Annotated in this window: 38 protein-coding genes, 4 tRNA genes and 1 pseudogene (1 of these 43 running past the window's edge); 24 read left to right on the top strand and 19 right to left on the bottom strand. The window is 58.7% G+C overall.

Going from position 1 to position 57,671, the window contains the following annotated elements; all coding sequences use genetic code 11:
* The 6 genes from AACY42_RS00215 to AACY42_RS00190 form a co-directional block, all read right to left on the bottom strand.
* Positions 1–703, bottom strand: the 5' portion of a protein-coding gene (locus tag AACY42_RS00215) for a fimbrial protein (protein ID WP_339475115.1). The gene continues 386 nt to the left of window position 1, outside the view; the window shows 703 of its 1,089 coding nt (coding positions 1–703); its start codon is at positions 701–703; its stop codon lies off the left edge, out of view.
* A gap of 61 nt (positions 704–764) precedes the next feature.
* Positions 765–3,260, bottom strand: coding sequence for a fimbria/pilus outer membrane usher protein (locus tag AACY42_RS00210; RefSeq protein WP_339475112.1), 2,496 nt, complete (start codon positions 3,258–3,260; stop codon positions 765–767).
* Positions 3,261–3,297: 37 nt separating this feature from the next.
* The gene (locus AACY42_RS00205; protein ID WP_339475110.1) at positions 3,298–4,044 is read right to left on the bottom strand and encodes a fimbrial biogenesis chaperone; all 747 of its coding nucleotides are present in this window, start codon (positions 4,042–4,044) and stop codon (positions 3,298–3,300) included.
* Positions 4,045–4,134: 90 nt separating this feature from the next.
* Positions 4,135–4,692 carry a fimbrial protein gene (locus tag AACY42_RS00200; RefSeq protein WP_339475109.1) on the bottom strand — a complete coding sequence of 186 codons (558 nt, stop codon included), beginning with the start codon at positions 4,690–4,692 and terminating at the stop codon, positions 4,135–4,137.
* Positions 4,693–4,853: 161 nt separating this feature from the next.
* Positions 4,854–9,821, bottom strand: a complete 4,968-nt coding sequence (locus tag AACY42_RS00195) for an RHS repeat domain-containing protein (RefSeq protein WP_339475107.1) — start codon at positions 9,819–9,821, stop codon at positions 4,854–4,856.
* Positions 9,822–9,848: 27 nt separating this feature from the next.
* Positions 9,849–10,307 carry a hypothetical protein gene (locus AACY42_RS00190; RefSeq protein ID WP_339475104.1) on the bottom strand — a complete coding sequence of 153 codons (459 nt, stop codon included), beginning with the start codon at positions 10,305–10,307 and terminating at the stop codon, positions 9,849–9,851.
* Between the two features lie 197 nt (positions 10,308–10,504).
* On the opposite strand from AACY42_RS00190, the gene AACY42_RS00185 reads away from it, so the two are divergent.
* The 5 genes from AACY42_RS00185 (at position 10,505) to AACY42_RS00165 (ending at position 24,977) form a co-directional block, all read left to right on the top strand.
* Complete coding sequence (locus AACY42_RS00185) at positions 10,505–12,316, top strand: hypothetical protein (RefSeq protein ID WP_339475102.1); 1,812 nt, start codon at positions 10,505–10,507, stop codon at positions 12,314–12,316.
* 11 nt (positions 12,317–12,327) lie between these two features.
* Positions 12,328–14,784 (top strand): hypothetical protein, encoded by a 2,457-nt coding sequence (locus AACY42_RS00180; RefSeq protein WP_339475101.1) that lies wholly within the window; start codon positions 12,328–12,330, stop codon positions 14,782–14,784.
* Positions 14,785–14,803: 19 nt separating this feature from the next.
* Positions 14,804–17,320 carry a hypothetical protein gene (locus AACY42_RS00175; protein WP_339475099.1) on the top strand — a complete coding sequence of 839 codons (2,517 nt, stop codon included), beginning with the start codon at positions 14,804–14,806 and terminating at the stop codon, positions 17,318–17,320.
* Complete coding sequence (locus AACY42_RS00170; RefSeq protein WP_339475097.1) at positions 17,310–20,132, top strand: hypothetical protein; 2,823 nt, start codon at positions 17,310–17,312, stop codon at positions 20,130–20,132. Before AACY42_RS00175 ends, AACY42_RS00170 begins: the two co-directional genes overlap by 11 nt.
* 108 nt (positions 20,133–20,240) lie before the next feature.
* Positions 20,241–24,977, top strand: coding sequence for an RHS repeat-associated core domain-containing protein (locus tag AACY42_RS00165; protein ID WP_339475095.1), 4,737 nt, complete (start codon positions 20,241–20,243; stop codon positions 24,975–24,977).
* Here AACY42_RS00165 and AACY42_RS00160 read toward each other — a convergent pair.
* Both AACY42_RS00160 and AACY42_RS00155 read right to left on the bottom strand, forming a co-directional pair.
* Entirely contained in the window at positions 24,970–25,704 is a 735-nt protein-coding gene (locus AACY42_RS00160; RefSeq protein ID WP_339475093.1) for a response regulator transcription factor, read from the bottom strand. The genes AACY42_RS00165 and AACY42_RS00160 overlap by 8 nt on opposite strands.
* 58 nt (positions 25,705–25,762) lie before the next feature.
* On the bottom strand, positions 25,763–26,038 hold the full coding sequence (locus AACY42_RS00155) for a helix-turn-helix transcriptional regulator (protein WP_339475091.1): 276 nt from the start codon (positions 26,036–26,038) through the stop codon (positions 25,763–25,765).
* A gap of 369 nt (positions 26,039–26,407) precedes the next feature.
* Here AACY42_RS00155 and AACY42_RS00150 point away from each other — a divergent pair, with 369 nt between their 5' ends.
* The 3 genes from AACY42_RS00150 (at position 26,408) to AACY42_RS00140 (ending at position 28,806) form a co-directional block, all read left to right on the top strand.
* Positions 26,408–26,812, top strand: coding sequence for a MarR family winged helix-turn-helix transcriptional regulator (locus AACY42_RS00150; RefSeq protein ID WP_339475090.1), 405 nt, complete (start codon positions 26,408–26,410; stop codon positions 26,810–26,812).
* 52 nt (positions 26,813–26,864) lie between these two features.
* Entirely contained in the window at positions 26,865–28,073 is a 1,209-nt protein-coding gene (locus AACY42_RS00145) for an MFS transporter (protein WP_339475087.1), read from the top strand.
* Positions 28,074–28,254: 181 nt separating this feature from the next.
* Positions 28,255–28,806, top strand: a complete 552-nt coding sequence (locus AACY42_RS00140) for a glutathione peroxidase (RefSeq protein ID WP_339475085.1) — start codon at positions 28,255–28,257, stop codon at positions 28,804–28,806.
* Positions 28,807–28,895: 89 nt separating this feature from the next.
* Here AACY42_RS00140 and AACY42_RS00135 read toward each other — a convergent pair whose 3' ends face one another.
* The 3 genes from AACY42_RS00135 to AACY42_RS00125 form a co-directional block, all read right to left on the bottom strand.
* Positions 28,896–30,167: an OmpP1/FadL family transporter gene (locus tag AACY42_RS00135; protein ID WP_339475083.1), complete on the bottom strand. Its 1,272-nt coding sequence runs from the start codon at positions 30,165–30,167 to the stop codon at positions 28,896–28,898.
* A gap of 144 nt (positions 30,168–30,311) precedes the next feature.
* A complete protein-coding gene (locus AACY42_RS00130; RefSeq protein ID WP_339475080.1) occupies positions 30,312–30,794 on the bottom strand; it encodes a hypothetical protein in 483 nt (160 codons plus the stop codon).
* A 275-nt stretch (positions 30,795–31,069) separates the two neighbouring features.
* The gene (locus tag AACY42_RS00125; protein WP_003204606.1) at positions 31,070–31,294 is read right to left on the bottom strand and encodes a hypothetical protein; all 225 of its coding nucleotides are present in this window, start codon (positions 31,292–31,294) and stop codon (positions 31,070–31,072) included.
* 956 nt (positions 31,295–32,250) lie between these two features.
* Between AACY42_RS00125 and AACY42_RS00120 the strand changes: the two genes are divergently transcribed.
* Together AACY42_RS00120 and rmuC are read left to right on the top strand one after the other, a co-directional pair.
* The gene (locus AACY42_RS00120; protein WP_339475077.1) at positions 32,251–32,574 is read left to right on the top strand and encodes a sel1 repeat family protein; all 324 of its coding nucleotides are present in this window, start codon (positions 32,251–32,253) and stop codon (positions 32,572–32,574) included.
* Between the two features lie 188 nt (positions 32,575–32,762).
* A complete protein-coding gene (rmuC, locus tag AACY42_RS00115) occupies positions 32,763–34,151 on the top strand; it encodes a DNA recombination protein RmuC (RefSeq protein WP_339475700.1) in 1,389 nt (462 codons plus the stop codon).
* Positions 34,152–34,305: 154 nt separating this feature from the next.
* Here rmuC and AACY42_RS00110 read toward each other — a convergent pair whose 3' ends face one another.
* Positions 34,306–37,776 carry a hybrid sensor histidine kinase/response regulator gene (locus tag AACY42_RS00110; protein ID WP_339475074.1) on the bottom strand — a complete coding sequence of 1,157 codons (3,471 nt, stop codon included), beginning with the start codon at positions 37,774–37,776 and terminating at the stop codon, positions 34,306–34,308.
* Positions 37,777–37,936: 160 nt separating this feature from the next.
* On the bottom strand, positions 37,937–38,476 hold the full coding sequence (locus tag AACY42_RS00105) for a TetR/AcrR family transcriptional regulator (protein ID WP_339475072.1): 540 nt from the start codon (positions 38,474–38,476) through the stop codon (positions 37,937–37,939).
* A gap of 102 nt (positions 38,477–38,578) precedes the next feature.
* Here AACY42_RS00105 and AACY42_RS00100 point away from each other — a divergent pair, with 102 nt between their 5' ends.
* The 4 genes from AACY42_RS00100 (at position 38,579) to AACY42_RS00085 (ending at position 43,357) form a co-directional block, all read left to right on the top strand.
* Positions 38,579–39,769, top strand: a complete 1,191-nt coding sequence (locus AACY42_RS00100; protein WP_339475070.1) for an MFS transporter — start codon at positions 38,579–38,581, stop codon at positions 39,767–39,769.
* Positions 39,770–39,837: 68 nt separating this feature from the next.
* The gene (locus tag AACY42_RS00095) at positions 39,838–40,149 is read left to right on the top strand and encodes a cupin domain-containing protein (RefSeq protein ID WP_339475069.1); all 312 of its coding nucleotides are present in this window, start codon (positions 39,838–39,840) and stop codon (positions 40,147–40,149) included.
* Between the two features lie 103 nt (positions 40,150–40,252).
* Positions 40,253–41,401: a TDT family transporter gene (locus tag AACY42_RS00090; RefSeq protein WP_339475066.1), complete on the top strand. Its 1,149-nt coding sequence runs from the start codon at positions 40,253–40,255 to the stop codon at positions 41,399–41,401.
* 81 nt (positions 41,402–41,482) lie between these two features.
* Positions 41,483–43,357 carry an MFS transporter gene (locus AACY42_RS00085; RefSeq protein WP_339475064.1) on the top strand — a complete coding sequence of 625 codons (1,875 nt, stop codon included), beginning with the start codon at positions 41,483–41,485 and terminating at the stop codon, positions 43,355–43,357.
* Between the two features lie 56 nt (positions 43,358–43,413).
* Here AACY42_RS00085 and sugE read toward each other — a convergent pair whose 3' ends face one another.
* The 3 genes from sugE to rdgC form a co-directional block, all read right to left on the bottom strand.
* Entirely contained in the window at positions 43,414–43,728 is a 315-nt protein-coding gene (gene sugE / locus AACY42_RS00080; protein ID WP_339475062.1) for a quaternary ammonium compound efflux SMR transporter SugE, read from the bottom strand.
* 118 nt (positions 43,729–43,846) lie between these two features.
* On the bottom strand, positions 43,847–44,812 hold the full coding sequence (locus AACY42_RS00075; protein WP_339475060.1) for a bile acid:sodium symporter family protein: 966 nt from the start codon (positions 44,810–44,812) through the stop codon (positions 43,847–43,849).
* A 145-nt stretch (positions 44,813–44,957) separates the two neighbouring features.
* Positions 44,958–45,878 (bottom strand): recombination-associated protein RdgC, encoded by a 921-nt coding sequence (rdgC, locus tag AACY42_RS00070; protein ID WP_339475059.1) that lies wholly within the window; start codon positions 45,876–45,878, stop codon positions 44,958–44,960.
* A 160-nt stretch (positions 45,879–46,038) separates the two neighbouring features.
* Between rdgC and AACY42_RS00065 the strand changes: the two genes are divergently transcribed.
* The 4 genes from AACY42_RS00065 to AACY42_RS00050 all read left to right on the top strand — a co-directional run bounded on the left by AACY42_RS00065 (position 46,039) and on the right by AACY42_RS00050 (position 46,556).
* A tRNA-Val gene (locus AACY42_RS00065) sits at positions 46,039–46,114 on the top strand.
* Positions 46,115–46,133: 19 nt separating this feature from the next.
* Positions 46,134–46,210: transfer RNA gene (locus AACY42_RS00060), tRNA-Asp, on the top strand.
* Between the two features lie 176 nt (positions 46,211–46,386).
* A tRNA-Val gene (locus AACY42_RS00055) sits at positions 46,387–46,462 on the top strand.
* Between the two features lie 17 nt (positions 46,463–46,479).
* A tRNA-Asp gene (locus tag AACY42_RS00050) sits at positions 46,480–46,556 on the top strand.
* 424 nt (positions 46,557–46,980) lie between these two features.
* On the opposite strand, the gene AACY42_RS00045 is transcribed toward AACY42_RS00050, so the two are convergent.
* Both AACY42_RS00045 and AACY42_RS00040 read right to left on the bottom strand, forming a co-directional pair.
* Entirely contained in the window at positions 46,981–48,117 is a 1,137-nt protein-coding gene (locus tag AACY42_RS00045; protein ID WP_339475057.1) for a catalase family protein, read from the bottom strand.
* Positions 48,118–48,145: 28 nt separating this feature from the next.
* The gene (locus AACY42_RS00040) at positions 48,146–49,954 is read right to left on the bottom strand and encodes a di-heme-cytochrome C peroxidase (RefSeq protein ID WP_339475055.1); all 1,809 of its coding nucleotides are present in this window, start codon (positions 49,952–49,954) and stop codon (positions 48,146–48,148) included.
* 268 nt (positions 49,955–50,222) lie between these two features.
* On the opposite strand from AACY42_RS00040, the gene AACY42_RS00035 reads away from it, so the two are divergent.
* From AACY42_RS00035 to AACY42_RS00010, 6 genes are all read left to right on the top strand, one after another.
* Complete coding sequence (locus tag AACY42_RS00035; protein WP_339475053.1) at positions 50,223–50,936, top strand: FKBP-type peptidyl-prolyl cis-trans isomerase; 714 nt, start codon at positions 50,223–50,225, stop codon at positions 50,934–50,936.
* Positions 50,937–51,231: 295 nt separating this feature from the next.
* Complete coding sequence (locus AACY42_RS00030) at positions 51,232–51,687, top strand: YkvA family protein (protein ID WP_339475052.1); 456 nt, start codon at positions 51,232–51,234, stop codon at positions 51,685–51,687.
* Between the two features lie 115 nt (positions 51,688–51,802).
* On the top strand, positions 51,803–52,144 hold the full coding sequence (locus tag AACY42_RS00025; protein WP_339475050.1) for a helix-turn-helix domain-containing protein: 342 nt from the start codon (positions 51,803–51,805) through the stop codon (positions 52,142–52,144).
* A complete protein-coding gene (locus AACY42_RS00020; protein ID WP_003179080.1) occupies positions 52,141–52,512 on the top strand; it encodes a hypothetical protein in 372 nt (123 codons plus the stop codon). The genes AACY42_RS00025 and AACY42_RS00020 overlap by 4 nt, the downstream gene beginning before the upstream one ends.
* A complete protein-coding gene (locus AACY42_RS00015) occupies positions 52,513–52,914 on the top strand; it encodes a sel1 repeat family protein (protein ID WP_339475049.1) in 402 nt (133 codons plus the stop codon).
* Positions 52,915–53,102: 188 nt separating this feature from the next.
* Positions 53,103–57,497, top strand: coding sequence for an RHS repeat-associated core domain-containing protein (locus AACY42_RS00010; RefSeq protein ID WP_339475047.1), 4,395 nt, complete (start codon positions 53,103–53,105; stop codon positions 57,495–57,497).
* On the opposite strand, the pseudogene AACY42_RS00005 reads toward AACY42_RS00010, so the two are convergent.
* Positions 57,442–57,671 (bottom strand): annotated as a pseudogene (locus tag AACY42_RS00005) (transposase); the annotation flags it as partial. The gene AACY42_RS00010 and the pseudogene AACY42_RS00005 overlap by 56 nt on opposite strands.

Genomic DNA, 57,671 nt, shown 5'->3' with positions numbered 1-57,671 from the left:
CCGAGACTTGCCAGTCCCCCAGCGGCACCGGATCGACGCTGACCGGGTTGGCACCCACGGCACATTGGGCTTGCATCACCGTCGCGCTCAAACTGTAGCCAAAGCCCTTGCCGATGTTGGAAAAATTGCCGTCGAACATATGCCGGTTCACCACCTGGGGACCGGGGGCGATGGGGCCCGTTTTGATCAGGGTGACCTTGCTCCTGAGCCTGGAAAGATTGAACGGTACGATCAGGTTTTGCGCCAATTGTGCATTGAACGGCACGACCGGGCTGCCAATCGGGACGAACGCATTGCCGGCCTGCCCATCGAAACCTGATTCCAGCGTAATGCGGGCACCGACGCCCGGTACGTTGGTGGCGAAAATCTTGTCGCTGCTGGCCGCACCGCCCATGGCGCCTTGGATGTGGCGTTGCAGGGGCGCCACGTTCACGGCATTGAAGTTCAGGATCACGTTGCCATCGTTATTGCAGGTGATCGCCGGCCCGGGACTGTTGCTGAACACGGATTTGTCGAGTACGCCAATCACACTGCCGACACTCGCATCACGCGGTACGTAGACGGTCCCCAGGTCGGCTTGATAATTGATCGGCCCCGGCGCGGCATCCCACCGACAGGTGTTGGCCAGGGCGGATGGGGCAAATTGGCTGCCGGCCAACACGCCAATAAGGCTGAACACGTGTCGCGACGATAATTTCTTCATACGTTTCCTGCGATGAAAGCGGTGTCAGTTGCAGCGACAACACCGCCTGGATGAAGGTGAGTCACTGGCAAACCACCGATTGCAAGCGATAGCCCTGGGACAACGTCATGTGCTCGGGGTCGATGGGCATGCGGCATTGCTGCCCGGGTTTCTCGCCCCAGGCAACGGCAAGCGTTTGCCGATGACCATCGATGCCAAACATCGCCACGCCGCCCTGGCCGACTACGGCGAGGGTCTCGCCTTGCGCGTCCTTGACCTGGGCACCGAACGGCAATGGACGTCCCTTGAACGACCCGGTAATGACCACCCGCTGGACAGTGCGGGCGGTAAACGAATGCTTGACCAGCGCACCGCGCCGCGGCACGACCTGGGTGGTTCCGTTGTCCAGTTCGATGTCCGGTCCCAGTTCATCCGTCTCCAGTTCGAGGGTGTTGACCCGGTAGGGCCGCAGGTACGGAACCAGGGCGTAACCTCGCGCGTTGGTGCGTATACCCGGCGAGCTGACGACGCCGACATTCTTCACGCCCGGCACTTCGATCAGGCCGGCGGTTTCCCCCAAGTAGGCGCCGAATTCAACTCCGTCACTGTGCATCACCACCGCGCCGGCAGCGTTGACCGAGAGGTTGCGATAGCCACTGCCGTAGTTCAGCCCTGCACCGAGGTTGCCGGTAGGCATTTGATAACTCATCGAAAGCTCGGCCGCCTGTTGCCGATCATCTTCATTGACGATGCCAGCGCGGTACCCGAGGCGATTCTGATCCATGCTGCCGGTGACACTGGCGCGTTGGCTCAAGGTCTGGCCGGTCTTCTGCAGGTCCAGGCTGACGGAACTGGTGTGGCCCAGGTCCAGGGGGAAGGAAATGCTCAGCCCTACTTGTCGATCGCTCGACTGCTGTTTGCTGCGCAGCGATTGGCCAGCGTACAGGCTGTAGTTCACCCCTTGATGGCGCGTGTTGAGGTTGAATTGAAACTGGCGAAGCTGCTCGTTGCTGCGCCAGAAATCTTCCTGGGAGAGCGTCAAATTCAGTGAGCTGTCTCGGCCGAGGCCCTGGTAAACCGAGGCCTCCAGACGACTACGCCGGCTGCCCCTGAAGGTCGAGTCCAGGCTGCGCTGACGCACCGCTTCATCAAAATCGCGATAGCCCTCGGTGGAGTAGCGGTACCCGGCGAAACGCAGGCTGGTTCGCGAGTCGAAGGTCTTGCCGTATTTGATCGCATAGCTGGTGCCCTGCACCGCGTTCGACGCCTGGGCATCGATATCGGCGCTGGAACGGGTCACGTCCAGCGCCAACGCGCCGATGGCGCCCAGATCCTTGGCCGCTCCCAGGTTGGTGGCCTGGTAGTAGTCACTGGCTTGCAAGCCACCGTAGAGTGTCGTGCCCCAGCCCACGCCGGCGGCCAACGTGCCTTGCCAGAGCAAGGGATCATCGAGGTGGCCGGTGGCGTTGTAGCGTCCGATGGCGGCGCTGTATTTCCAGGTGTTTTCCCGCAGCAGGTTGCCCAAGGAGGCGTAAGGCTGGGTGAAGCGCCTGACCTGCCCGTCAGCCTCGGTGAGGATAATCTCCAATTCGCCGCTGCCACCGCCGGTGTTCAGGTCATCGATTTCGAAGGGGCCGGCGCTGACGTATGTGGCGTAGATCGGAAAGCCGCCCTGGCGTATTTCCAGGCGCGCCCGGCTGAAGGCCACGCCCCGGACGACGGGGGAGTAGTTCTGCTGGACATCGGGCAGCATGCCAGAGTCCGAATTGAGCATCACGCCCTTGAGCGCCACGCTTCTGAACACGTCACCGCCGCTGAAGGCTTCACCCAGCGTCAGGTTGGCGTTCATGCCGGGCAGGTCGCGCTGGGCGTAGGTGTAGGCGCGGGTCCAGCTACGCTCGCCTCCGCTGTCTTGCCGGCCACTCTGGTTGGTGCGCAGGCGCCAGGGGCCCAGGTTGATGCCGCCGTTCAAGAGTAGATCCTGGCTGTCGTTGTGCCCGTTGTAGCGCGTTGTGCCTTGTTGGGCCGAAACCTGATAGTTGAGAAACGCCGCGTTGATGCCGTGGTCCCAGCGCTGCGGGTCGACATACCCGGCCGTCTTGCGGCGCATGGCGATTTGCGGGACGGAAAGGTCCAGGTGCAACTGCCTTGCGTCAAAATCGGCCCGGGCGCCGGGAATCAGGGTTGGCAGGTCGATGCACGGATGTGCGAGCGATTGCGTGTCGGCCACGCCTTCGACGTTCACGCCGAACTGATCGAGCAGGGCGCCGCTCAGGCAGGGCGATAGGGCCGCCTTATCGCCCTGGATGAACTCGATGTCATGCTCGCTCAGATACTGCTGATTGAGCCGGATCTGCACCCGATAGCGGCCCGGCAACACGCCTTGTTCGTTGGCCATGGCCTGCAAGGCCAATTGGCCGGAATCGGTCGCCTGATCCGGCCCCTGGCGCATGAAGCCGGACAGAAACACCGGTTGCGCCTGGGCCATTGCTTGCCCCGCGCCGATCAGCACGCCACTGCCACCGGCCAATAAGTAATGGGCCAGACGCAGGCGTCGACCTTCTGAAGATCTGATCATGGTCATGTGTCCTGACAATCAATGCGAGCGGCGGGGGTTAACGGTCCTGCCGCAGAGGCAAGGTGATGGGCGGGGTAATACCGCCGTAGTCATTGATGGTGGTGAAGGACACCTGCGCTGCGGTGCCGGTCTTGAGCTCACCCAGTGCATAAATTTCACGACTCAGTGGCGCGGCCATGGTCGGGTTGTCGATGGTTTTCGAGCGGCCGCCACTGCTGACTTCCAGGCGTTGGAATGTGTAGTGGAAGGGGGTTGGATTGTGCAGGACCAGGCTTGGCTTGCCGTTTATCGTTTGCAGCGACCATTGAAGATCCTTGAGGCGTTCGCTCGGGTTTTGCTTCAACTGCGCCGGACGATAAAAGAACTTGATGCGGGTGCGGATGGCGATGTTCAGCACATTGCTCTGGTCCGCTTCGGCCTGGGGAATTTCCTGGGCATTGAAATAGAACAACGTCTCGCGATCAGTGGGCAGTGTGTTGGGCAAGCGGTTGATCTGCACTTGCTGTTCCTTGCCGGGGCCGATGCTGAACAACAGCGGCGATGTCACGAAGGGCACGGCCGTCGTGGTGTCGTCGGCGCTGGTATTGACCCAGGACTGCACCGCGAACACCTTGTCGCTGGGGTTGGCGACGATCAGCGAAGCGCTGCGTTTGCCGCTGTCGAACACCACGCGGGTGGTGCTCAGCGTCAAGGAAGCCTGGCTCAACGGGGCGTAGCACAGCAACGCCAGGACGCCCATGAGCGCGGCCCTGGCCCTGTGGTTTTTCTGGATGGATCGGAACATGAAGAATCCCTGGGCGATGCTGACGTCCACACGTGGCGAGCGATGCTCTTGAGCGCATGACCGTCTGGCCATGCACTCAAGAGCCCGGCATTACGGGTAAGTGGCGACGAAATTGATGTTGGCGATGACCGGGCCCGGCACCACGGTTGCGTTGGTGGAGCGGTAGCGGGCCTGGAAGATCATCCGGGTTTCGCCGGTGGCGTTCAGCGGATAGGCCTTGGAGGGGGTGCCGCTGTCGATAGGGGTGTTTTCGTTGTCCTTGATCGTCAGGGCAACACCGGTAGCGCCTCCGGTCTGGATCGCATAGTAGCGGCCACCGGTGCCGGCGTTGCCGTGGGTACTGGTGAAGGTCACGGTGGCGGTATCGCCGGCGCCGAAACCACAGGCGGCCCCATCCTTGACGCGCAGGGCGAACTCACGACCACCGGCTTCCGCATCGGCGACCCCGCCGAAATCGGTGGCGGCGACACTGCCCAGGTTGATCGGTCCTGGGGCGCCGGTACCTGGGTCGATGGGGTCGATCGGGCAGGTATTGGCGTTGATGGTGCCGGTGAAATTGATCTGGCCGGTGCTGGTGGCGGCGAACGCCGATTGGCCGGCCAGGGCGGCGATCAGGCCCAGGGAGGCGGCCAGTACAGATTTTTTCATTGACTAGAATCCTTGATGGAACAGTGGGGTGCACACGAGACGGCGCCGATGGGGACGCTGTCTCGGAGGCGGATTCTAGGTAGGGGTGGGGCGGGGGGATATGAGAAAACTCTCACTTTCCGGGTGGGATTGTGAGAGTTTGTTTTTGGGGGGCAGGGGCTTCAGGCACCAGGCTTGGGATGACTACGATGAATGCCCTCTAATACTAGTGCAACGCCCGCTCTCCGATCCTTGTAGTACTGTTGACCACCAAGTACTACATTCTCGGTCATTCTCCTTTCGTCCTCTAGCAGCCGCATTCTGATGCCGGAATCTCCGGACGTTGTATTAGTCCTTGAAGGAGGCGTCTCGCTTACGGCGTGGGTATAAGTCTCTACTTTATCTGCGCCCCTCTTCAGAACAGTCTCTTCGGAAAGTTGGTAACTGCGTTTTGGTACAGGTGCCTCGTATCTTGCTTCTGCTCCGTATTCAGAACCGGTGTAAGGCCTTTTTTGGGCTCGGCGCTCGGGACCTGGGTACCTGTCTTCCCAAATCAATCTTCGGCGCATGGGCAGGCGGGATTTCTGAATGGATGTCGGGACCTTTACCTCCGGTACCTTCGGCGCCTTCAACTTCGGAAGTGCAATAAGACTAAGTCCTAGCCCGATCCACCCCAACGTATCATTCGCCTGTTCATCCTGAACGAATATCCTCGCCGCCTCCGTCCCCGCGGCTGCCGCCATCGAGCCCCAGGTCACGATGTTCGCCACGGTATTAAAGGTGGAGACCACCATAGCGGTTGTTGTGCCTACCGCCTCAGCCACAGCAGCTATAAGCGGTCCAGCGTTAGCCGTGAAAATGGAAAGCAAGATACCAATGAATAGCGAGGCCCCGATTGATGCACCCATTACTCCATAGCTATTAACGAGGCTTTGCGGCCGATGCCCGCTCGGATCACTGAAAGCAATCGGGTTGCCCGCACAATACATATAGCAATTAAGGCCGCCGGCGCCGAAGGGGCTCATCGAGTCCGGGCTGTGAAAGCGCATCAGGCTCGGGTTATAGGCGCGGTAGCCGTTACCCAACAAGTACCACCCCGTGCTCTCAATCGCTTCACCGTTAAAAGCCAGCAAGCTTTGCAGCCCATTGTTTTCATCACGTTCGCCATAGGCTCCATAAACCACACTGCGCACGTCGCTGCCCTGGTTCTCGCCGATCACCGACCGCTTGGCGTCAGTCAGCAGCAACAGGGTCTGGCCGTCGTCGCTGGGGGTTTGTTGCCCCAGGGGCTGCCCCTCATGGTAGAGAAATTGAATATGATGATCGTCGTGCAAGGTGTCGGTAACCCGTGTTCCCTGATAGAAGCGCAGGGTCTGGCTGTCGCCTTGTGGCTGGACGGCTTGCAAGTTGTCATGGGGATCATAGCGGTACGCCGTCACCGACTGCCCCGTCGGCGTCATGACTTGCACTAGGCGCCCCTGGCTGTCATAGCGCAGCCGTAGACCGTTCTCGTCGTGCTCCAGGTTGCCGTCAGGGTCGTAGCTGAAACGGCTTTCCAGCTGTTGATAATCAGGATGGCTATGGCTGGCGCCGAGCAGTTGGCAAGGATCGTCTTCGGCAAAGGTGAAATGCGCGATGTCCAGGCTGCCATCGCTGAAAACCGTTCGCGTATAGATGATGTTGTCCAGTGCGTCGAATTCGAAATATTGACTGACGATGGCATTGCCGTAACGGTCCGTGGGCAAATCCGTGCCTGAACACCGATAGCGCTCCAGGCGTCCGCGCAGGTCATAGCTGTAGGTTTCCAGCAAGGCGCTGGCACCGCCGACCCGCAAGTGCCGGGTCTTCACGTTGCTGTCGGCCAGGTAGGTTAATTCGATTGAGCGTTCGGCTTCGATCGGTTGGTTTTGTACGTCCAGCAGCACCAGGGTGCGCAAGGTTTCGCGCCCCACTTCGTCGAATTCCAGGGTGGTGGTCAGGGTGTTGTTGGTCGCCTTGTCTTTACTGGTGGTGCGGTACACACGACCGATCGCGTCGTAGTCGAAGGCCGCGTGCAATTGACCTTGTTCAAGGCTGAGCAACCGCCCGTTGCGTCGGTCGTAATCCATGAGGGTCTGGTGGTTGCCGATGTCGGTGCGGCTCAGGCGACGCCCTTTGAGCGAAGTCTTGTAGCGGGTCGTATAGGTTTTGTTGTCGACGCCATCCTTCCAACTTTCGGCGACCAAACGACCGGCTTCGTCATAGGAAAAATGATATTCGCCCTGGCTGTTCTTCGAACTGTCGAGCCGGGCATCCAGCAGGTCGACGTCGAAAGTTGACTCATCGTCGGGGGCGGTGACAACGGTCGGTTTCTCGCTCAGGCCGAACTTGTATTGGTAGTTGATCGGATTGCCGGCCGGCCGAATGCGTTGCCTGGGTTGGAAATGGCCGGCTTCGTAGATCAATTGCTCGCTTCTGGCGCCTACCGTGACACCCACCAGTCGATCGAGGCCATCGAACCGTTGTTCGCCCAAGCGGCGAGTGGGCAGGTGAGTATTACCTGGCTTCACTTCGATCGAGGTGTGCAGTTCGGCCTGGCTGTGCTCGGCGTACGTGTGATGGACGGTGCTCAGGTCGGGCAGGGTGCTGTTGAGCAACCGCGCGAAGGCATCGTAGCGATGACGCGTGACCTGCCCGAGCGCGTCGACCTCCCGGGTGCAATTGCCCAGACCATCGTAATTGAACGAGCTCAGGCTGATACGCCGCCCGTCCACGCCGATCTGTTCGACGCTGACGGTTTTTTCGAAACGATTGGTAATGGTCCGGGTCCGGGCGGTGCCGTCGATCCATTCTTCGGTGGTAAAGGCAATTGGATTGTTGAGGGTCCACTCCTTCACCCCGTCGGGCCGGGTAACGCTGTCCTGCAGCCCCCACAGGTCGTAGGTGTAGGACGAGGTCAAGCTAAGGTCGGTGGTTTCCAGCCAGTCGATGTCCGTTTCCTCGATCAAAAAGCCCTTGGCGTTGTATTTTGCGGTGTAGATGTCCCGGTAGCTGCCGCCGGAGTGGTCGACGTCTTCCATCTCTTCACGCACCGCCCGGCTCATCCCGTCGAAGTGCGTGCGCACCCTGACTCCCTTGACGTCCTCCATCTGCTGGTAGGCCTGGGTGGTTATCGGGTTTTGTCCCGCGTCGGCCGGACGAATCAGGCGGTAGCTGTAGCGACGCGTCGCCGGGTAGTCGCTATTGGGCGCCTGGGTTTCGCTCAGCACCCGGTTCAGGGCGTCGTAGCGGTAGCTGTGTTCAATGCCGTTTTCAGTGACTAGCAAAGGTTCGCCGTTGAGCATCGAACGCTCGTCGACCACCGTGCGCAAGGCATCGTCGACATTCGACGAGAAGCGTTGCTCGGTGCGCAGGGATTGGTTGGCGGGGTTTTTCTCGTAGCTGTAATCGATGACCGAGCTGGGGCCGGTGTCACTGCCCATCGTGATGGTTTGCCGAGCCCGTCGGCCGTGGGTCAGCGGGTTGGCGGGGGCGTTGACGTAGCCAAAGACTGTACGTGAAAGTTGCCGTTCCGTTGGTTCTTGAGATTCGAAAGGGGAAGACGAAGCCGGCGCCTCGATCAATTCATACAGGCGCTCCTCCACCACAGACAACCAGGACGCCGTGATCGGGCTGCTGCTGATGGTAGGCATCGCTTCATAACGAAACCGGGTGCGCTTGGCCGAGGCGCCGGGCTCCAGGTCCGGGATGCGCTCGGGGTCGTTTGACGGCGTGACCATTTTCTCCCGCACATGCCGTACAAAGCCGTAAGGGTCCCGAGGGCAAAAACCTTCGACACCCTCGACGGGATAGTAGGCGATGGTCTCGGTAAGACCGGTGGGTTCGATGCGCAGCGTCTGGTTGCCATGGATGTCGTATTCGCTGATCTCCTTGTCCAGGCGCCAGAAACGCGGGTCATCGCTGAGGGCCCACAGCGTCGAGGTTTGCCTGGGTAGCTGGCATTGGCGAGGCTGGTTGTCGAATGACAGCTTGTCGTCGTCATCGGCATAGTACCGTGTCCGAATGGTTTTCTGATGGTTGCCTTGGGCGATGACTTCCTGGGTCTGCAAGTGAAAACGGTTGAAAGTGCGGGTGATGCTGCGCACCGTGTCGCCCCCCATCATCAGGCTTTCGGTGGAGCCGTAGGTGTAGGGTTCGAGGACCTTGAACAGGTTGTCCAGGCCTTCGTCATCCCAGTCGATCGAGCTGCCATAACCCAGGAAGTTGTGGCCATCGGCGCTGTAGCTGTACTTCACGGTAATGGGCGCGTTGCCACCGCCTGGGTCGGTGATGTGGTCGGTCACCCTGGGTAGTTTGCGCTGCGTGTCGCGGCCGGGAAAACCATGGCCTTCGTCGTTGTACATCACGGTTTCATGGGCGCCCAACGGCGTCCACACTTCGCGGATGCAGTTCAACTCTCTCTCCGTCCGGTATACGAAGCGCCAGCCGGCCCCTTCGGTAGTCGGCAGAGTGATTCGGTCCACGCGATCACTTATCAAATTCAGGATTACCTCCGCCGAAGGGGTTCCGTTGACGATGCCCAGCGCGAACTTGACGGTATTTGCGTTGGTGTCTCGGGTGACTCGCAGCACTGCACCGGTAGTGTCGCGCATGCCACTGAGCATGGGCTTGCCATTGACGGAAATGTACTCGAGGGTGACCTCGTGCCCCTGCGGGGAATACAGCTTGACCGGCACCGCCACCTGCGGGCTGGCCCCCTTCGGTTCCAATATTTCCACCAGTCCCGATTTATGCACGACCTTGAATTGGTTATCGGGCAGGGTAAACAAGTGGAAGTTTTCTATTTTCTGCTCTTTCATCCGCAGGCGATTGACGAAACCGGGATAGGGGCCCGTGACTTTGAATGTTTCGCCTGAGTGCAACGAGATGATTTGGGTACTGGGCGCATATTGCGTCAGGCCCATTTCCCAGCCCAGGCCAAAACCGGCGTTGACCGTGTTGAGGGGGTTGAAGTTGAGTGTCAGGGGCACCACCGGGCCGCTGAGTTCGCAGGTTTTGACTTCGGGTAGCGATAAGGAAACGGTGTATTGGCCCGTGCGCGCGTCGACTCCGGATTGAACGAAGCTGAGGAAGTTGAAGGCGTTGGAGTGGACGGCGGTTGAGGTGGCCATGGATGAACTCGCTATTTAAATATAAGTTTATTTATCATTTTCAATGCGCACACATGATAGTTTTCCGTGGACTTGTCCATCCTGACGATATCTTATTTTCAAGATGCCAGGTTCAACGAGTGTGTCGTTGGGAACATTGGCCATTGCTGTGATATCTATATAGTCTGTCGTGGTGGGATTTTTGATCGTGCGGACCTCTATTTCCCAGCCTTCATCGTCGAGGCAGTAGTCATTTTTTTTATCATCGAAAAAAGTAATGTTGAGAGCCGAAGGAACATCGACGAACTTAACGGTGTACGCTTGATCGTTAGTACAGCCTCTTCTGTCAACGGCATGATCACCTACGGTTGCAGGAATACTGCACTCGCGGATGCCATCAGCCTCACGAACCTTAATGTATCCTGCAGCATTGCTCGCGGTGATTATGCAATGGGAACCTATTAGACTAAATAAAAGAAGGGTAAAGCTCTTTTTGAAAGTGTTCATTTTAAGGATCCTTCTGACATCAGGTTTTAGACGGTGCGGCTCTCATAAAACCTAACAGAAAATTCCCCCCCGGAAACCTAACACTTCTGATAGTTCCAAAGCCGCTCGTTCAGGCGTAAACCTAAAAGACAGAACCCTGGTAGATGTCTTCCCTTCGCTGAAAAAATTCTTTAAGCAAAGCATAAGGAACCCAGAACATGACGATTCGGACGCAGGCAAACCAAGCGCCGACCATTCCCACGTTGGGGCCGGACAACGCCATCGACCTGGACAGCCTTGGCACGCAAGACCTGCAAACATTCGTCAAGTACGACGGCATAGCCGACGCCGACATGATCGTCATCAGTTGGTTCGGTTGTGGCGAGCACGGTGATATCGTCGACAAGTTCAATGACGAGGCCGAGGTGCGCGACGACGAGCTGACCCCCGACGGCATGCCGGTGATGATCGAGAACAGCGTCCTGCATCAGCTTCGCAACGGCAGCGTTTTCTACTCGTATCGGGTGCGCAAACCCGGCGGAACAGCGGGCGACGAATCGTTGCGCTTGTTTTTCTTTGTCGGCAGGCGTCCCAGGGCCGCGGCAGCGTTGCCCGTGGTGCAGATCCGGGATTCCCATGACCTGCATGTGGACCTGGAAACTGCAGAGACGATCATTACACCCTGGGTGGTGCCCTATCAGGCGATGTCGGTGGGCGATACGGTTACCCTGCATTGCCGCAGGTTTTACCCGGACGGCAGCGAATACACCCCCGCCCTGGCCTATCCGACTGTTGTCCGGGAGGGTGAGCCGGGCAAGCCGCTTGGCCTGTTTCTCAACCGCTCCGACCTGTTGCGGGTCGAAGACGGCTCGATGGAGTTGTACTACGGCATCCAATACGCCGGTGCCGCGCAAGAAACTACGTTCTCCACCCGGCAAACCTTCCAACTCCTGGCGCCAAGCGCGGCGATGTTGCCGGCCTTGACGATCGTCGGCCATAGCGGTGGCACGATCAACCCATTGCTGTTTCCCGATGGATTGCCGCTGCGCATCGAAGGTTATCCGGGCATGGCCATCGGTGATGAACTGCTCTGCCATGCCTCGTCGTCAATCAGCAGCGTAGAGCCGATCGTGTTGCGGGCCAGTGTCGACGCATCGACGCTGGACAAAGGTTTTTTCGAATTCATGCTCGATGTGCAGTGGCTCGACGCGAGCCAGGGTGCCGGAATCGACTTGCGTTATGAATACGCCTGGGCCGGCACGGCGCTCTCGGCCACGCCGTACCAGGCCAATGTGCGGACACCGTTGAATCTTCCCATGGTCATCGTCGATAAAGCCCGCCCCGACCTGGACGATCCGGTGCCGGGTGAAGGCGTATTGGATGTCCTGCTCTTAAGCGCATCCGGCGTGACCATCGATATAGACCCGCTAGCCAACTACGGCCCCGATGACGAAGTCAACGTGTATTGGGACGGCTACGGCACCAGCGGTAAATACATCGCACTGGCGCCCGTGAGCCCGGGAGGGCGTACCTACAACATTTCGCCGGAACACATTCCCGCGAACCTGGGCAGGGCGGTGCCGGTGTATTACACCGTCCTGCAGGATGGCGATCCCGGGCCGGTCAAGTCACAAGTTTTCACAGTGCGTATATTACCGATCGAGAAGACACGTTATCCCACCATTCAATCAGCGCAAGCCCAACAGACCAATGGAACTATACGTATTAGTCAAATTGCTACCGGGGGCGAGTTGTTTACCCTGCCCGGCTGGCCTTATATGCGCGCCGGCCAAGTTGTCAATGCGGTCATCATTGGTGAAGGCAACGATGACTTACCCCAGACGGTTCCCATTTTTACCAATCACCCTGTTAGTGCTGCTGAAGTCACGAATCGGAAAATAGAAGCAAGGGTTGCGGCTTCAGCCTTCCAGGTTTTTAAACTCGGCAACATCAGTGTGCAAGTCGTCATTACTTATGAAGCAGGCGCGGATACGGAGTACACGCCCGCAAATTTCACATTGGCCAATTGAGAGTAAATATCATGGCCGCGATCCGGAAAACGCTTGGAGAGTATTTGCAATGGGCCGCACTCAAACCCCGAACCAGCGGGTGGAGTGCGTGGGTGGCTTATGATCGGGTCAAATGTAATCAGTTGCTGTTGCAGGAATACATCGAGAAGCACGATGAACACTCAGCGATGCCACCTATCGATGGAGCCTATTGGACAGGCGAGCATACCTGGAGTTGGCTACTTGACTATGTCACTGATGTACCCCGCTTGAGTTTCGAGAACGACCCAGACGAGCAGGCCGCCGAAGTCAACATGAGCGTGGCCATCCTGGGTGGCCGGAAAATATCGCTGGACGATACGTCTGGCTACGCTCAGGTCAATAGCATCCATTGCTTCGATCCGTTGGATTTTCCGCGCTTGGAGGCTGAGCGGGTACTGCTCAAGGATGTTCAGGGCAGCGTTGACCAAGCGGGCAAGGTGATGCTGGACCTGGGCGATCCGGTTTCCCAGCGCTATAGCTGGGAAGTCACAGACGATTGGCGCGCGCCTGAGCGCCGGATGGCCGGGGAGTTTTTCAAGCGCAAGTTCAGGGAAACCGAGCCGGTCCGGCGGACCTTTTCCCTGGGTACGTTGGCATGGACCGCCCAAGACTTCATGAAGCCCCGGTCCTTCAGGCTGCGTACGCTTATGGAAGAGGGTGCGGCTATGCGCGGCGCGGTGAACTACGGCAACGGTGCTATAGAAATGCGTATTGCCCTGGGTGACCAGCAGCAGGGCGGTTACCCGGGAGGGGATTGGGTGTACCCCCTGCCGAGTGATCGACCTGATCTGGATGCGTTAATAGTGTTCGGTTCCCACTTCTTCATGCACAGCATCATCGGTAAGGGCACGGCCAGGGCGTTCAATGCACCCGATGCTCAATTTGACAGTAGGACCGATCGCAAAGGTTTCGTCGAGTGGTTGGGAGTTAAGTCTGGTACTGAAGGGTATTTGGAAATTCCACCGTTCGAAGCTGGCATTGGCGACAAGAAAGTAACGTTCAGCCAATATAAATGCCCGATTTATATCAGCCAGGATTATCGACTCACGATGACCCTTGATCGACGGGCGGATGGATCGCTATCGTTGGACGTGGGGATGGGAAGTGCCAATACAAAGCGCTTGGTGATATGTACCGTGAATGGAATTCCCTTCCACTGTCTAATGGGTCTTGGCTTCAGCGGCACTTATCGTTTTTCGCTGGATCGAGCGTCGCACCGTCTGCAAGTAAGTTTGGAGTCGGCTCAAGCGACTGTCGATTTTTATCCAAATGTGCTACTGCCATGGGACGTGGCTGCCTATATGCGTTCAGGCGAGTTCAATACGGGGTTAACGAGTCTCGTCGGCCTTGTAGTTAGGCAAATATTCAACGGGCTCGAGGCAATCGACGCGTTCATTCTCGATACGCTTCTTTTTAACGCCGAGAATGCCGTACAACTCAAGATGGCTAGCCTGACGGGGGAAATGTTTTTTTTCGGTTCCATCGGCGTTCGCTTGGGGACGTTTGCCATCGATCCGGTAGAAGTCCTGTTGAGCCACGGTCAAGCCTATCGTTTCAAGACAATACCAGAAACACCGGAGGTCAAATGGAGGGTGGAGGGACTTGAAGGTAGTACGACGAATGTGGGGCACATAAATGCAGATACCGGCGCCTATATCGCGCCTGCATCGCAGATCAATGGGGCTTACCAACGAATCAAGATCGTTGCGACGGGCCCTGGTAATCACCATGTCAGCAGGGCTTTGGTCACGGTAGTGGCCAGGGCTATTACACTCAATCCTCTGATCGAGATCTGTAACGCTTCCGAGGAAAATGGAAAAACAGAGACCCGTCAGTTCAGCGCCCATAGCATGGACGGTGACTTGAGGTGGAGCGTCATCGGTGGCGGAAGTATCGACCCGACAGCCAATGAATACGGGGAGAATATCTACCGCGCCCCGCTGGAAAAAGAGCCTGGGGTACCCACGTTCACCTTAGACGAAGTAGTTGTGGAAAACACAACGACTGGCCAACAACAGAGTTCTTTTGTGGTGGTCAAGCACTTCTCACAAACGCTGTCTATAACACTGGATTATCAGGGGCTTCCAGCAAATCAGGCAAAATTAATTGCCAAAAGGAACGGCTCGCCTATTTCACAGGGACTGACATGGTTCTGTATGCCTGAAGATGCTGGATCAATTGATTCTATTACTGGGGTCTTCACCGCGAGAGAAACAACCAAAAGTCAGTTTGTTTTAATAAAGGCTCGGCAGTATGCGCCTGACTATGAAGTTGACGACGACGGATTTTCTCTCCAGCCGTTACCGCTCGTGCCGTTCCCTATTAAACCTGCCCCGGAAACTTTCAACGAAAACACAGTAAACGGTCGTACCGTTTGCCCCCGCATACCATGTGCCAACGCACTTGCCAGCTCATCCGGTGGGTACAGCGGCAATCCTGTCATTTAACGATACGAGGATAAATACCATGTCCGCACCGAAAAAAACGCTCGCCGAATATCTGCAATGGGCCGCGCTCAGGCCTCGTACGAGTGAATGGAGTGCGCTGGTGGCTTATGATAAAGGCAAATGCAACCAGTTACTGTTGCAGGAGTACATTGAAAAGCACGATAAACACTCGGTAATGCCCCCTATTAATGAAGCTTACGCGTCGGGAGAGACCGATTGGAGTTGGTTGATCGATTATGTCACCGATGCGCCACGCTTGAGTTTTGACAATAATCCGGACCCTAACTCCGCCGAAGTCAATATGAAGATGGCCATTATGGGGGGTAAAAATATTAAGATGGATGACGTGGCCGGGTTTGCTCAGGTCAATAGGATCAGCTCCTTCGACCCGTTGGACCATCCAGAGTTGAGCGCTGACCGGGTTCTGCTCAAGGATATTCAGGGTAATGTCACTAGGGATGGGGAGGTGGTGCTGGACTTGGGCGATGCTCGTTCCCAGCGCTATATCTGGGAGGTGAAAGGCGATCGGATCGAGCATCAACGACGGATGGCCGGGGCTTTCTTCAAACGTAAGTTCAGAGAAGCTGATGAGGAACGGCGTACGTTTACCTTGGGTACTTTGGCGCCGACGACTCAAGACTTCATGAAACCCCAGTCGTTCAAGCTGCGTACCATTATGGAGGAGGGGGCGGCTGCACGTGGGGCGGCAAACTTCGGCAATGGTGCCGTTGAAATGCGTATTAGGATGGATGATGAGTTAGAGGGCGGGATGCCAGGCGAAGACTGGGCGTACCCCATCCCAAGTGACCGACCCGATTTCGATGCGTTGATGATATTCGGCACTCGTTTTTTTATGCACGGTATTATTGGCAAGGGGACGGCGAGAGCATTCAATGCGTCGACGGCTCAGTTTGACAGTGAGACCAATAACCAAAGTTTCGTCTATAAAATTAAAGTCAAGGCCGGAACCACTGGGGATTTAGCGATACCGTCATTTGAAGCGACGGTGGGCAATAGGAAGGTACGTTTCTCCGGATATAAAATACCGATTTACATAGATGCGAATAATCTGCTCACCATGACGCTTTTTTATACCTTGGACGGTTCACCCTATTTCAGAGTGGGTATGGGTGGCAAAGGATTTATGCGGGAAATGACATGTACCGTAGATGATCTGTCGTCAACGATTATGATGGGCGTTGGGTTGAACGGAAATTTTCAGTTTTCGCTTGATGAGGCTTCGCGTCGGCTTAAGGTCGAAGTTGCCGAATATCAGGCACCTATCGAAGTCGGTAATTTGTCAAGTTTGCCTTCTGATGTTCAGACATATATGACGTTGCCTGTGTTCCGGAGTTTAGTGGGTGATAATATTTCCAACGCGGCCATGACCTTGTTTAACGGTCTCGATGCGATCGATATATTCGTCCTGAACACGCTTTTTTTCAACAGCGAAGATGCCGTAGAACTCAAGTCCCTGCACCTCACCGGAGAAATGGCTATTTTCGGTTCTATCAATCCTCGTTTGACTACGTTTGCCATCGACCCCATGGAAATCATGCTGACTTACGACCAGAACCACACATTCAAGACGGTGCCGCCGACAGTAGGGGGGGTCAAGTGGAGTGTCGAGGATCTTGACGGTAGTACAGTGGGTGCCGGGCGAATCAATGAAACGACAGGTGTTTATACGGCGCCTTCGTTGACCGAGATCGAAGGAACTTACAAACGGGTCAAAGTAACTGCGACCGGACCCGGCAATGATCCTCATATCAGCAGGGCTTTAGTCACGGTAGTGGCCAGGGCTATTACACTCAATCCTCTGATCGAGATCTGTAACGCTTCCAAGGTAAATGAAGAAACACAGACCCGTCAGCTTAGCGCTCATAGCATGAGCGGTGTCTTGACGTGGAGCGTCATCGGTGATGGCAGTATCGACCCGACAGCCAATGAGTACGGGGAAAATACTTACCGCGCCCCGCTGACAAAAATGCCTGGAGCCCCCACGTTCACCATAGACGAAGTAGTTGTGGAAAACACAACGACTGGCCAACAACAGAAATCTTTTATGGTGGTCAAGCACTTCTCACAAGTGCTGTCTGTAACACTGGAATACCAGGGGCTTCCACCAAAACAGGCTAAATTAATTGCCAAAAGGAACGGCACGCCTATTACAGCGGGACTGTCATGGTCCTGTATGCCTGAAGATGCGGGATCAATTGATTCTATTACGGGGATCTTCACCGCGAGTGAAACAACCAATAGTCAGTTTGTTTTAATAAAGGCTCGGCAGCATGTGCCTGACTATGCAATTGACGACGACGGATTTTCTATTCAGCCGTTACCGCTCGCTCCCTTGCCGCCGAAACCTCAACAGGAAGACCCGCAAACGTCTGCTATCGATGAGCTAAAAAACCTATTGAGCGACGCCGCTGGAAAACTGGAAGAGCTCTATCTGGACTCCACTGCCCGTGAAAAGGCCAAGGAGCTTTTGGACAACGTCGCGTCACTTGTCGAGGACAATCAAAATGACCAGTAATTCTCTTGCCGATATCGTTGAAAAAATGAAAGCAGGCTCGATTACCCGTGGCTGGGGCGCCGTGTGTGCTTTCAATCGTGAGCGGCTTAATAGGGTACTCCAGCAACAATGGTTGGAAAAGTACGATGGCGCCAGCTATTTGCCGGTATTTTCCGGCAGGATGGACCTTAATGACTCAGGCACCGAATATGGCGTGATGACGCAAGTCATGCTGGGTAAACCCTTACTGTCGTTCGAGCCCGCACGGCTAGACACTTCCCGAGCAAAGTTGACGTTAAGTATTTTGGGCGGGAACTTTAGTGTTCATGAAAGAAGCCGTGGCTTGTTGTACGAATTCGATATTACCGAGGCTCATGGCTATACACTGACCGTAGAGCTGGATCTTTCGTTGGTGGTGGGCGTGGTCGACCGCCTGGGCAGGGTGACACTGGACTTGTCCAAAGGGGCCCGATTCTCTTGCAATCTCGCGGGGCCGGCGACAAGCCAGACCAAAATTGGCGCGTACTTCGATGAGCGTTTCAAGGCACTGCCACCTGAACGGCAGGTTTATGTGCTAGGTATTCTCGACCTCAAAGGGCGCAGTGATTTGACCCCGACGAATTTTATTGTGCTGACCCAGCGGGCACCCGGGGCGGAAGTGGCGGGAGCGAAAAACGCGGCCGATGGCGCCGTGGTCGTCATGATAAAGCTCAGGGGGAGCGAATACGGAGGAGAAATTCCGCCTCTGACCTTTCCGTATCTGATTCCCGATGACGGTGACTATTCGGCAACCATGGTGCTGGCCGAAGAGTACGTCTCGAGATCCGACGATGACAAACTGGCGCTTATCCAGAGCCTGCTGTTTCCCGGCGAAAAAAACGTGTTCGTGGAGCATTCCCGTCATGTTCCCAAGGACTTGGTGATATTCGGCAGTCTGGATCCCTCCAGGACGTCGTTGACCATCGAGCCCGGGGTTCATGTCATGAAGGCCGGTAGCGTGCCGTTTGAATACAAGGCTTATCTTAACGGCACCGCGAAAAGCGTTACATGGAGCGTCAGGAGCCTTAATTCGAATACGTCGGCGGGTACGATCAATGCGACCACCGGTTTTTACCAGCCCGTTTCCGCTGCCGAGCTAGGCCGGGATCTGGTGCGCAATATCGTTACGGCCTCCTACATAGATCCTCAGACGCAAATCGAGCACGAGGTTCAGGCCTTGTTGCTGGTCTCTACCCGATCGATGACTATTTCCCCAGGGGTCGTGTCACGCATAGAGGGGCAGACAACAAGTACCGTGACCTTCGTCGCGACAGCGCTGAGGGGGGCGACACTGACCTGGAAAGAACCCCTGTATGGAACGCTCTCCGTGTCGGGTCATACCGCCACTTATACACCTCCATCGGCCGCCCAGTTGCTGGCGTTGCCCGAGTTCACCGTTGTCGACACCATTACCGTCGAGGATGACACCGGTGAGACGGTTGAGGCTTCGGTGGTGCTGACGCGGGTTGCGCCCACGCTGGATATAGAGCCGCGGTTTAGCGCGAGAGTGGGGCGCTCTGCGAGCGTGACGTTAACGGAAATGTCGGGTGCTCCAGACACTTTTACGCGCACTTGGCAAGTGATTGGAGAGGGGACGGTCAGCGACGATGGCACCTATACCGCCCCGACGACACCTCATCGACCCTACGATATCGTTAGGTGTGAGATCTCTCATCCAGATTTCGGACTCTTGTTTGCGGGCTACAGCACCATAAAACTGGCCGCCCATATCGAGGAGCCTGGTTGGTCGGCCCTTACGCGTTTTGATTTGGATACATTGCGTTCGGATCAAGCGTTCGCCAATGGCTTTCAACAAATACCGCTCCAGATAAGCATTGAAACTAATGGCGCCCGGCTGACCCCGGACGAAGAAGATTCGTTGAAGATGGTCTATGTCCGTTCAAACCAATACGTCCCCGAGCTGCCGGCTCTGCAGGAAGGCATTGCAGAGGATGCGCCGGGCAATGATAAAGAATGGGCGCAAACGAGGATTGGCAACCGTTTCAAGCCCTTTCCGAGCTCGAGTTCCAGCGCAACACCGCCGCGAACCGATGAGCCTGCAGCGTTACCCAACAGAATCGATCTTTTCATGCAGACTCGCGCCGCTCAACCGACCCAGTTTTACGCGGTATTTGATGACGAACTGGGAAATCCCTGGAGCTCGGACGTTTACCCAGGGGATGAGAATGGAATCATTCTTCTTAAGCCTGTTCCCGCGCCATCCCCTAACATCGATAACTATAAATTGACGCGTCAGCGTGTGGCGGGCGGCGGAGGGAGCGATCCGGACAGTGATCATGACTTCGACTGGTTTTTGAAGACAACGGACTACTGGGCATTGACTTATCTGCGTGAAAATCAAGTCGGTGTCGATTTCCTGACGGCCGAAGTACGAGGGTTTCAATCTATCGTGCAATGGGAGAGCCCGGCCCCCAACGAAACCATGTTCAGTTACACCGGCTATGGTTATGGCGATCCGAAAAAACCGAATGAAGCGAGTGTCATGCACTACGATTCGCTATTGGTCGAAAATCTTGGTCTGCCAGTCAAAAACGACATGGAGCCCGGGCATTCCCTGGCCGCAGGTAAGTTCAGGGTTGGTTTGTTTCGCCTAGAGCATTCTGATGGTATTCGGCAGGATCGGCGGGTCAAGTTGCATCCGCTAAGGTCTGCGAAGTTAAAGGTTTATTTAACCGATGACGAAGGTAATCACCACAAAATCGCTATTGGTTTTCCTAGTGCGGACCGCAATCGGTTATATGTGGACTTCATCGGGCCTGAGGAAAAGGTATAGGTCGTCGGGTAGGCCCGCCAGGAACTACGCATTGCATTTCGGTATATGCAGTGCGGTGTCGGTCGTATTGCCGGTATTTATTCGCATGACTAGTTCGTGAGGTTGACCATGACTGTATCCACCGCTGTGCATTCCAATGCCTTTAATTTTTTGAGTTTCATCCAGACGGGGGTAGATCCACGAACCGGTTTTTATACCGTGTCGTTATCGTTGCCGGAACTTTTCAGTAATAATCTGCGGGGCCCGTCTGTGCCGTTGGTGCTCAATTACAATCCGTTGAATACTCGTGATACCGGCTTTGGCAAGGGCTGGAACCTTGCGCTAAGCCAGTACACCCCAAGCAATCAAGTTGTTTCGGTGTATTTGGGGCAAACGTTCAAAGTTACCGGGCCATACGAAGGTGTTGCCAATCGTATGAAAATGAAAGAGCAAAAGATCGAGGATTTTCAGTTTTACCAACTGCCTGGCGACCAGTTCAAGATCGTTCATAAATCGGGGCTTGTCGAAGTGCTGGCACTCAAGGGACCCAGCCCGCAGGTGGCCGTACCGGTAAAAATGTATTCTGCGCAAGGGCACGAAATTACCTTGGAATACGTAACGGTCGGTGATGCGCCGATGCTCAGCGCCATTCGCGACAGGCATGGGCTGCTGTTCCAGATCACCCGCAATCTTATTACCCAAGCCGTCACGCTGGGTTTTACGCCCGTCAATGGTACGCCATTGGCCGCGGTTGTCTTGAGCATGAAGAGCGGTCGTGTCGACAGGATCACCCTACCAACCACGGAAAATGCCGGTTGGCGCTTTGAATACCACCTGGAAAAAAATCTCGACTGCATCAGCGAGGTCTGGACGCCCCTGGGTGCCCATGAAACCGTTCAGTACAACGATGGAGGCCATGGTTTTCCTGATAAAGACAACCCGCAACGTAAGTTGCCCAGGGTGACCGATCATATTACCGACCCTGGCGGTGATCAGAGACCCATCACGGTGAAGTACACCTATGGCGCCGATGGGCATAATTTCCTCGGCTATCCGAATGTGGCCCATGTGGAGAACGATGGCCTGGACAACCTGTATAAAGTCCTCGATCGCTACGAGTATGAGTCCACTGAAAAACTGATGGTCGGGAACGACGAGGTGCGCAGCGTGACACGCCGCTTCAACCGCTTCCACTTGCTGGTTTCGGAAACGACCTTGCAGGGCACGCATCAACAGACACAAACGACCCGTTACTACGCGGACGATGACGATACCTTGTCTTTCGATGCCCAGCCACGCCAGTGTCAGTTGCCGAAAGAGGCGATTACCCGCTGGGAATTGACGGACGATGCGCGTGAATGGCGTATAGACGTCGAAAGAAGCGAATATGACATCCATGGCAACCAGACCTTGAGCGTTCAGCCCAGTGGTGTTACGGAAGCGACGTCCTACTATCCAGCCGGCGGCGTCGTCGGCAAATGCCCAGAGGACCCCTATGGGTTTGTCAGGCATGTCGAGCACACCACGGTCACGCCGACGGCGGATCCGGAGCTGGTGCCTGACTTGCAAGCGGGGGCGCCGACCTTGCGGACGCGGTACAGCTATGTCGAACTACCGGCGCTGCACGGCAGTGACATCAACAAACCTTGGGTGGTCATGTCCGAGGAAAGCTTGCATCAATTGGTCGGCCAGACCGAAGTGTCGTTGGAGAGCACGGATCTTGAGTACTTCAACACGATCGATGATCCGTTGGGGCACGGGCTGGAGAAACTGAAGACAGTCACGGTGATCGGTAAAGAGCGTAATTACGTCTCTACAACAGGCTCCGCGTACCGCATCAAGACGGACGAGGAAAAAGCTGCGAGCAATAAAACCGGCCAGGCCACGGAAGTGCTTCTTGGCGAAACGGTGTTCGAAACGACCGAGACCTTTACCGGTCATGACGGCCTGGTCAAGCTTGTCAGCGCCGAGCGCTCGCTGCTCAACGGCGAACCCTTGTTGACCCAGGACAAGGACATCAAGATTCGCAACACCTATGACGCCCTGATGCGGGTATTGACGGAAACTGTCGCGCCCGACGATCCCGACTACGCTGCGACGCGAACCTATACCTACAGGCTCGTCCGTCCTACAGACAATGGAACCGCAGCCGGACAGGCCTTCCAGGAGGTTGAAAACGTCAAGCAGGTCAAGACCCGTACCTGGTTCGATGGCTTGAACAGAGCGATCCGGGAGGAGCAACAAGATGCCGACTTTTCCAATGGCACCTATCGAGATATCTATCGGGCGACCTATAACGCGTTGGGCCAATTGACCCAAGAGCAGGAAATCGACTGGTTGGAACGCCAGCCCCTTTCATTGACAACCACCTACGCGTTCGATGACTGGGGGCAACAATCCAGCAGCACCGACCCGGCCGGTGTCACGCAACACACCGTGGAAGATCCTATCGCCTTTACCACCACGCAATGGACGGAAGGCATGGGCAAGACCGTCACCACCAATAACCGCCTTGAGAAACCGGTGAGCGTCCAGCGTTTCGATCTTATGGAAAGCTCCATCAGCCTGCATAGCTATCTCTATGACGGTCTGGGCCGCACGGTAAAAGAGACAAATGCAGCTGGCTATGAGACGTCCTACACCTACGATGTGTTCGATCGCATGCTGGAAACCACATTACCGACAAGGGATAAGGTGGTTCGTGAATACGCAGGCCACAGTCGCAGCGATTTGCCGACGTTAATCAAGGTGGGCGCAACAGCGATGGGCACACAGGCCTTCGACAGCCTGGAACGCCTTACTCAGTCAACGACCGGAGGGCGAGTCACCCAGCATGAATACGACACCACCTACAGCAAGGCCAATCGCGTCATCCAGCCCAGCGGCGATGTGATTCATTATGAATATGCCTATGAACTGACGGATGAGCCGCTCACCCGCAACGCTGTCGCGGGGGAAGCAACCATCGGCCGTTTGAAAGAAGTACCGACGCCGATCAAGGCCATTTATGAGTACGACCCTCAGAATGCAAGGCTCACCAGTTCATCGGAGATCGATATCGAACTGGCACGGACTTATGACGTGCAGGGCGAGATAAAGTCTGAAGTACGCACGGTGGCGAATGTCGCGGATCCGTATGAGATGGTTTATGTCCATAGTCGGCTCGGGCGGCTGATTCGTTACCATGACGTGACGGGGCAGGTTCAGTTGTTTGAATACGATCAGACCAATGGCCGGTTGAACTATACCCAACTGGGCGTCGAGGGCTGCGAAAGTTATATCAGGAGTGACTTCACCTATAACGCCCAGGGACTGACGGAGCGTATCGCGACGGTAGACGGTGCGAGCGACAGCGTGGTTATCGACATCGAGTACGATGCGCTGGGACGGGAAACGCTGCGCACGTTCAATCTCAATGGCAGCACGTCATGGTTGAAACAGAGCTGGAATAGCCTGGACCAGATCGAACAGCGCGAATTGAGTGAAGGTGCGAATCAGGGCGACACTTTGCTTCGTAACGAGACCTATCGCTACGAGCTTCGTGGGCGACTCGAAGAATACCGCTGTGAAGGACCACAGGCGCCAGTGGACCCTTTTGGCTACCCGATGACGCGGCAGCTGTTCTTCTTCGATGCGCTGGATAATCACGAGGAGGTGCGCACGACGTTCATCAAGGGCCAGGCCACCGAAAGCAATATCGCGCGTTTCGAATACAACAACCAGGACCCGGCCCAACTGACGCGCGTCACCAACTCCCATGCCGACTACCCGGATATCGAACTTGAGTACGATGCCAACGGCAACCTGATCAAGGACGAGGAAGGGCGGACCTTGTCCTATGACTTGCTGTCCCGTTTGGTTGAGGTGAGTGGGCCTGGTTCCGACGGCGGTCGATTCTATGGCTATGACGGCGGCGATCAATTGTCGGCCAGCGGCAGCGATGGCGACCGGGAGCAACAGTTTTACCGCAATGGCACCCCGGTTAATTCGGTTGGCGCTACGCAGAGCCGGACTTATGTGTCGGCTGACGGCGTGACGCTTGCGGAGCGCCAGGAAGGTGCGCGCCCAAAGTCTTTACTGCTGGCGGGTGACTACAGCGGCAGTGTGCTGAGAGAGGTTGACGGGGGAGAGGTGAGTGAAATCGCCTACAGCGCCTATGGCTATCGCGATGCGGCACAGTCGGTTGCTTCTCGTCCGGGCTACAACGGGGAGGTCAGGGATGAGACGGGATGGTATTTGCTGGGTAATGGTTATCGGGCGTTTAATCCGCGCTTGATGAGGTTTCATAGCCCGGACAGTTGGAGTCCGTTTGGGGAGGGGGGGGTGAATGCGTATGCGTATTGCCTGGGGGATCCGATTGGTTTTACGGATCCGACGGGGCATGGTGTTTTAAGTTCTCTAAGAAAGCTTTTTAGATTTAAATCAAAGTCTTCAGTTGCTAAGAGAGCAGATGTGGTCTTTGATGATCCTGGGTTGAGAAGTGTTATGCCGGATGCAACGAATGTAAAAAAAATAAACCCCCTATATGAGGAAGTCGTAGAACTGGTTACCGAGATCAATGCCGCTCCTCCGCCCGCGCGTAGCGAAATAACTCATCTACAGGGTATCAATAAATCGGGGCGAAGGGCGACGCGACCATCTAATCGAGTGCGAGTGCGAGTGCGATTAGAGCCAGATCAGAAAGCCGCACCCAAACAAGCTCCACCAACGCCCTCGATCTCTCCTCGCGCTCAGCGGCGAATAAAAGAGTTACAGACGAAACTTTATAATGATTACCATCAACGCCATGAATATTCGCAAGTAAGAATCGACAAACGACTGAAATGGCAGGCAGAAATAATTGAGCTAGGTGGTGAACTCATCTAGATAACCCACTCACCCGAGCAAACTCCACCAACCCACCGTCATGGCCAAGTCCCAACTTGTCCATGGCGGTGCGTTTTTGTCGGCTGATGGTTTTTTCACTGCGATTGAGCTGGGCCGCAATCTGCCTGCCCGACATCCCGCGCACAAACAACCTCACCACCTCCAACTCCCGCTCGGAAAGGCTCACCCCGCTGACGTCCGAGCCGGTGGTGGCCAAGGATTGCCCTTGTAGAAGATCGAGGAACGCCGGGCATGTATACCGCCGCCCTTGGGTGACACCGAGAATGGCCTGTCTCAGTTCCGTCAAAGGACTGCGTTTATCGAACAAGCCGTTCACGCCGGCATTGAGCAAGGCCTGCAACACGGACGGATTGCGCAGCATGGTGATCACGATCAGGGGACAGGCGCGGTAGTGGCGTTTTAAATAACCCATCAGGGCCAGGCCGTCCGGGAACTGCCCATCCGGCATCGAATAGTCGCTGATGACCAGGTCGCAGGGGGTGCGCTCTAAGTGCTGGAGCAGCTCATCGGCGTTGCGAGCCTTGGCAACCACTGAAAACCCAGCCCCCGCCAGGACCATTTCGATGCCCGTCAGCACAACGGGGTGATCGTCGGCAAGGATGATGCGTATGGGGTTATCCGAAGGACGCCTGTGCGACACTCGCGTATCGTCACAGGTGCGGAGGCCATGAATATCGCGGTGTCCAGGCGTGTGGTTCAGATTCATTGCTGCCTCTACAGGGTCCAAGCACCTCCCGACCGCTGCACAGAGGCCAGCGGAGCGCTCAGATCAAGCCGCGTTCGCGCGCGATTTTCCCCGCGAGATGACGCGAACTGACGCCGAATTTTCGGCGGATATTGTTGAAGTGATAATTGACGTTGGCTTCGCTGCAATCGACGATCATGGAAATCTCCCAGGAAGATTTGCCAGCCTCGCTCCATTGCAGGAATTCCTTTTCACGTTTGGTGAGTCGAATCGCTTGGGGTTGGTTGCTCTCCGTAGAGGGGAAATGGCCTTGATATGGCGACGAGTGTCCAGAAATCGCGGTGCTGTGGTACATGATTGAAACTCCCATTCATCATCAGTGATGGCGTGGGGGCGGCGGAATCTTCCTACTTCTTGATGGCATGGTTCACACGACCCGTCTTCAAGCCCAGAGGCAGGGCTGGACGCACGGTTCCGTTTATAGCTTGATTCAAATCAGCTGAAACCTGTCAGACATTACAGGTGGTGGACTCTAATGAGGAATGATCGAAAAGGCTGTCAGCCAAAGCGTTTGATATTGTGGGATTTTTTCCCATTCGGAGGGTGGTACCGCTTGTCCTGATGGGCCAAAAACCAGGAGGCCGTGAGGCTGGGGTGGGCTATGACGCGAATGTATCCTCCATTTAAATTTGCATTCCGCCAACCCCGGGTATATACACGCACCATGCTTCCTTCCCAATGTCTGTGCATCAACCTGCGTCGTGCCGCCCGTGGCGTCAGCAGGTATTACGACGGCGCCCTCGACGGCTTCGGGATCAATGTCGCCCAGTATTCTTTGCTGAACAACCTGGCGCGCCTGGACCAGCCGAGTATTTCTTCCCTGGCCGAGGCCATGGGCCTGGACCGCAGCACCCTGGGGCGTAACCTGCGGGTGCTGGAAGGCGAAGGGCTGGTGGCGCTGGCCGAGGGTGACGACCTGCGTAACCGCATTGTCGTGCTCACTGAAACGGGGCAGGCCCGGCTGGCGGCAGCGTTGCCGGCCTGGGAAGCGGCGCAGCAGAAACTGATCGATAAGCTGGGCGCGGAAAAGCGCGCGACCTTGCTGGCCTTGCTGGATGAACTGGCGTGAAGCCGGTTCGTTCGATGATAAGTGGGTATATACCCGCGACTGGAGAACAAGCATGACATCGATGTGGCGTACCTGTGGTTGGGTCCTGGTGGGCAGTGCGCTGATCCTGGCGTTGTCCCTGGGCGTGCGGCATGGCTTCGGCCTGTTCCTGGCGCCCATGAGTAGCGAGTTCGGCTGGGGCCGCGAGGTGTTCGCCTTTGCCATTGCCTTGCAGAACCTGATCTGGGGCCTGGCGCAGCCGTTCACCGGTGCGCTGGCCGACCGCTTCGGTGCGGCAAAGGTGGTGTTGATCGGCGGTGTTCTCTATGCGGTCGGCTTGGTGTTCATGGGCATGGCCGACTCGCCATGGTCGCTGTCATTGAGTGCGGGCCTTTTGATTGGTATCGGTCTGTCGGGCACGTCGTTCTCGGTGATCCTGGGCGTGGTTGGACGGGCCGTGCCGCCGGAAAAGCGCAGCATGGGCATGGGCATCGCCAGTGCTGCCGGTTCTTTCGGCCAGTTCGCCATGTTGCCGGGTACGCTGGGGCTGATCGGCTGGCTTGGTTGGTCGGCGGCGCTGTTGGCCCTGGGGCTGCTGGTGGCGTTGATCGTGCCGCTGGTGAGCATGCTCAAGGACGCACCGTTGCCAGTTGCCGGCCATGAACAAACCCTGGGCGAAGCCTTGCGCGAAGCGTGCAGCCATTCCGGGTTCTGGCTGCTGGCGGTGGGCTTTTTTGTCTGCGGTTTCCAGGTGGTGTTCATCGGTGTGCATTTGCCGGCGTACCTGGTGGACCAGCACCTGCCCGCCAGCGTCGGCACGACGGTGCTGGCCCTGGTCGGTTTGTTCAATATTTTCGGCACTTACACCGCCGGCTGGCTGGGTGGGCGCATGTCCAAGCCGCGCCTGTTGACCGGGTTGTACCTGGCGCGGGCGGTGGTGATCGGTCTGTTCCTGTGGCTGCCGGTGACGACCACGACGGCGTACTTGTTCGGCATGGCGATGGGCTTGCTGTGGCTGTCGACGGTGCCGTTGACCAATGGCACGGTAGCGACCCTGTTTGGTGTACGAAATCTGTCGATGTTGGGTGGGATCGTGTTCCTGTTCCACCAGTTGGGTTCGTTCCTCGGTGGTTGGTTGGGCGGGGTGGTGTACGACCGCACCGGCAGCTACGACTTGATCTGGCAGGTGTCGATCCTGCTCAGCCTGTTGGCGGCGGCGTTGAACTGGCCGGTGCGTGAACGGCCGGTAGCGCGCCTGCAAGTGCAGGTCGGTGCGACATGAGTCGCGTCGGCCCGTGGTTGATCGCTGTCGGTGCCAGCCTGCTGCTGGCGTTAGCCTGGTGGGGTTGGCATCAGGGCGGTTTGGCATTGATGCAACTGGGCATGGGGGCGTGTTGAGCAATGGACGGCATCGGACGCTGCGAGTAACGTCTTGGTCTGACGTGCTTTTAAGGAAAAACGACATGTTGATGCGCTGGTTTGCTGTTCCCGCCCTGTTGCTGGCTGTGACTGGGCAAGTCTGGGCCGCCGATTGCCCGTTGTTGCTGGAGGGTTCGTTGCCCAAGCTGCGGGTCAAGGAAACCATCGATCTGTGCCAGCGCTTCGCCGGCAAGCCACTGGTGGTGGTCAACACTGCCAGCTTCTGTGGGTTCGCCCCGCAGTTCAAAGGTCTTGAGGCGCTCAACCAGCGCTACAAGGGCCAAGGCTTGCAAGTGCTGGGTGTGCCGTCCAATGACTTCAAGCAGGAGTCCAAGGATGGTGCTGAAACCGCCAAGGTCTGCTACGTCAATTACGGCGTGACCTTCACCATGACCGAACCACAGCCGGTGCGTGGTGCGGATGCGATACCGCTGTTCAAACACCTGGCTGAACAATCCGCCGCGCCGAAGTGGAATTTCTACAAGTACGTGGTGGACCGCCAGGGTAAAGTCGTTGGCAGTTTTTCCAGTCGGATCAAGCCTGACGATCCTGATTTCATCAAGGCGGTAGAAGCGGCCATTGCTTCCAAGCCCTGATTGCAGACCACGAAAAAGCCCCGCCTCTTTGCAGAGTGCGGGGCTTTTTTCGCTTCAGGTGGCGAGTGGTTCAGGTTCGCCGTGAAACATCAGAAGCGGTAGGTTGCACCGACGCCGAAACCGTTGGCGCTGTTTTCGTATTCAGCGTTGTAGGATTGGCCGAGCGCATTGCTGCCGCCGACTTTGACTTTTTCTTCCTTGAGGTAGGAATAAGCCACGTCGATGGTCAGGTCTTCTGTCGGGCTCCAGCCGGCACCGAGGCTGAAGATGGTCCGGTCGCCGGTCGGAATGCGTGGCGAGCGGTCCTGGTTGTTGGTCGGCGACTGGTCGAAGGTCAGGCCGGTACGCAGTACCCACTGCTTGTTCAACTGGTAGGAAGTACCGATGGCGTAGGCCCAGGTGTCGTGCCAGTTTTGCTCTTCGGTGATGGTACCGAAGAGGGGCGGGTTCAGGGCACCACCACTCGTTACGTCGTTGTTTACGGTAATTTCTTTCAGGCGGCTCCAGCGAGTCCAGGTGCTGCCGGCGTAGACGGTCCAGGCATCATTGATTTGCTGGGTGACCGAAAAGTCCACCGATTCAGGCGTGGTGATGTCCAGCGAAGCGTCGTAGCGACCATTGCTGAGCAGGAAGGCCGGTGTGCCGGCGCCCGGGCTCACTTCAGTGTGGCCTTCAAGCTTGTACTTGACCTTGGAATGGTAGGTCAGGCCGACACGAGTGGTGTCGGTTGCCTGGACCAGCACGCCAATGTTGTAGCCGTAGCCAATGTCGTCACCCTTGATCTCCACGCCCGCCTCGGGCAGGCCTGGTACGCCCAGTTTCGATTCCAGGGAGCCGGAAATACGGTTGATGGTTGGGCCGAAACCGATCGATACCTTGTCGTTGAAGGCATAGCTGACGGTTGGCTGGAACGTGACGACTTTCACTTCGCTCTTGCTGCCGAAGCTCCGGCCCTGGAAGCCATTTTCGTAATCGGTGATCAAGCCGAACGGTGCGTAGACACCCAGGCCGAACGCCCACTGATCATCGATAGGCTTGACGTAATAACCCATCGGAACGCCGGTAAGCGGGACCATGTCGCCCTTGTTGGTGCCGGACTGGGTGCCGCTGGCATCGTCGATATCGGTGGAGGCATCGATGGCGGCGAAGCCACCGGTGACTTGCTGGCGCTTGAGGCGCGACATGCCGGCAGGGTTGCCAAACACGGTGCTGGCGTCATCGGCAGCGGAAGAACGACCTGCGAAACCAGTGCCCATGCCACTGATGCTTTGTTCGTTCAAGGCAAAGCCACTGGCGAAAAGTTGAGTGGATGCCAAGGTAACGGCAAGGCCAAGGGTGGTTTTGAGCATCATTTTTTTCATTGTTAGAACTCCTGGTGATCACCGGGGCGAAAATTACCAACATTTTCGGCCAAGCGCTATAGCCTTTATCGCTTGATTTAGAGTGCTTTTGTAGGACAATCAGACCAAATTCGCGACCATTGTAGGAAGTTTCCAAATTTCCCGTCAGCAAGCGACTTGGTTCAGTGGCGAGACGTAGCTTCGCCAGGCACAGGTGAAATCTCGCAGGCGTCCTTGGGGGTGAAAGGTCTGTCGCCAGATGCGGGCCATGCCCAGCAGGTCATCGGCTTCGGGAAGCGGGGTGTTCCGTTCCTCCACCAGCAGCCAGGCAATGGCGGTGGCGTAGCGCAGGTTGACGGTCAACTCCAGGTGCGGGCCGCTGAGAAAGGCGTGCTGGCTGGCCAGGCCGCGTACCAGGCTGGCACGCTCCGGGTCCAGCGCCAGGTAATGATCCCAGAGTGCCTGGTGTCGGGGTTCGGTAATGCGATACAGGCCGTGCCCGCGGCGATCATGCAGGGCCGAACCGAGGGCGGACTGGCTGGCGGCAATGCCCAGCAACAAGGATTCCGCGGTTGCGCTATGACGCTCAAGGTAGAGGAGCGTCGGGCGGATCACATATCGACACAGTTCGCTGGCAGCGATACCCATAAAACCCTCGAAGTGTGAATGGGCGGGGCCTGAAGAGTGTGGGCTTGGCAGCGGTGGATCGGTCCAGGCCCCGCCGGAAGCGGATCATGCCGCTTGACTTGAAGTGTAGTGTCATATTTGCGCTGTAAAGGACTGTTTTTAAAACATCTTCAGCGAACGGTTATAACTGTTATATCCCTTGGTACTTACGCCGTTTCGCTTGATCGAGACATTCCAGGCAATAAAAAGCCCCGCTTTCTGGGCGGGGCCTTTGGGGTTTCAGCCTTTCTGTCGTCTCAGGCAACCAGTGCCTGGCGGGTACGCTCGATCACGGCCTGCAGCGGTTCGGCGCTGGAGTACTGATCGGGGTACAGGCGTTCGCTGTGACGGGCGATGCCGTGTTCGTTGACCAGGGTGAAGCTGAAGCAGCCTTTGCGAGCGGCCATGATCAGGCAGTTCATCGGGGCAAAAGCGTTGGTTAGGGTGCGGATAGCATCCTGTGCGTGGATTTGAGTAGACATGTTATGGGTGTTCCTACAAATGACACGGTTAAGAACCGTGCAACGTTAAAACGTTCCAGTAACGTCGACCACCATTGGTCGAACGAAGAACCCGACTGGAACAAAGCAGCCAGTTTGAGCGCTATATAAAGTGCGCACTTGGGCTGGCAGGTAGGTACTTAGGAGGGCAGGCAACACATCAAGGGCAAAGGTTCTGGGCCCGGGGTGAAGATCCTGATCAATTTTGCAGGTTGGTTCGGTCAGAATAATGAGCCTGGCAACACCCTTCGCATTCGATCAAAGGCAGTGTTGGCGCAAGGTTTACCTGGAAACCATCGAGGGGGCCGGTCTCTTTTTTTCGGTGAGGCGTCCTTTGAAGGATGGCTGACCGTAGAGATGTGTTCGACCCTGAATTGACTTTCAGCTTGGTACTAACGCCGCGGATACTAACGGATCGAACTCGTGAAGGGAAGGGCGCTGGTTAAAAAATATTCAAGTAGGACCATGGGCCGATGTTGGAATCGGACTCGTAGCACAGGATCCAACTGTATTCGGGTGTGTTCATGCTACCCACGCTGCGCGCAAGAACCGAGGTTTATCCCCAGCTTTTACCGCCAGATGCGCCAAAAAAGCGCAGCGTTATAACCCATTCGGCGGTTACTTGTGCACACTCGCTGCACCACCTGTCACTGTACTGTCAGGTCGAAACAATCCGGGGTGGGTGCCTGTATCCAAAATTTAAGTCAATGAAAAACATCGCTTTTTTTTGCTGGTGAAAAAATCGTCAGTTTGAGTGCAGGCCCCGTTCCACAGGGCTTTGCGCGAGTTCAGGGGGGGTTGTCCACTGAGTTATCCACAGCTTCTGTGGATTGTCCCAAGCGCTTGCTCTAGCACGGGCGTGCTGGTTTTTTTTCGGCTTTACCCGTACGAAAAAAGGAGTAGAGTGGCGCGCCTTCCGATCTATCCCACAGTGTTTTATGAAGTTTCGCTCCGTATCAAATCCTGTTACCTCCACCCCCCCTGGTGTTACTCCACCCAAGCGTATTTCGATGCGGGTGGCTGAGTGGCTGCTCGACAGCCCGCGACTGGGGGATAGCCCCAGCGTCAAGCACTTGGCCGGCCGTTTACTCAAGCAACCGGCCCGTGAAGGCGTGGTGGCAGCGCAAAGTCGTCTCGGACAGTTGATGTGCCGTGAATGCGGCAACGCCCGGGATCGCCGCATCGGTCAGGACCTGCTGCGCCAGGCCGCACGGGCCGGCGATGATCAAGCCCGCCGGGTCCTCGGTGAAATCGAAGGCTGAAAACGAAGACCGAGCTGGGCAACCCCCGGCCGCTTGGTTAACCTTCGGGCTTTATTTGATCGGCAGGAATTGTCATGGCTATGGATTTGACCAGCCTGTTGTTTGGCTTGGCGGGTGCTGCGGTACCGTTGCTGGCACTGGCCTGGCACCTGCAACGCCAGGCCGGCGCTGCGCAGACCGAACAGGCCCTGCTGGAAGAACGCCTGGCCACCGCGCACATGGCCCACGACGGCCTCAACGCCCAACTCGATGCCTGCCGTGACGAGATCAGCGACCTCAGCCAGGCCAACGCCGCCAAGCAAGCCGAGCTTGCGGCAGTCAGTCGTGAAGTCGAGTTGTTGCAAATCGAGCGCGACAACGCCCGGGATGCGGCCCATGCCTGGAGCCTCGAGCGCGCCAACAAGGAAGCGGAACTGCGGCGGCTCGATGCCCAGGCGGCGTCGTTGCATGCTGAACTGCGCGAGCAACAGGAAAGCCATCAGCAACGCCTGGATGATCTGCAAGGTTCGCGAGACGAGTTGCGGGCACAGTTCGCCGAGCTCGCCGGAAAAATCTTCGATGAGCGTGAGCAGCGTTTCGCCGAGACCAGCCAACAGCGCCTGGGCCAGTTGCTCGATCCGCTGAAGGAGCGCATCCAGTCCTTCGAAAAACGCGTCGAAGAAAGTTATCAGGCCGAGGCCCGGGAACGTTTCTCCCTGGGCAAGGAACTGGAGCGTTTGCAACAGCTGAACCTGCGCTTGAGCGACGAGGCCACCAACCTCACTCGGGCACTCAAGGGGCAGAAGACCCAGGGCAACTGGGGCGAGCTGATTCTGGAGCGGGTGCTCGAGCATGCCGGCCTGGAGAAGGGCCGCGAGTATCAGACTCAAGTCAGTCTCAAGGGCCCGGACGGCGAGCGTTTTCAGCCAGACGTGTTGATTTATCTGCCGGGCGACAAGCAAGTGGTGGTCGATTCCAAGGTCAGCCTCACGGCTTATCAGCAGTACGTGGCCGCTGAAGATGACGCCATCGGCCAGCTTGCCCTCAAGCAACATGTGGTGTCGTTGCGCGCCCACGTCAAAGGCTTGGCCGGCAAGGACTACAAACGCCTGGACGGTTTGCACAGCCTGGATTTCGTGTTGTTGTTCGTGCCGATCGAAGCCGCGTTTTCCGCTGCCCTGCAAGCCGAGCCGAACCTGTTCCAGGAAGCCTTCGACCGCAACATCGTGATCGTCAGCCCGACCACATTGCTGGCGACCCTACGGGTGATCGACAGCTTGTGGAAGCAGGAACGCCAGAGCCAGAACGCCCGGGAAATCGCCGAGCGGGCCGGGTGGCTGTATGACAAGTTCGTCTTGTTCATCCAGGACCTGGACGAGATTGGCAGTCGCTTGCAGCAGCTGGACAAAGCCTACAGCGCGGCGCGCAACAAGCTGACGGAAGGGCGCGGCAACCTGGTCAGCCGCAGTGAACAGCTCAAACTGCTCGGCGCCCGGGCCAGCAAGAGCTTGCCCAGCGAATTGCTCGAGCGGGCGATGACCGATGCGGATGGGCTGCCTGAGCTGCCGGAAGAGGCCCGCGAGAAAACCCAGGGCTGAAACACAAGCCCAAGGCTGAAGCGCAAACTTGTGGCGAGGTCATCGTGTGGGAGCAAAACTTGCTCGCGATGGCATCCTGAGACCGCTATCGCGGCAAGCCTTGCTCCCACAAGATTTTCCATCACCACAGGGGAGCAGCGTGTTCCGCTGCCCATTACAACGGCAAATGCCGACTCAACAACGCCCGCAATGCCGCCGGCTTCACCGGCTTGGCCAGGTAATCCAGGCCAGCGGCATGCACCTGGGCCACCGTCTCGGGGCGGCCATCGGCGCTGATCACCACCCCCGGCACCGGTTCCCCCATACGCTTGCGCAACCAGGCCATCAGCTCGGTACCGGTCTCGCCGTCGTCCAGATGAAAATCCACCAGCGCCAGTTGCGGTCGCCCGCCTTGGGCCAGCCAACGCTCGCATTCCTCGCGGTTGCGCGCTGTCCATACCTGGCAACCCCAGCGTGTCAGCAGGCTGTTCATGCCGATCAGGATGCTGTCTTCATTATCGACGCACAGCACCTGAGCACCGCTTGGCAGATGGCCGTTGGGTTCGGCCGCGGGGCTCGGTGCGACAACCTGTGTAGGGGCCAAGGGGACGCTGACGCTGAACACGCTGCCGCGCCCCGGCCAGGAGCGCACGCGCAAGGTATGGCCGAGCACGCGGCATAGCCCGTCGGCGATGGCCAGGCCCAGGCCCAGGCCTTTTTCGGCGCGGGTCTGGTGGCTGTCCAGGCGCTTGAACTCTTCGAAAATGACCTGCAGCTTATCCTCAGCGATGCCCGGCCCGCGATCCCAGACTTCCAGGCACAGCTCGCGGTTGTGTCGACGTACCCCCAATAGCACCGGGCCCTTGGCATAGCGGAAGGCGTTGGTGAGGAAGTTCTGCAGAACCCGCCGCAACAACTTGATGTCGCTGTCGACCCGCAGCCGCGAGCCCCGCACCCGGAATTTCAGGCCTTGTTCCTGGGCCAATGCCGTGAATTCGGCGCCCAAGGTGTCGAACAGTTCGTTGAGGGCGAACGGCTTGCGCTCGGGGTTGATCTTGCCGTTTTCCAGGCGGGAGATGTCCAGCAGGTCGGTGATCAGGTCTTCAGCCGAGCGCAGCGAACTGTCCAAGTGTTGCACCAATTGTCGGGCCTCGCCCGGCAAGCCGTCGTGCTGGTGGGACAGCGCGGCGGAGAACAGGCGCGCGGCGTTGAGCGGTTGCATCAGGTCGTGGCTGACCGCCGCCAGGAACCGGGTCTTGGATTGATAGGCCGCTTCGGCGGTGCTCTTGGCTTCGGTCAGGGCCAGGTTCAGTTGGGACAATTCCCGGGTGCGCTCGGCCACCCGTTGCTCCAGCCCCTCGTTGGCTTCGGTCAGTGCCTGTGCGGCCTCACGGAACGCGGTGATGTCGGTGAAACTCATGACGAAACCGCCACCGGGCATCGGGTTGCCGATCAGCTCGATCACCCGGCCGTTGGGGAACAGGCGCTCAGAGGTATGGGCGCGGCCCTGGCGCATCCAGTGCAGGCGTCGGGCGACGTGGACTTCCGCTTCGCCCGGGCCGCAGAGACCACGCTCGGCGTTGTAGCGGATGATGTCGGCAATGGGCCGGCCGACACTGATCAAGCCGTCCGGATACTTGAACAGCTCCAGGTAGCGACGGTTCCAGGCCACGAGCCTGAGGGACTGGTCGACCACGCTGATGCCCTGACTGATGTTCTCGATGGCACCTTGCAGCAGGGCTCGGTTGAACTGCAGCACTTCCGACGCTTCGTCTGCGATCCGCACGACGTCCTCGAGCTGCATCTCCCGACCTTCAATGGCGGCTTTTACGACAGCCCTTGTCGAAGAGGCCCCAAGCACACCGGCCAGCAGGCGTTCGGTATGGGCGATCCATTCACTGTCGGCGTTCTGGCTCGGGTTGAAGCCTTTGCCCTGGCGGTAGGCAAAACGAATGAAACTCTGCCGCGCCCGCTCCTCGCCGACGAAACGTGCGGCCAGTTGCAACAGGTCTTCGATGTGCACCGCCAGCATTGAACGGGGGTTGGGGCGGGCACTGATTTCCTGGCCGATGAAGCGTCCGGCCTGCCAGTGTTCCGAGACGCGTGTACGCGACAGTACGGATATCCAGGCGAACAGTGTGAAGTTACCGGCCAGGGACAGGACCACCCCTTGGGTCAGTGGCGTAATCGGCAGGTTCAATGGGTTGCCGTGCAGCCAGGCCAGACCGGGGAAGCTGCTGAGCGACCAGCCCAGGCTGTGGGCCGTGATCGGCAACACCAAGGTGTAGAACCACAGGAAAATCCCCATGGCGAGGCCGGCGAACACGCCGCGGCGATTGGCCTGTTTCCAGTACAGCGCGCCGAGCATGGCGGGGGCCAGTTGGGTCACGGCGGCGAAGGCTATCTGGCCGATGGTCGCCAGGCTCGCTGTCGAACCCAGCAGGCGGTAGCTGACGTAGGCCAGGAACAGGATCACGACGATGCTCACCCGACGCACCGATAGCATCCACTGGCGGAACACTTCGAAGGGCCGTTCGGCGTTGTTGCGGCGCAGCAGCCACGGTAACAACATGTCGTTGGAGACCATGGTAGACAGCGCCACACTTGCGACGATCACCATGCCGGTGGCCGCCGAGGCGCCGCCAATGAACGCCAGCAACGCCAGGGCTGGATGGGCCTGGGCCAGCGGCAGGCTGATGACGAACGAATCCGGTAGTACCGAGCTGGGCAGCAGCATCTGCCCGGCGAGGGCGATGGGCACCACGAACAGCGCGGCCAGGGCCAGGTAGGCGGGGAATACCCATTTGGCCAGGCGCAGGTCCTGAGGCTCGATGTTTTCCACCACGGTCACGTGGAACTGCCGCGGCAAGCAGATGATCGCCATCATCGCCACCCCGGTCTGCACCACCATGGACGGCCAGTTGATGGTTTCTTTCCAGTATTGCTCCAGGCGTGGGGCGAGCATGGCCTGGTTGAACAGGTCGTCGAAGCCGTCGTAAAGGCCGAACGTCACGAACGCACCGACCGCCAGGAAGGCGAACAGCTTGACCAGGGATTCGAAGGCAATCGCCAGCACCATGCCACGGTGGTGTTCGGTGGCGTCCAGGTTGCGAGTACCGAACACGATGGTGAACAACGCCAGGATCAGCGAAACGATCAGCGCGGTGTCCTGGGCACGGGTGCCCATGGCATCGGCGCCGGCACCGATCAACAAGTTCACCCCGAGCACGATGCCCTTGAGCTGCAACGCAATGTACGGCAGCACGCCGACCAGACAGATCAGTGCGACCACCACCGCCAGGGATTGGGACTTACCGTAGCGGGCGGCGATGAAGTCGGCGATGGAGGTGATGTTCTCCTGTTTGCTGATCATCACCATTTTCTGCAGGACCCACGGCGCCAGCACCAGCAGCAGGATGGGCCCGAGGTAGATCGGCAGGAATGACCAGAGCTGTTCGGCCGCCTGGCCGACGGCACCAAAGAACGTCCAGCTGGTGCAATACACCGCCAGCGACAGGCTGTAGACCCAGGCCCGCACCCGTGGCGGCAGCGGTGTGCTGCGCCGGTCGCCGTAGAAGGCGATGGCGAACATGATGGCCATATAGGCCAGGGCGACAACGGCGATCAGCCCGCTGGACAACGACATGGAAACTCCCGGACAAAGACACCGGGACTTGAGCCCGGCAGGACAGTCTCGCATGCCCGCTCGGGTTCGTCAGTGTCGACCAAGGTCGAGGCGTGGTGGGGTGTCGCAGGCGGGGGAAATGCTCAGATTATTTGGTGTTCTTTCGGGCCTCTTCGCGGTCTTACTGAGCCAACGCAATATCCACCAACCGATACAACTCCCCAACTTCCAATGGCGCGGTGGCAAAGAGGATACGAAACACCGTCGGCGCCACCACCACATTGATCAGCCGTTCGACGCCTGGATTGGGCTCATCGGGGTAGCGGTCCAGGATGATTTGCAACTGACGGCTGATGATCCCCACGCAATACCCCGGGGTGGCGCAGGCCTGGATGTCGCGCATCATATTGCGCCCGGGCTCGGAACTCATCTCGTCCAGGTACTGCTCGGCCCAGGCGAGTAGGTCGCCGCGCAGGCTACCGGTGTTGACGGGTTCACTGTCGGGGTGCAAACGGGCGATAGCGACGTCGGCCAGCAGCGCCGGCAGATCCCCCCAGCGCCGGTAAATGGTGGACGGCGTGACCCCGGCGCGCGCAGCGATTTGCGGTACGGTCAGGGTTGCGCGGTCCTGCTCTTGCAGCAGGTCGCGGACCGCCGAATGAATCGACTCTTGGACCCGGGCGCTTCGACCGCCGGGGCGTAAACCTTCTTTAATCGCCATGCGTCAGACCTTAACACAAAGAATTTGCTTTAAGCGCACGCCGGTAGCACACTCCGCAAAAGCAAAAAATTAGCTTTTGTGGATATTTTGTGGAGCGTGCCCATGTCCCGTCCAGCTTCGACCCGTGCCAGCCTGATCTTCCTGGCGCTCACCTTGCTCGGTTTTCTCGCCGCGTCCAGCGCGCCGACGCCGTTGTACCACCTTTACCAGGAACAATTGCATTTTTCCCCGGCCGTCCTGACGCTGATTTTCGGTGTGTACGCGTTCAGTCTGTTGGCGGCCTTGTTGATCGTGGGTTCGCTGTCGGATTACCTGGGCCGCAAACCAGTGATTTTCGTGGCGTTGTTGCTCAACATGCTGGCGATGCTGCTGTTTATCAGCGCCGACAGCGTTGTCTGGTTGATCAGTGCACGGTTGATCCAGGGATTTGCCACCGGCATGGCCACCAGCGTGCTGGGGGCTGCCTTGCTGGATTTCGACCGTCGTCAAGGCCCGCTGATCACCAGTGTCGCGCCGCTGTTGGGCATGGCATGCGGGGCGCTGGGCGGTGGCCTGCTGGCTGAATTCGCGCCGCTGCCCTTGCAACTGACGTACTGGCTTTTGTTGGGCTTGTTCCTGGCCCAGGCCGTTTACCTCTGGCGCCTGGCGGAAAGCGTCAGCCCGCAACCCGGTGCCTGGCAGTCCCTGCGGCCAACCCTGCATGTGCCGCTCCAGGCGCGGCAAGCCTTGTGGCGGGTCCTGCCACTGAACCTGGCGGCCTGGGCCGTGGGCGGGTTCTACCTGTCACTGGCACCGTCCCTGGTACGGACGGCAACCGGATCGACCTCCAACCTGATCGGCGGCGCGTTGGTGGCGGTGTTGACCCTCAGCGGCGCGTTATCCATCTACCTGTTGCGCAACCAGGAGGCCGACAAAATGTTGCGCTCCTCCGCGAGTCTGCTGGTGATCGGTCTTGCATGGGTGCTGGTGGCGGTGCATGGCGCTAGCGTGCCATTGTTCTTCATGGGCACGCTGGTCACTGGCGGCGGCTTTGGCGCAGGATTTCTGGGCGCGCTGCGCAGCATCATGCCGCTGGCATTGCCCCACGAACGAGCCGGTTTGATGTCGGCGTTCTATGTCCTCAGTTACCTGGCCTTCAGCCTGCCGTCGCTGCTGGCGGGGAACCTGACGCGGGTGTTCGGATTGATCCCGACCACCGATGGTTATGGCGCGGTGTTGATTGTGCTGTGTGTCGTTGCGTTGTTGGGGATACGTCAATCCATGAGATCGGTCAGCGATGGCGCGCGGCCTTGAAACCATGCATGCAGGCGCCGCTGGCAGTGGGTTAGTCTTGGCGCCTCAGTCTTTTTCCGGACGATCTCTTGAAAATCATTCGTAGCAAATCCTTCACCGGGGACCGCGCCTGGGCGGCGCTGGATATCGCCAACATGAACGGCATCACCACGCGTCTGCACTGGACCGATCAGCCCTACAAATGGCACGTCAATGACGGCGAGGAAGTTTTCGTGGTGCTCGATGGGCAAGTGCGGATGTGCTATCGGGAAGAGGGTGTCGAAAAGGAGACCTTGCTGGAGGCCGGGGATATTTTCTACGCCTCGGTGGGCACCGAGCATGTGGCCAGGCCCGTGGGCGCAGCGAGAATCCTGGTGGTCGAGAGCGAAGGCAGCGTCTGATGGTTATCTGTTAAACCGATAACATATAGAGAAATTACCCGTTATATAGATATTTGATCCGGCTCTAGCATGGCTCCACCTCATCCGAGGACAGGAGTTCGCCATGACATGCTGCGCTGCAAAAAATCGCTTGCGTCCATTGAGTCATTTGCCCAGGCCGCTGGAGGCCATTCGCCAATTCACGCCTAACTGGTTTGCCGTGGTCATGGGCACCGGTGTGCTGGCGCTGGCCTTGGCGCAATGGCCTGGGAATGTACCGGGCCTGCGCCTCCTGAGCGAAGGCTTGTGGTTGTTCAACACGCTGTTGTTCGTGGTGTTCGCCCTCATGTACACGGCCCGTTGGGTGCTGTTCTTCAACGAAGCGCGACGGATTTTCGGCCATTCAACAGTCTCGATGTTTTTCGGCACCATTCCCATGGGGCTGGCGACCATCATCAACGGCTTTTTGGTATTTGGACTGGCGCGCTGGGGGAGCGGTGTGGTGGCGGTGGCTGAGGTGTTATGGTGGATCGACGTGGCCATGTCGCTGGCCTGTGGTGTGCTGATTCCATTCTTGATGTTCACCCGCCAGGAACACCGCATCGATCAAATGACCGCCGTATGGCTCCTGCCGGTGGTGGCCGCCGAAGTCGCGGCAGCCAGTGGCGGGCTGTTGGCGCCGCATCTGGCCGACGCTCATGGGCAACTGGTCATGCTGGTGACCAGCTACGTGCTCTGGGCCTTTTCTCTGCCGGTGGCGTTCAGCATCCTGACGATTTTGCTGTTGCGCATGGCGCTGCACAAACTGCCTCACGAAAACATGGCCGCCTCGAGCTGGCTGGCCCTCGGTCCGATCGGCACCGGTGCCCTGGGCATGTTGCTGCTGGGCAACGATGCCCCGCTGATTTTTGCCGCCAATGAGCTGTCCGGCGTGGGCGAAATCGCCGCCGGGTTGGGCCTGGTGGCCGGCATCACGCTGTGGGGGTTGGGGTTGTGGTGGATGTTGATGGCGCTGCTGATTACCGCGCGTTACCTGCGCGCAGGCATTCCCTTCAACCTCGGCTGGTGGGGGTTTACCTTCCCCTTGGGCGTGTACGCGTTGACCACGTTGAAGCTCTCGGAGCTGCTGGGTCTGGCTTTTTTCAGCGTGTTCGGCGCTGTGCTGGTGGCGATGCTGGTGGTGATGTGGCTGATCGTCGGGCGGCGTACGGTCCTCGGTGCCTGGCACGGTGAGTTGTTTGTGTCGCCCTGCATTGCAGGGCTGGCGAAATAATCGCTAAAGACAGGTAATGTGTGGCCTGGATCGAAAAGCGTTCATTCCAATAAGCGTCCACGCCACTCAGGAACATGGAAGATGAGTCACCCTTCGCAGTTCACCTTGCTTCGCACGCGGCGTTTCTTGCCGTTCTTCATCACGCAGTCCTTGGGCGCGTTCAACGACAACATTTTCAAGCAGTCGCTGATCCTCGCCATCCTCTACAAATTGACCATCGAGGGGGACCGCTCGATCTGGGTCAACCTTTGCGCGCTGCTGTTTATCCTGCCGTTTTTTCTGTTCTCGGCGCTGGCAGGGCAGTTCGGGGAAAAGTTCGCCAAGGACGCGCTGATTCGTCTGATCAAGCTCGGCGAAATCGCCATCATGGCAGTCGGCGCAGTAGGGGTTCTGTTCGATCACTTGTCGCTGATGCTGGTGGCCCTGTTTGCCATGGGCACGCAATCGGCGTTGTTCGGCCCGGTGAAGTACTCGATCCTGCCGCAGGCCTTGCACGAGGAAGAGTTGGTCGGCGGCAATGGGCTGGTGGAGATGGGCACCTTCCTGGCGATCCTGGCCGGTACCATTGGCGCCGGGATCATGATGTCCTCGGCGCATTACGCACCCGTGGTGTCCACCGTGATCATCGGCGTTGCCGTGCTCGGTTACCTGGCCAGCCGCAGCATTCCGCGCGCGGCCGCGGCCTCGCCGCAGATGCGCTTGAACTGGAACATCTTCAGCCAATCCTGGGCCACCCTGAAACTGGGGTTGGGGCAAACCCCGGCAGTGTCCCGGTCGATTGTCGGCAACTCCTGGTTCTGGTTCGTCGGTGCGATCTACCTGACGCAGATCCCCGCCTATGCCAAGGAGTGGATGCACGGTGACGAAACCGTGGTGACCTTGATCCTGACGGTGTTCTCGGTGGGGATCGCCTTGGGTTCGATGCTCTGTGAAAGGCTTTCCGGGCGCAAAGTCGAGATCGGCCTGGTGCCGTTCGGCTCGTTCGGGCTCACCGTATTCGGTCTGTTGCTGTGGTGGCATTCCGGTGGAATCCCCGACAGCGTCGAGGGTCACGGTTGGCTTGAAGTGCTCGGTTTCGGTCACGCCTGGCTGGTGTTGATCGACATCCTGGGCCTGGGTGTCTTCGGTGGTTTCTACATCGTGCCGCTGTACGCCTTGATCCAGTCGCGCACGGTGGAGAACGAGCGGGCGCGGGTGATTGCCGCCAACAATATTCTCAACGCGCTGTTCATGGTGGTCTCGGCCATCGTTTCCATCGTGTTGCTGAGCCTGGTCAAACTGTCGATCCCGCAGTTGTTCCTGGTGGTCTCGCTGCTCAACATCGGCGTCAACGCCTACATCTTCAAAATCGTCCCCGAGTTCAGCATGCGTTTCATGATCTGGCTGCTGAGCCATTCCATGTACCGCGTGGAGCATCGCAACCTGGAGGCGATCCCGGATGAAGGCGCCGCGCTGTTGGTTTGCAACCACGTGTCCTTCGTCGATGCCTTGCTGATTGGCGGCGCGGTGCGTCGACCGATTCGCTTCGTGATGTACTACAAGATCTACAACCTGCCGGTGCTGAATTTCATCTTCCGTACCGCCGGGACGATCCCGATTGCCGGGCGCCAGGAAGACATTCACATCTACGAAAAAGCCTTCAAACGAATCGCCCAATACCTGAAGGACGGTGAGTTGGTGTGCATCTTCCCTGAAGGAAAATTGACCGGTGACGGTGAGATCAATGAGTTCAAGAGCGGACTGACACGCATCCTCCAAGAGACCCCAGTGCCGGTGATTCCCTTGGCGTTGCAGGGTTTGTGGGGCAGCTTTTTCAGTCGCGACCCGGCCAAAGGGCTGTTTCGCCGGTTCTGGTCGCGGGTGACACTGGTGGCGGGTTCGGCGGTCGCTGTGGAAGTGGCTGAGCCGGCGAAGTTGCAGGCGTTGGTGGGGGAGTTGCGCGGCACAGTCAGGTAAGACGAAGAGCCTGTGGGAGCAAGCTTTGTTCCCACAGGTTTCGCTCCTTGGAGAACTCAGGTGCTGACCTTAAGCCCGATCAACCCCGCAACGATCAACGCTACGCTGAGCAAGCGCACCAGTGCCATCGACTCACCAAACAAAATGATTCCGGCGATCACCGTGCCCACGGCACCGACCCCGGTCCAGATCGCATAGGCTGTACCCAGCGGCAGTTCCTTCATTGCAAGGCCGAGCAGGCCGAGGCTGATCGCCATGGCGGCGATGGTCAGTGCAGTGGGGAGAGGGCGGCTGAAACCGTCGGTGTATTTCAGGCCGACAGCCCAACCGACTTCGAACAGGCCGGCAAGAAACAGAATGATCCAGGACATCACACACCTCATCAATGGATGGGGCCGTCCCCGGATAACGATCGCTCGAGCGTTGCGGGGTCGTCCCCGCATTGGGTGCAACAGTGCCCAATGCTGACGATTTGGTCAAGATTCTCCTTCAGTCCACCGCTTGGCGGGCCTGTAGCTCACGGTCCTGTTTTTCGCTCATGCGCCGCAAGTACGTCGAGAGCAGGGCCCCGGAAATGTTGTGCCAGACGCTGAACAGCGCGCTGGGTACCGCCGCCAGTGGCGAAAAGTGTGCACTCGCCAATGCCGCGCCCAGGCCGGAGTTCTGCATGCCCACTTCCAATGACAGGGTTTTGCGCTGGGCCAACGGCAAGCCGAACAAACGCCCGGTGAAGTACCCCAGCAGATAACCGAAGCTGTTGTGCAGCATCACGATGGCCATGATCAGCAGGCCGGATTCGGCAATTTTCGCCTGACTGGCTGCGACCACCGCCGCGACGATGATCACGATGCTCACTACCGATATCAGCGGCAGCACTTCTACGGCATGACGAACCCGGGCACCCAACAGACGTTGGGCAACGATGCCCAGTGCGATCGGCAACAGGACAATTTGCAGGATCGACCAGAACAGCGCCGAGAACGACACCGGCAACCAGGCCGAGGCCAGCAGCCAGATCAGTGCCGGGGTCAGCAGAGGGGCGAGCAGGGTCGTGATGGCGGAAATCGCTACGGCCAGGGCCAGGTCACCGCGAGCCAGCCAGGTCATGACATTGGACGATGTGCCGCTTGGGCAACAGCCCACCAGGATCACGCCGACGGCGATCTCCGGCGGTAGGCTGAACACTTGGCAAAGCAGCCACGCCATGCCAGGCATGATCACGAATTGAGCAATCACCCCCAGGGCTACCCGCCCAGGATGGCGGGCCACTTCGGCGAAGTCTTCCAGCTTGAGTGCCAGGCCCATGCCGAACATCACCAGGCCCAGCAGCGGCACGATGGCGATTCTCAGGCCGACGAACCACTGCGGTTGCAGGAAGGCCAGCACTGCGAAAATCAGTACCCAGTAAGCAAAGGTGTTGCCGACAAAGCGACTCAATGCAGCCAGTGCGCGCATGACCTGATCCTTATTATTGATAACACCACAAGACCCAATGTGGGAGCGGGCTTGCTCGCGAAAGCGGAGTGTCAGTCAACATCATCGTTGAATGTCAGTCAGTCTTCGCGAGCAAGCCCGCTCCCACACTAGAGATCAACAGCCTTTAGATCCCCTGCGGAATCTCTTCCCCACCTAACGCTTCAACCAGCGCCGGCAGGAACTCGCCGAACGTCAACATCATCAGCGTGAAGCTGGCGTCCAGTTGGCCGAGGGCCTCGTCGCCACCGTCCTGCTCTGCCTGGTCCTGCAGCAGGTCTTCGAACTTCAGGCGCTTGACCACCATCTTGTCGTCGAGCACGAAGGACAGCTTGTCCTGCCACGCCAGGGCCAATTGCGTCACCACCTTGCCGGTGTTCAGGTGCAGCTGGATTTCGTCGCTGGTCAGGTCCTGGCGCTTGCAGCGCACGATGCCGCCGTCTTCGTGGGTGTCGCGCAGTTCGCATTCATCGAGTACGAAGAAATCGTCCGCGGCTTTCTGGGTCTTGACCCAGTCGGTCATGGTGGCGGTCGGGGCCATTTTTACCGTCAGTGGCCGTACCGGCAGCGAGCCGATGACTTCGCGCAGGGTAGACAGCAGGTCTTCGGCGCGTTTCGGGCTGGCCGAGTTCACCAGGATCAGGCCCTGTTTCGGCGCGATGGCGGCGAAGGTGGACGAACGACGGATGAACGCACGCGGCAGGAACGCCTGGATGATTTCATCCTTGAGCTGGTCCCGTTCCTTTTTATAGACCTTGCGCATTTGCTCGGCTTCGATCTCTTCGACCTTTTCCTTCAGCGCATCGCGTACGACGCTGCCCGGCAAGATACGTTCTTCCTTGCGCGCGGCGATCAGCAGGAAGTCCTGGCTGACGTGCACCAGTGGTGCGTCTTCACCTTTGCCAAACGGCGCGACGAAACCGTAAGTGGTCAACTCCTGGCTTGCACATGGACGCGCCAGTTTGCTGGCCAGTGCAGTTTCCAACGCCTCGGCATCAAAAGGCAGATCTTGGGTCAGGCGATAGATAAGCAGGTTTTTGAACCACATGGGGTGAGTCTCTCCTTTATACAAAGGGGGGCATTATTCTCTTCGCGGCGCCATAGGCCAACCCTTCGCTAAGCCTTTGGAAGGCCTGAAAAAATTATTTTAAAAAGTGCTTGCCAGCTTAAAGACTGCTCCGTAGAATGCGCGCCACACCGAAAGCGAAGGGTGATTAGCTCAGCTGGGAGAGCGTCTGCCTTACAAGCAGAATGTCGGCGGTTCGATCCCGTCATCACCCACCATTCGTTCAACGTGTTACGCGCAGCGGTAGTTCAGTCGGTTAGAATACCGGCCTGTCACGCCGGGGGTCGCGGGTTCGAGTCCCGTCCGCTGCGCCATATTCGGTTACCTGGAACGCTGAACGCCAGGTCACCACACAAAGCCCGCTAACGCGGGCTTTTTGTTGTTTGAAGTTCCTGTGGTGTGTGTTGCTCATATTTTTTTGCTGAATTTGCTAATTAAATCAGCACGTTACAAAAAACTGTGAGAGAATGCGCCCCGCATCGAAAGTGAAGGGTGATTAGCTCAGCTGGGAGAGCGTCTGCCTTACAAGCAGAATGTCGGCGGTTCGATCCCGTCATCACCCACCAAACTTTCAGTGTTACGCGCAGCGGTAGTTCAGTCGGTTAGAATACCGGCCTGTCACGCCGGGGGTCGCGGGTTCGAGTCCCGTCCGCTGCGCCATATTCGGTTATCTGGAATGCTGAACGCCAGGTGACTACTAGAAACGACGCTTTTCCTTTACGAGGGAAGAGCGTCGTTTTTTTTTGTTTTCTTTTTTGTGTGTATATCCGTTGCTGCGGTTACGGCCACTTAGGTTCCGCCCTGACGGCGGGTCACTTTCGAAAAGCGCGAAAGTAACCAAAGCGCTTCAGCCCCACCACTCGGTGCCTCGCCTAGGCTCGGCATGCCCGAACGAAGGCATTGCTCCGTGGGCCCGCCGCGAAGCAATGCCGGAGTGAGGGCACACCGAGCCTAGGCGAGGTGCCAAGTGGTGGGGCAAAGCGTTTTTGGTTACTTTTGGCGCTCTTCCAAAAGTGACCCGCCGTCAGGGCGGAACCTAAGTGGCCGTTACCGAAGAAACGGATATACACCCAAAACCCATCGTCTACTGCTCAGCATTCCGCCGATGACGATAATCGCTGACCGCCTCATACACCGCCTTACGCAAGCGATTGATCCCACCAATAGGCCGATGCGCCTCAATCCCAAACCAAGGATTGAACGACTGATTATCACAAGCCAGATTCAGCTTGGGCGTATCAAAATCCTGAGCCGGCACCTTAATGCGTGCCACAGTCTCGAACGGTGCATCACTTTCCTGCCATTCAATACTGGTGTCTTCGATCGGCATGTACTTGCTCGGATCCTGACGCTGGATCTGCAAGACAAAACACGCCGGCACCCGGTCGGTGGATAACTGCTGGTTCAATGCGCTACGCAAGAAATTCGGCAGGTCCTGGTTCTGCGGAAGCAAGGTGTAGCTTGGGCAACTGTCCGGGTCCGGTGCGACGCGAAACTTGGCGTTGGCCTCACCGAACTTGTAAGGCGATACCGAGAAGTAAGTGGTCTGGGTCGGGCTGGCCGGAGCCGGCGAGAGGGTCGCCAGGGCGATGAACAAATGACGGATCTGCCAGCTGCGTGGGTCCAGGCTTGGAAAGAAAGCCATCGCCTTCTTCCCGTCAGCCTGAGCGGCCACATTCTGACGGTACTCGGCGACATCACTGACGAAGAAGTTCGGATGATTGAACATCACGAAATCCTGCTCACCCTGTGATTGCCGGTCAGCGAGCAGTTGCTTGCCCGGTACGTTCATCAGCTTGATCGCCATCCCGCGGGCATCGCGCAGGCTGTCGAACTGCGGATAGGCGTTGCCGTTGGACAGGCGAATCGTCGCCTGCCAGACCTTCCCCGGCTCGGCGAATACCCCTTGGCGCAACGCTGCCGGCAGGTCGCTCGGCACCTGGACTTCGGCCATGACGCACCCGTGCGCCTTGGCATGAGCGTCGCGCAGGTAGCGCGTGCTTTCGCGGTGCTGATCGACGATACGGATCGCGGTCTGGATGATGTCCTGGGTCATGGCGGCTTCGCCGGGCGCCACCTGTTCCTTGTCCGGGACCGGTCCCTTGTGTTGCCAGGCAAACCAGGCCGTGGACAGTGCCCAGCCGAGCAACCCGATGCCCAGCAGCCACAGGAGCGTCTTGCCCAAAAAGGCACCGAGGCGCAGCCAGAGCGCGATCAACATTGAAACTTCCTTTTACTTGTGGGATTCATCATTGCAGTTGCGCCTCCAGTGGCCCACCCAGCACCTTTAAATACTCCAGCAAGGCCCAGCGTTCCTGCGGTTGCAGCAAGCGGCCAATGACACCATTGCCTCGCTCGCCAGCGCGGAATTCATGGCCGCTGTTGTGGTTGCCGGTAAGGCGGGTATCGAAGAGAAAACCGTTGGTAAAGGCTTCGGTGCGATAGCCCAGGTGGCGCGGGTCGTATTCGAAGTTGCCTTTATAGAACGTGGTCGCGCGCTCGTCCTGTGGGGAAAGCAGTTGATAGATCGTCGGCACCGAGCCGTTGTGCAGGAACGGTGGCGTGGCCCAGACGCCCGCCAGGGGCCGGGCCTTGTAGGCGCGTAATTCACGTACGCCGATGGGCAGGCCGAAACCATCCAGGGCCGGGCGCTCGGCGGGAGTGACGCCGGCGTCGCGGTAAGCACGGTTTTCGACGAATGCCGTGACGTAGGCCAGACCTTTGGCGACCGAGAGTTGGCTCAGGTCCAGCGGCTCCGTCGGGGTCGGGTGCAGTTGCACTTCCAGCTTCGCCAGCTCGGCCGGATCCCACTGCAGGCTGGTCAGGTCGTAGCGGTGGTCGGCGATGTTATTAGCGGTGCCCGGGTCGGTGCCGATCACCTGCACGGGCAGCATGTGCAGTTGTTGGACCGGCCTGTCAGGCCCCTGGACCACTTTGGGCACATGGCAGCCGGCGCAGTTTTCGCTGAACAGGGCTCGGCCCTTGGCCGCCAGCGGTTTATCGATCGAGCCCAGCAGCGCTTCCGGCCACACGGGCGGCTTGAGCAGTTGCAGGGTCTCTTCGATCTTGTTCAGGTCGCGAACGCGCACGCTGGAGGGGTAGCGCGCATCGCCTTGCAGCGGTTTGCCTTGGGCATCGAAGAAATTCAGCGTGGCGCCGACCCCCAGCGCCTCACCGACGTTGCGGGCCATCGGTTGCTGGGCCGATCCGTTCCACTGCACCCAGTCGAACGTCCATATGTCCCACAACTGCGGGTAATCCACGGGGGCGTTGGCCACCCGGTAGTTTTTCGGCGAAATGGCGTCGCCGAAGCTGGCATTGGCGATGCGACCGAAGGCGTCGGTACGGCCAGGGCCTTCTTCGGTGGGGTACAGGCCGCGATGGGTGTCGTTCCAGGCCACCCGCAGGAACGTGTCCAGAGAGACCTTGAAGGCCTTGCGCAATGCCTCGTGGCGGGCGTCGTAGTCCTGGCCCAGCACTTGTCGGGCGAAGCGCTCGAATTTCCAAGGGTTGTAGTAGGTAGACGCCAGACTGGCGACCAATGCCTGTCCGAAACTGCCACCGCGTAATGTAGGAACACTGGAAGGCAGGACGTGTTGAGCCGAGCCACCATCGATTCGTATCGCCTGTCCCTTGAAGTGCAATTCGCCGGTATGACACGCGGCACAGGTGATATCCAGGAATTCGGCGTTGCTGCCCGGGTTCTGGTGACGAGCGAAACCTACCGGCAAGTTGCCGGGATTGTCTGGCGTGGCTTTCTGCGCTGGGTCGACCAGGAAGCCAAAGCGCGCCAGATACTCAGGCGACGCGAAGCGTTGTTGCGAAAATGGTAATTCGAGGGCAGTGAACCAGTCGTAGCGCAGGCCTTTGACCTGGGTGCCCTGGGGGGTGAAGTAATACGTCTGGCGCTCGGCGGCGCTCCATTGATCCAGGTAATACACCTGTTCGACGGGCGTGTAGAACGGCAAGCGAGGATTGGCGACGTAATAAAGCACCACCGCCACGACGATGATCAGCAACGCGAGGAGCAGCAAGAGAATGCGAGAGAGAAGGCGCACGGTAACGTCCTTGTTTTTTTTGATGTGTCCTTATGCCTCAGTGCCGCGCGGCGGGCAAGTGGCCATTACCCTGGTCCTTGGAGAGCGGCCATTTGTCCCTGTACGTAACAGATGACAGATGCTTCATTCGTCCAGGCTTAAAAAGCGTTTGCGGACCTGAACTTATCATTACTTTGTGGCTCACATGCCGGTAGCCATTGGTCGTGGCCGCCTGATAAGCTCGCGGCTTTATTCGATTGCCCTTTAGGCGCATGAACAAGGAAATAGCATGAAACAGCATCGGTTGGCGGCGGCGGTGGCCCTGGTTGGCCTGGTACTCGCGGGTTGCGACTCGCAGACCAGCGTAGAGCTGAAAACCCCGGCGCAGAAAGCTTCCTACGGTATTGGCCTGAACATGGGCAAGAGCCTGGCTCAGGAAGGCATGGATGACCTGGACTCCAAAGCGGTCGCCCAGGGCATCGAAGATGCCGTTGGCAAGAAAGAACAGAAGCTGAAAGACGAAGAACTGGTCGAAGCCTTTGCCGCGCTGCAAAAGCGTGCCGAAGAGCGTATGGCCAAGATGAGCGAAGAGTCGGCAGCCGCCGGCAAGAAATTCCTCGAAGAAAACGGCAAGAAAGCCGGTGTCACCACCACCGCTTCCGGCCTGCAGTACGAAGTGGTCAAGAAAGCCGACGGCCCACAGCCTAAGGCGACCGATGTCGTGACTGTCCACTACACCGGCAAGCTGACCAACGGCACCGTGTTCGACAGCTCCGTTGAGCGTGGCAGCCCGATCGACCTGCCGGTCAGCGGCGTGATCCCGGGTTGGGTCGAAGGCCTGCAACTGATGCACGTCGGCGAGAAGTACAAGCTGTACATCCCGAGCGACCTGGCCTACGGCGCCCAGAGCCCGAGCCCGGCCATCCCGGCCAACTCGGTCCTGGTGTTCGACCTGGAACTGCTGGCGATCAAGGATCCGGCAAAAGAAGACGCAGTCAAGTAATCGCGACTGCTATGAACGACAACGCCTCGCTTATGCGGGGCGTTGTCGCATCTGGGCTGCTGCAAAATGGCAAAAAAACCGAACGCATGATGCAGGGTATAGTCATAGGCAATACAGGCGCTGCGCTAGACGCAGTCAGCCGGTCAAGTCAATGAAAAATTGGGTTTTTTTATGTGAGTAAAAAACGCCCGATCTAAGCCGGGCCCTTATGAAACGGGGGCTTCAGCGATGAAATGCAGCTCTGTTCACAAGGTTATCCACAATTTGTGTGGATAACATTTCAGTGGGAGAAAAAATGAAGGCCCCGTGGAATTTTGCGCGATTTCTGCCCTTGGCAGGCCGCCTGCTGGCCCGCGGTCGATTGCCAACATTGCTATTCGCTGTTGCCAGCAAAGGCGCCCGGGAGGGCGGACGGTTGGGCAAGCTCAAGGAGGACCTGCGTCTGTTGCAGGCCTTGTGCCTGGCCTACTGGCGAGGGGAATACCGCGCTGTCAGCGCCCAGTCGATGTTGTCGGTGGTGGCAGGGCTCATGTATTTCCTCAGCCCGCTGGATGCGATTCCAGACATCTTGCCAATGTTTGGCATGTTCGACGATATCGCCGTGCTGGCCTGGGTCATGAAAACCCTCGACGTTGAGCTTGAGGCTTTCCGCGCCTGGCGTTATCGACAGTCACCCGAGAAGCTTGCCCGGGTCGAAAGGCTTCCCGATACCCCGGAACAACTCCAACTCCAAGGCCAGAAAAAAACCTGATTCGGTAGCATTTGCCCCTGAGAATGCATCGCCCCGCGACCTTAGCCGGTATTTAGGATTACACTTCTAAGAAAAAAGGCTGACTCGCTAAGTGTTGTTGTCCTACGGGGTAGACATGGATATTCAAATAATCACACGTGACGGAGAACCCGAATACGCGGTTTTGTCGTGGGATCAGTACCAGTCGTTGTTGAAGGCAGCAGGCATCGATCAAGCTCCGCCGCGCGAAGCGACAGTCCGTCACGCGGCGGCACCGGGTCAGGTTCTCCCTGGCCTGGATCAATTACGCAGTTTACGCGAAGGGAAGGGCATCGCCATTGAGGCGTTGGCCCGCACGGTAGGTATCAGCCCGTCTTATCTGGCCTTGATCGAGAGCGGCGAGCGTCAGCCCGATGCCGCGATTCGGCGCAGTCTGGCCTGGGAGTTGACGGTGCCGGGTTGGAGGGAAGAATCGTGAGTGTACGCATCAGTCGGCAGCATTGGGATGGGTTGTTGGGGGAGTTGGACCAGGCACGCCGCCAGCGCCATTTATTGACCTACCGCGCCTTGCTGGAGCGTCTGCAACTGCCCAGCCCGGCCATGCAGACCTTGACCGCGGCTCTTGAGCACTTGGCGGCGCTGGACGCCCGGGCGGAACAGCCGCTGCGCAGTTCATTGGTGATCAGCCAGGGCGCCAGTCGGTTGCCGCGTACGGGGTTCTTCGAATGTGTTGAACGCCTGGGTCGCTTTTCCGGGCCTTCCGATGGCGTGGCCGCTGCTTCCTGGCACGCTTCAGAAGTGGTTCGGGTATTTGAATACGAGTACCCCGAGTCGGCGGAGGCCTGAGTGCTCTGGCGACTCAAGGCGCTGGCCGGTTACTGGTTGGCGCGTCGGTTGTTTCATTGGTCCTGGTTCGTCCGCCAGCCGCGTGGCTGGGCCTGGCTCGAGGGGCAGTTCTCGCGCATGGCGAACTTGGGCGACGTCGGTGCACAGAGCTTCTATGGGCACATCCTCACGTTTCGCGGCCAAGGGCTGGGGGCCCGTGAAGAAGGGATTCGCCTGCTGCGGCTGGCTGCATTGGCCGGTGATGGCAAGGCCGCCTACCAGGTTGGCGTGATCAGCCTGGCCGGCACAACCAGCAAGGCGCCGGACCCGGTGGAAGCGGCACGTTGGTGGACCTTGGCGGCGAAAGCCGGGCACCCGCTGGCCGAGACCAAGCTCAAATCACTTGAAACTCGCGATCTCTAGGGGTGTTCACAGGCGATTCGTTGTGCAAGCCAGACGAATTTAGCGAATCGCCCTACGCACTCTGTCTCCTCCCCCTGACTTAATTCCCCTGCCATCCCCGGCAAAGTCTCGCGCTCCCTGAGCGCTGCGAGACGTCTGCCCATGTTCGACCGTTTTTTCCTGCCGGCCCGTGAGAGAGCCCTGTCCTGATGGATCAGGTAAGCCGTATCGAGCAGGAACTCGACAGCTTCAAAGACACCCTGTCGATCTACCGCGAGCACCTCGAGCGCTGGTACAGCAGAGCAGCGGACCGGGCCAGTCATGCGGCAGACCTGCCGTCACTGATGGGCATGGAGCGGGTGATCCGCTTCGGCGACAGCACCACCACTGTCAGCACCGGTGACGATGATTTTCTCTCCACAGTCGTCCAGTGCCCCAAGGGTGGGCCGTTGACGATCGAAAGCAAGTTCGAGTCGGTGTACGACATCCCGCTGGGCGATATCGTGGTGGATGTGGTGGATGTGGCCAGCGGCGAGGTCACGCCGGTCACCCTGGATGCCCAAGGCCTGGGGACCTTCACGGGGGAGGCGGGCAAGTCCTATCGGGCTCACGTTCAGGGCGAGGTGTCCGCCAAGCAAATCGCGAATCTGTTTTCTTCCTACGATGGCCTGAGCACCGATCTGACGGACTGGCTGCGCGGCGAGTGGCAGGGCTTCAAGCCGCGATGGGCGCAGCAGTCCTTGGCGACGTCGGCAACTGCGGTGGGCAACGGCTTGCTCGCCGGTAGTTGGGCGGCGATTGAAAGTGTGTGGGACAGCATCGGCTTGCTCTCAGACATCCTCAAGGACCCTGGTCAGTTTGTTGAGCGGTTGGGTGAAAGCGCCACGCAGCTGGAGGACCTGGCGGAAAAAACACCGCAGGTGATGGCCAAGCTGCAACTGCTGGCCAGCGACGAAGCGGCACTGTGCCTGTTGGTGCGCACCGCCAGTCTCTGGCTGGAGATGTTGCCGCCCAGTGAAGTCGCTGGCGAAACGGCCAAAGGGCTCTCGACTGTCGCGGTGCAACTGGTGATCGACTTACTGATCGGCGTGGTCTTGACCTTTGCCGGGGCGGGGGCCGGGATTGCCTACCTGTCGATGCGGTTGGCCAGGCACGGCGCAACCCTGCTGAACGCCATGCAGCGTTTCATCCGTGCGATCTTCGCAGTGGTCAACGGCTTCATGAGCTACGTGGACCGCTACAAAACCGTGGCGGCACGCGGTATCGCGGCCGGGGTGAAAAAGGGCCGGATGCAACTGCACTGGGGTGCGCAGCGCAACGCCATGCTGAAAAAACACGAACATCACGACGACGCCCCCGCCCAATCGAAAAACCCCAACGGCGACCCCGCCGACACCGCGGCCCAAACCCAGGCAGTCGGCTGCCCGGTGTCGATGGTCACCGGCGAAGAACTGCTGACCCTCGACGACGGCACCCTCGATGGCCGCTTGCCGTTCGTCTTCACCCGTTTGTACCGCACCAGCGCCGCCGACCTGGACGTCGGCCTCGGGCGCGGCTGGAGCCATGCCCTGACCCATCGCTTGGAGCTCGACGGCGAGCAGGTCACCTGGGTCGACCAGGAAAACCGCCGCACGACCTTTCCACTGCCCAACGCCCAGCGTCCGGCGATCCACAACAGCCTGGCCCGGGCGGCGATCTACCTGGGCACTGAGCCGGACGAACTGATCGTCGCCCAGCCTGGCGAAAACGCAGCGTTCCTACATTTTCGCGACGGCCACCTGAGTGGCCTCAGCGACCGCTATGACAACCGCCTGACCCTCCAGCGCAACATCCACGGCGACATCTGCCGTTTGGACAACGGTGGCGGGCGTTCCTTGCGCCTGCGGTACGAGCAGCGCCACCTGATCGCCGTCGACTACCAGAGCTTCCATCCCGCCATCACCCTCGACGAAGCCTGGCGGACCGAACAGACGCTGGTGTCCTACCGCTACGACGGACGTTTCCGACTGATCGAAGCGACCAATGCCGCCGGGGAAAGCGAGCGCTACGACTACGACGACCAGCACGTCATCCTCCAGCGACAACTGGCCGGCGGGGCGAGTTTCTACTGGGAGTGGCAAGGCGCCGGGCCGGCGTCCCGCTGCGTACGGCATTGGGCTTCGTTTGCGCAGATGGATAGCCGCTATACCTGGGGCGAAGACGGCAGCGTCACGGCCCGGCATCTGGATGGCAGCCAGGAAGTGTATGTCCACGACGAGCGGGCGCGGCTGGTGCGCAAGGTCGAGCCCGACGGCGGCGAGCACCTCAAGGCCTACGACGAACAGGGCCGGCTGATCGCTGAACAGGACCCATTGGGGAGCGTTAGCGAATACCGCTACGACGACGTCGGACGGCTGGTGGCGCTGATTCCTCCGGACGAGGCGCCGACGTCCTACGAATACCGCAACGGTTTCCTGCACACCCGTGCGCGCGGCAAGGCCGTGTGCACTTACTGGCGCAATGCCCTGGGTGACGTGATCGTCTTCATCGATCCGGACGACCGGCGCACGGAATATGCCTACGACGCCCACGGGCAATTGCTGGCGACGTATGACCCGGACGGTGGCGAACATCGCTTCACCTGGAGTCGCCTGGGCCAACTGACCGAAGCGATCCTGCCCGACGGCGGTCGCCGGTGTTTTTCCTACGACGCCCTGGGGCGTTTGCTGACTCGCCAGGACGAACACGGCGCCGTCACTCATTACCAATGGGATGCCGTGGGGCGCTTGCTTCAGACCACCTTGCCCACCGGCGCGACCCGTGCCTGGAGCTACAACGCCTACGGCAAGGTCACCGCCGAGCGCGATGAGCAGGGCCGGCTGACCCGCTACGAATATGCCGACGACCTGCACCTGGTCAGCCGTCGCCTGAGCCCCGACGGTAGCGAGCTGAAGTACCGCTACGACTCGGCGCGGCTGTTGCTGACCGAAATCGAAAACGAATCCGGCGAAAAATATCAGCTGGACTACACGCCCAACGGCTTGATCCGACAACAAGTCGGCTTCGACGGCCAACGCACCGCCTACGCCTACGACCTCAACAGCCACCTGCTGGAAAAAACCGAGTACGGCGAGGACGGTTCGCAACGGCTCACCCAGTACCAGCGTGACGCGGCCGGGCGGCTGCGGCTCAAGATCTTGCCCGACGGCCAGGCCATCGACTACCGCTACGACGAGCTGGGCCGATTGGTCCACGTCAACGACGGCAGCGATCATCCCCTGGCCTTCGAATACGACGCCCAGGACCGGCTGGTCTGCGAGCACCAGGGCTGGGGCACCCTGCGTTATCGCTACGACGCCTGTGGGCGCCTCAACCACCTGCGCCTGCCGGACGACAGCCAGCTCGACTACCACCATGCCCCAGGTGGCGCACTGACCGCCATCGACCTCAACGGCTCACGCCTGACCGAACACCGGTTTGACGGCGGTCGCGAGCGGCAACGTCGGCAGGGGCGGCTGCTCAGTGACTACGACTACGACGAACAGGGCCGCCTCAAGGCCCAGACCGTGTGGCAGAGCCAACAGCAGCAACTGTTCTGGCGCGATTATGCCTACAGCCCCCGGGGCAACCTGCAAACCCTTTCCGACAACCGAAGCCGTCGCAGCTACCAATACGACCCGCTGGATCGCCTGACCCGCATCGACTTTTCCCACAGCGAACCGCCGGAACACTTCTGCCACGACCCGGCCGGCAACCTGATGATGCAGGACCGGCCCGGCCCGATCACCCTCAAGGGCAACCGCCTGCTGAAGGAGGGCGACCGCCACTACGACTACGACGCCTTCGGCAACCAGATCCGCGAACGCCTCGGCCAGGCCCTGGTCAGCGCCTACCACTACGACAGTCAACACCGCCTGATCGGCATCACCGGCGCCGACGGCCGCGAAACCTCCTACCGCTACGACGCCTTTGGCCGACGCATCAGCAAGACCGTGGACGGCCTGACCACGGAGTTTTTCTGGCAGGGCGACCAGGTCGTCGCCGAAAACAGCCCGCGCCACCACCGCAGCTACGTCTACGAACCCGGCACCTTCCGCCCACTGGCAATGCTTGATGGCGAAGGCCCGGAAAAAGCCACGCCGTTCTACTACCACCTCGACCACTTGGGCACGCCCCAGGAACTGACCAGCTACAGCGGCCAGATCGTCTGGTCGGCGCGCTACAACGGCTACGGCCAACTCACCGAACTGCAGCACGGCGGCGGCGAACAACTTGAGCAACCGCTGCGCTTCCAGGGCCAATACTTCGACCCCGAAAGCGGCCTGCACTACAACCGCCACCGCTACTACAATCCCGAAACCGGCCGCTACCTGACGCCTGACCCGAGCAAATTGGCGGGAGGGCTCAATGGGTATCGGTACACCCTGAACCCGACGGGGTGGGTGGATCCGTTGGGGTTGGTGGATTGTCCGGGAAGCGACGGGTGTACAAAACCGGCGGTTGGGCAGCAGGATCCGGCGGCGAAGGCTGGGATGGATGAGGGGGAGCCGGCGCTGCCGATGACGGCGGAGCATCGGCGCAGATCACGTTTTCCTCGCCATGCAGCAGTTTGTCGACCTGCGTGACGTCGGCCACATTGGCCGCCGTGACCACCACGCTGTGCACCAGGCCCGACTCATCGTCGACACCGATGTGGGCTTTGGCACCGAAGTAGTATTGGTTGCCTTTCTTGGTCTGATGCATCTCAGGATCGCGCTTTCCATCTTTGTTCTTGGTAGAACTGGGCGCATGAATCAGCG

This window comes from Pseudomonas sp. RL_5y_Pfl2_73 (assembly GCF_963970515.1).
GTDB lineage: Bacteria > Pseudomonadota > Gammaproteobacteria > Pseudomonadales > Pseudomonadaceae > Aquipseudomonas.
The sequence above is the reverse complement of the archived record's forward strand: the minus strand, read 5'-3'. Positions and strand labels throughout refer to the sequence as shown.

Excerpts from the sequence above, each read along its gene's own strand:
- AACY42_RS00135 (WP_339475083.1), bottom strand. The coding sequence starts at position 30,167 with ATGAAAAAAATGATGCTCAAAACCACCCTTGGCCTTGCCGTTACCTTG.
- AACY42_RS00110 (WP_339475074.1), bottom strand. The coding sequence starts at position 37,776 with ATGTCGTTGTCCAGCGGGCTGATCGCCGTTGTCGCCCTGGCCTATATG.
- AACY42_RS00175 (WP_339475099.1), top strand. The coding sequence starts at position 14,804 with ATGTCCGCACCGAAAAAAACGCTCGCCGAATATCTGCAATGGGCCGCG.
- AACY42_RS00025 (WP_339475050.1), top strand. The coding sequence starts at position 51,803 with ATGGATATTCAAATAATCACACGTGACGGAGAACCCGAATACGCGGTT.
- AACY42_RS00210 (WP_339475112.1), bottom strand. The coding sequence starts at position 3,260 with ATGATCAGATCTTCAGAAGGTCGACGCCTGCGTCTGGCCCATTACTTA.
- AACY42_RS00120 (WP_339475077.1), top strand. The coding sequence starts at position 32,251 with ATGAAGTTTCGCTCCGTATCAAATCCTGTTACCTCCACCCCCCCTGGT.
- AACY42_RS00200 (WP_339475109.1), bottom strand. The coding sequence starts at position 4,692 with ATGAAAAAATCTGTACTGGCCGCCTCCCTGGGCCTGATCGCCGCCCTG.
- AACY42_RS00150 (WP_339475090.1), top strand. The coding sequence starts at position 26,408 with ATGCTTCCTTCCCAATGTCTGTGCATCAACCTGCGTCGTGCCGCCCGT.
- sugE (WP_339475062.1), bottom strand. The coding sequence starts at position 43,728 with ATGTCCTGGATCATTCTGTTTCTTGCCGGCCTGTTCGAAGTCGGTTGG.
- AACY42_RS00045 (WP_339475057.1), bottom strand. The coding sequence starts at position 48,117 with ATGTTGATCGCGCTCTGGCTGCGCCTCGGTGCCTTTTTGGGCAAGACG.
- AACY42_RS00130 (WP_339475080.1), bottom strand. The coding sequence starts at position 30,794 with ATGGGTATCGCTGCCAGCGAACTGTGTCGATATGTGATCCGCCCGACG.
- AACY42_RS00155 (WP_339475091.1), bottom strand. The coding sequence starts at position 26,038 with ATGTACCACAGCACCGCGATTTCTGGACACTCGTCGCCATATCAAGGC.
- AACY42_RS00190 (WP_339475104.1), bottom strand. The coding sequence starts at position 10,307 with ATGAACACTTTCAAAAAGAGCTTTACCCTTCTTTTATTTAGTCTAATA.
- AACY42_RS00010 (WP_339475047.1), top strand. The coding sequence starts at position 53,103 with ATGGATCAGGTAAGCCGTATCGAGCAGGAACTCGACAGCTTCAAAGAC.
- AACY42_RS00140 (WP_339475085.1), top strand. The coding sequence starts at position 28,255 with ATGTTGATGCGCTGGTTTGCTGTTCCCGCCCTGTTGCTGGCTGTGACT.
- AACY42_RS00185 (WP_339475102.1), top strand. The coding sequence starts at position 10,505 with ATGACGATTCGGACGCAGGCAAACCAAGCGCCGACCATTCCCACGTTG.
- AACY42_RS00205 (WP_339475110.1), bottom strand. The coding sequence starts at position 4,044 with ATGTTCCGATCCATCCAGAAAAACCACAGGGCCAGGGCCGCGCTCATG.
- AACY42_RS00030 (WP_339475052.1), top strand. The coding sequence starts at position 51,232 with ATGAAGGCCCCGTGGAATTTTGCGCGATTTCTGCCCTTGGCAGGCCGC.
- AACY42_RS00180 (WP_339475101.1), top strand. The coding sequence starts at position 12,328 with ATGGCCGCGATCCGGAAAACGCTTGGAGAGTATTTGCAATGGGCCGCA.
- AACY42_RS00105 (WP_339475072.1), bottom strand. The coding sequence starts at position 38,476 with ATGGCGATTAAAGAAGGTTTACGCCCCGGCGGTCGAAGCGCCCGGGTC.
- AACY42_RS00165 (WP_339475095.1), top strand. The coding sequence starts at position 20,241 with ATGACTGTATCCACCGCTGTGCATTCCAATGCCTTTAATTTTTTGAGT.
- AACY42_RS00100 (WP_339475070.1), top strand. The coding sequence starts at position 38,579 with ATGTCCCGTCCAGCTTCGACCCGTGCCAGCCTGATCTTCCTGGCGCTC.
- AACY42_RS00125 (WP_003204606.1), bottom strand. The coding sequence starts at position 31,294 with ATGTCTACTCAAATCCACGCACAGGATGCTATCCGCACCCTAACCAAC.
- AACY42_RS00170 (WP_339475097.1), top strand. The coding sequence starts at position 17,310 with ATGACCAGTAATTCTCTTGCCGATATCGTTGAAAAAATGAAAGCAGGC.
- AACY42_RS00160 (WP_339475093.1), bottom strand. The coding sequence starts at position 25,704 with ATGAATCTGAACCACACGCCTGGACACCGCGATATTCATGGCCTCCGC.
- AACY42_RS00075 (WP_339475060.1), bottom strand. The coding sequence starts at position 44,812 with ATGCGCGCACTGGCTGCATTGAGTCGCTTTGTCGGCAACACCTTTGCT.
- AACY42_RS00085 (WP_339475064.1), top strand. The coding sequence starts at position 41,483 with ATGAGTCACCCTTCGCAGTTCACCTTGCTTCGCACGCGGCGTTTCTTG.
- rdgC (WP_339475059.1), bottom strand. The coding sequence starts at position 45,878 with ATGTGGTTCAAAAACCTGCTTATCTATCGCCTGACCCAAGATCTGCCT.
- AACY42_RS00035 (WP_339475053.1), top strand. The coding sequence starts at position 50,223 with ATGAAACAGCATCGGTTGGCGGCGGCGGTGGCCCTGGTTGGCCTGGTA.
- AACY42_RS00090 (WP_339475066.1), top strand. The coding sequence starts at position 40,253 with ATGACATGCTGCGCTGCAAAAAATCGCTTGCGTCCATTGAGTCATTTG.
- AACY42_RS00195 (WP_339475107.1), bottom strand. The coding sequence starts at position 9,821 with ATGGCCACCTCAACCGCCGTCCACTCCAACGCCTTCAACTTCCTCAGC.
- AACY42_RS00145 (WP_339475087.1), top strand. The coding sequence starts at position 26,865 with ATGACATCGATGTGGCGTACCTGTGGTTGGGTCCTGGTGGGCAGTGCG.